The organism is Parafrankia sp. BMG5.11 (assembly GCF_004337455.1).
Window position 1 is genome coordinate 54,180 of the sequence record NZ_SJXI01000073.1, and the last position, 57,671, is coordinate 111,850.

Genomic DNA, 57,671 nt, shown 5'->3' on the forward strand with positions numbered 1-57,671 from the left:
TGGTGAATCCGAACGGGATCACCCGGTGGTCGCGCTGCGCGAGGGCGGACAGCCGCGCGGCCAGCTTCTCGTTGCGGCCGGCGACGGCGAGCACCCACACCCCGGCCGCGGCGAGCGCCTCGGCGGCCTCGACCAACGGGCCGAGGCCCCACGATCCGGACATCAGCAGCACGCACCGGCTCTCCAGCGGGATGCCGAGATTGCCCCGGGCCTCCTCCTGGGTCGGCGGGTCGTAGAACGGCGTCCGCACCGGGGTCGGCACCACGGCGACCCGGGCCTGCGGGGCGAACCGGCGCACGTAGCGGGCCGCGGTCTGGGACGTCACCAGGAACAGGTCGGTGTTGTCCTGCACCCAGATGCGGTGCACGCAGCAGTCCGAGGAGAACACGGCCGTGGTCATCCCCGGAAACTCCGACTTCAGCCGGCTGACCGCCGCCGCGGCGGAGGCGAAGATGGAGATCACCAGGTCGGCCGGCTCGGCCCGGATGTCCTCGCGCAGCCGCGGCACGAGAAAGTGGCTGGACGTCCGCTCGATGGCCCGCGCCACCCGCCCGCCCGTGCGTAGCTGCGAGAAGTGCAGCGCGTCGTACACCCCCGGGACGGCGATCAGCCCACGGAAGGCGTTCTGCCCGAGCGTGCCGTTGCGGCCGTCCGTCATGCGCAGGCAGTCCGCGGTGCGGGTGTGGAACCCGCGGCGCTCCAGCGACGTCGCGCAGGCCTCGGCCATCACGTCGTGGCCCATTCCGAGGGAGCCGGAGAGCAGCAGCACGTTCCCGCGCCGAGACCCGGGCTCGCTCTCCGCCGTGACGTCGTCCATGATCCCCTCGATCCCGTCCATCTTCGACACGCTCATTCCGATGAGGTTGCGGAGACGCCGAGATCCCCGATCGACGGCGCAGTCACCGCGGGTGGCTGCCGGTTCGCCTGATACCACTCGATGTACTGCCGGACGCCCTCCAGGAACGGCGTCGTCGGGCGCCAGCCGAGAAGGCCGGCGGCCCGCTGCGCGGAGATCTCCCGGCCGCGGAAGTCCCCCGGCCGGGCTGGCATGTGCTCAATCTCCGTCCCGGGGAAGTGCCGCTGGACGGCCTGGGCCATCTCCAGCACGCTCACCGGCTCGTTGCCCTCCAGAGCGAGGGTGGTGTTCGCCGCGGAGTCGGCGAGCGCGAGCACGTGCGCGTCGGCCAGATCACGGACGTAGACGTAGTTGCGGAACTGCAGGCCGTCGCCGGCGACGGTCAGCGGCCGGCCGTGCACGGCGTTGTGGACGAACCTGGCCAGCACCAGCTCGTCACGCATGCCGGGGCCGTAGGGGATGCCGTACCGCAGGATCGTGAACGGGAGCCCGTAGGTCTGCTGGTAGCTGTGCAGGAGCAGCTCGGCCGCGAGTTTGGTCGAGGTGTACACGTGCCCGGCTCGCGCGAGCACGATCTCGGCGTCCTCGGTGAGCGGCGCGGGCCGCGGATGGTCACCGTGCCCGGCCGGAGCGGGGACGCTGCCCGCCGCGAGCCCGGACGGCTGCTCGGTCGGTTGCGCGGGCGGCTGAGCGGGCGGTTGCTCGGTCGGTTGCGCGGGCGCGTCGGCCACGGCGCCGTAGACCCAGACGGTGCTCGCGAACACGACGCGGCGCACGCCGGTGCGCCGGGCCGCCTCGCACACCTTGCCGGTTCCCTCCACGTTGAGGCGCACCGTGCGCACCGGGTCGGCGAAGGCGAAGTCGACGTTCGACATTCCGGCGATGTGAAAGACGACGTCCACGCCCGTGAACGCGTCGACGAGCGCCTCGAGCTCGAGAACGTCGATCTCGCGGTAGGCGGCACGCGGGTCGGGCCGCCTGCAGGTGCTCAGGTCAAGCGACAGCACCTCGTGGCCGGCGTCGAGCAGGCGGTCGACGACGTGACCGCCGATGAATCCGGATCCTCCCGTGACGGCTATCTTCATCGCCGGGCACCGTCCAGTTCCATTCCGTGGACGACGGCACGGAATGCCGAGATGACATGTTCGGCCTCGGCGTCGGTCATGTCGGAATGCAGTGGCAGGCAGACGTGCCGCGCGCAGATGTCCTCGGCCACCGGCAGCTGGACCTGCGCATACCGCTCGAACACCGGCTGCTGGTGCAGCGGGGCTTCGTACACCTCACCCGCCATGGAGACACCGTGTCCCTCCCGGATCTCCTTCTTCACCTGCGTCCGGTCGACGCCCCGGGAAAGAAGAACCGGGTACTTGTAGTAGTTGGTGACGCCGCCCTCGACCGCCTGCGGCCGTTCCACGCCCAGTTCGTCGATCGCCTGGTCGTAACGGGCCGCGACCCGGCGGCGGCGGGCCAGGAAGTCGTCGAGGTGACGCAGGTGGACGCGGCCGGTTGCGGCGTGCACCTCACTCATCCGCCAGGCGTACCCCTCGCGGATGTGAATGTTGCCGAGGAATCCCGCCTTGCCCTGGTCACGATAGAGGAGGGCTTCGTCGCGCAGCCGGTCGTCGGATGTGACGACCATTCCACCCTCACCGCACGTGATCAGCTTGGTCGGGTAGAAGGAGAACGACCCCGCCACCCCGAAGGAACCGGCGTGCCGGCCGGCGAGACTTGATCCGTGCGCGTGGGCCGCGTCCTCGACGAGCACGATGCCCCGCTCGTCGAGGAGGCCACACAGCTCGTCGATGTCCGGCGGAATCATGCCGCCGATATGCACGACGACGACGGCTTTCGTCCGCGGCGTGACGGCTGCGGCGACAGTCTCCGGGCTGAGCGCGAAGGTGTCTGCGTTCACATCGGCGAAGACCGGTGTGCCGCCGGCACGGAGAACCGCGAACGCGGTGGCAGCAAAGGTGTTCGTGGGCACGACGACATCGAATCCGCCCACGCCGATGCTTCTTAGGATGATCTCGAGGGCGGCCGTTCCGCTGTTCACGGCGACGGCGTGGCGCGCGCCGTGCATGGCCGCGAACGCCGCCTCGAATTCCTGGGTGTGCGCACCGAGAGTCAGGGCACCGGTCGAGAGGACCTCGGCCGCGAACGACGCGACCTCTGCGCGGTCTTCTGGCGAGAACACGATGCGCGCCGCGGGGACCTGCACCAGTTCAACCCCCCTAGGTCAACGAGCCTATTAGCTGTAGTCAGTCGCGCACGCAGCGCGAGCAGCTTCGAACGCTACCGGCTCGCCCCCGGACCGGCTCGCAACATCGCGAAACCTGACCATCCGAACTGGTCGAAACCAAAGGTCCGGTCCGCCCAGATCGCGTTGATTTGCACCGGACCCTGCCGTTGGCAGGCTACAGACCCCCGACAGGGGGTCGGCCGCTACTGCCGCGTCGATGCCGCGACAACCCCGTCGACACATCACCGCACGCCTTTTTCCTTCACCTGATCCCCACCGCAACGTAACCGTGCACAGTGTTTGCGCGACACACCGCAACCGAGGCCAGACGATTGCTACTCATCAGGATCAGTCGGGTTCGTGTTGTCATCACCAGGATGAACGCGGATCACCAAATGGGTAGGCCCGATCGGTGTCGGGCATCCGACGGCACGACAACTCCCCCAGGCGCTCACCCACCGCCCGGACATCTGCCTAACAGGCATCCGGCTGGCAGACGCCGAGTTGCCACCCACCCGCCCGACATACGCCCACAGACGGCCGGTAGCACGACGAGGCCGAGCGCTCACGGCCGGTGCGGGACGCGGCGGGGATGAGATCGGCTGCGCGCTCCGGGCCACACCCGGGGCAGCGCACGCGGATGCGGAACAATGCCCGGCGACAGGTTCCATCGGCATGCCACCGACATTCGGCACGGGGGGAAGAAGAAGTCCCGGCGATCGCGCGGCTCCTTGCGTACGGGGGGAACGCAAGGAGTGCGGAGATCGCCGGGACTTCCATTCACTTTACGACCCCCAGATGGCAGACGCGACAGGACTAAAGTCCCAACCCTGGCCCGAACCGTGGCCCGGCGGCGGGCTCACGCCTCCTCGAAGACGACCTCGCCGCGATCCGCGTCGAAGAACAGCCAGTTGGAGGGCCGCCCGATCGCCGGGCCCACGTTCACCACGACGGTGACCGGATCGGGCCCCGCGACGCGTACCGGCACCGGCACCCCGGAGACCACCGGGACGGACCGGACCGCTCCGGACCGCCCGGCGCCGGGGAACCGCGGCTCCCCGGCCCGCCCGCTCTCGGCCCTGGACTCGGGTTCGCGCTCGGGCTCGGGCGCGGGCTCGGCGCTCCAGCGGATCTCGAAGACGGCCCGGTGGTGGGTGTGCCCCACCAGCACCAGCGGGACGGCCGGCACGTCGCGGGCGCGGGGGACGAACGAGCCCGAGCCCGGATCGACATCCCAGCCGATCTGGTGGCCGTGCATCCCGACCGCGCAGTCCACATGGGTCATCGACACCCCGGACAGCAGCGGTGCCAGCAGCTCCGGCACCTGCTCCGGAGCGAGCAGGTCCCGGATCCGTTCCTCCTGGTTGCCCAGGATGCGCCGCAGGTCGGCGAGCTCGGCCCACAGCTTGGGGTCGGGATCGACGACCTCGTCGAGCGGCCAGAACCGCCCTGGATCGTGCCGGCGCATGGGCACCTTGGCCTCCAGGTAGTCACCCAGGCAGACCACCTCGTCGACACCGACCTCGTCGGCGGCGGCGAGGACCCGCCGCAGGGCCTTGCGTTTTCCGTGCAGGTCGGCCATGACCGCGTACCGCATGCCATCCAGCTTGCTCCGCAGGCGGGAGGCTGGACGGCGCGATCAACAGAAAGATCACATCGAGTGGACAGAGGAACAGCTCCGACTACCCGGAGGGGTCACCACAGGACCAGGCCAGGGCTGCCGAGGGACCAAAAAGAGCCAGTGGCGCGACCGGGTTGTCACGTTGGCCACACACGGGAAACACCAGGGTGCTTCACTGCCACCGTGCCGCGACCGGACGTACACGATGCGCATCGACATCTCGGGGTGCTGCCGGCCCACCCCTATTACGGTGGACCGCCGGTGGTCCCCGACGTCCGCGCCCGGGCGACGATCGCGCAGCTGCGCGCGGACCTGGACGCCGAGCGGACGTCCGCGGCCGTGGTGATCCCGAACTACGGCGTGCCGAAGCCATCGGTCGCCTTCGGGTTCAACGAGCTCTGTGTCGAGGCGGCCCAGGTGGACGAGCGGATCCTGGCCGGCCTGTGGGTCTCGGCGCGGCCCGAGGACACCGAGGCCACCGAGCGCGCGCTGGCACTGGCGGGCGAGCGGGGCGTGGTCGCCCTCAAGCTCAGCTTCCTGCTGGGCGGGGACGTCACCGACCCGGCCTGCCGGAGCCGGCTGGACCGGATCTTCGCCGTCGCCCGCGCGTACGACCTCGTCGTGCACGTCCACACCTCGCCCGGGGGTGCCGCCGACGTCGACCGGATGGGCACACTGGTCGACGACTACGCGGCCGAGGTCGCCGTCCATCTGGTCCATCTGGGCGGTGGCCCGAGTGGGCACATCAAGCTGATCGGCGGTCGCTTCTTCGACTGGGTCGCCGCCGGGCGCCGGGTCTACACCGACGCGAGCTGGGCGGTCGGCTTCGCGCCGCGGTGGTTCGCGGCGGAGGTGGCCCGCCGTGGCCTCGGCCACGACCGGCTGCTGTTCGCCAGCGACGAGCCGTGGAGCGACCACGAGGGCGAGCTCGCCCGGCTCACCGGTGCCATCGGCGACCCGGAGCTCGCCCGGAGGGTCCTCGCGGAGAACTTCCGCGACCTGTATCTGCGCGAACGGACACCGCGACCACACCCAGCGACTACTTGGTAACCGTCGGGCGGCCAAAATGTAAGTAGTCGATCACAACCGCCAGATTGAGACACACGGAGACCGAGACAGGAGCACGCATGGAGCTGACGGAGCTGGAGCGCCAGAGCCTTACCGAGGTTCCGCACCCCTCGCTGCCGCCCGGGAGCAACCTGTACGGCTCGACGAAGCTCTTTCCCGACTACCAGGCCGAGGACGGCGAGTCCTACCTGACGCTCGTCCACGGCATCGCGCACGAGTCGTCGGTGAGCTTCGTCGCGATCCTCCAGGCCACCCGGGCACTGCGCAAGGGCTTCGAGTCCGTCATCTACTTCTACGGGCCCGGCGCGATGAACTGCATGGCCACCCGCGGGTTCCCGCACACCGGCGACTCCGCGTTCGCCGGCGAGCACAACATCAACGCCCAGATCGAGACCTTCATCGAGGAGGGCGGCAAGGTCTACGTCTGCCGGTTCGGGCTCTCCCTGCACGGCCTGCGCGAGGAGGACCTCATCGAGGGCGTCATCCCCGCGCACCCGCTCGACATCCAGGACTGTGTCATCCATTACACCCGCAAGGGCGCGATCGTGAACTCGACGTACATGCTCTGACGCCCCGCATCCGGCTCCAGACGCTCCCGGCTCCGCACCGCCGGCTCCGCTCACCGCGGGCTCCAGCCACCGCAGGCTCCGATCACCGCGGGCGGCTGCCATCTGCCCCGCCCGGAGCCGGGACGTCCGGTGCCGGACGCACCGGCGTCCGGCCACACCGCACCCCAGCGACACCGCCCCCAGCCACAAGCATCGCGACACCTCCGCACCTCGCCAGTACCCGGCACCTCGGCGTACCGGGCCCCGCGGACATGGGCCCCGCAGGCATGGGCTCCCGCGCGTCCGCGCGCCGGCCGGCACCTCAGATGCCTCCGAACCTCAGATGCCTCCGAACTTCAGGTGCCTTCGAATGTCTCCACCCCGATATCTCCACCCCGATCTCCCGCCCAGGCCCACAGGCGCTGCCCCACCCGCGACCGGGCCGGGCGCGGATTCCCGACGGGAGACACAGATGAGAAACGGTCCGGCGGCCGAACACCGGCCTGACGACGGAGCCGAGGCCCCCGTGTGGGCCGAGGCCGCGGCCTGGCTCGGCGAAGCATCTGACCGGCCCGAACGGGCGGGCGGCCCCCTGGCCCCCGTGGGCGCCCGCCCGTCGGGCGGACTCGACCTCGCGGTCCGCAGCGCCGTCGCCGTCCGTGGGGTGCGCGTCGCCACCCCGGTGCGCCGCCGCGGCGGCGCCGGTCCGAGCGACGACGGCCACGTCGTCGTCGCGGGCCGGGGACTGGCCCTGCCGATCATCCCCAGCAGCCCGTACTCCGTCGACGCCGGCCGGCTGCTGCTCGACGGTGTCGACCTCGGCATCGAGGCCAGGCCGGTGCGCCGGCCGCGCTTCTACGACCTGAGCACCGCCGACGGCGTCCCCTACTCCCAGCTCGCCCGGCTGCACGGCGCGGACGTCCTGGCCACGACGGTGCTGCAGACGTGTGTGCGGTACCGGGAGCCGGAGCGCTGCCGGTTCTGCGCGATCGAGGAGTCGCTGCGGGCCGGGGCGACCACCCGGCTCAAGACCCCCGGGCAGCTCGCCGAGGTGGCGCTGGCCGCCGTGCGGCTCGACGGGGTGCGCCAGATGGTGATGACCACAGGCAGCACCGCCGGCCCGGACCGCGGTGCCTCGCTGCTCGCCGAGTGCGTGCGGGCGGTGACGGACGCCGTCCCGGGGCTGCCCGTCCAGGTGCAGTGCGAGCCGCCGGCCGACCCCGCGTTCATCGGTGAGCTGCGCGCGGCCGGGGCGAGCACGATCGGCATCCACATCGAGTCGCTGGACGAGGCCGTCCGGCAGCGCTGGACGCCCGGCAAGGCCACCGTCTCGGTGGAGCGGTACGAGCGGGCCTGGGCCGAGGCCGTCCGGGTGTTCGGCCGCAACCGGGTGTCGACATACCTGCTGATCGGGCTCGGCGAGGATCCGGACGAGCTGGTCGCCGGCGCCCGCCGGCTCATCGCGATGGGCGTGTACCCGTTCGTGGTCCCGTTCCGCCCGATGGCGGGCACGCTCGCCGAGCGTGACGGGGCGCGGGCACCCGAGCCCGCCCTCGTCGCGGATGTGACGGCCCGCGTCGCCGCCGAGCTGCGCGCGGCCGGCATGCGCGGCGCGGACCAGGGCGCGGGCTGCGCGGCCTGCGGGGCGTGCTCGGCCCTGCCCCAGGCCGGGGGGTGACCCTGATGTCCAGTCTGCTGTCGGGGGGGCACACGCCGATCCGGCACCGCACCGTGGACACACTGGCGATCTGGGGTGATCGCCGGGCGCTGGCGGGCCAGCCGCCGTACCGCGTCGAGCAGGCCGAGGATCTGGCCACCTTCACCGCCTACGCCCGTCTGCGGCGGGAGGTCTTCGTCGACGAGCAGGGCCTGTTCTCCGCGACCGTCGCCGGCGATCTGGACGAGGTCGACAGCGACCCGCGCAGCATCGTCCTGGTCGCCCGGGTCGTCGGCGGGCCGGATGACGGCACGGTGATCGGCGGGGTGCGGCTGGCGCCGATCTGGCGCGGCGAGGACATCGGCGCCTGGCAGGGCGGCCGGCTCGTCGTCGCGGCGGCCGCCCGCGGGCGCTACGCGGGGGTCGGTGCCGCGCTGGTCCGGGCGGCGTGCGCGCGCGCCGAGAACGAGGGGGTGCTGCGCTTCGACGCCGCGGTGCAGCCCGACCGGGCCCGCTTCTTCGGCCGGCTCGGCTGGATGATCGCCGGGACGACCACGGTCGCCGGCCGCCCGCACGTGCTCATGCGCTGGCCCATCAACCGGCTGGCGGCGGTGGCGGCCTCGATCAAGGCCCCGCTGGCGACCCTGCTGGCCGGGATGCGCCCCGGCGGCCCCGGGTTCGTCGGTGACGACGGGGCACCGGTGCCCGGCACGGACGTCGTCGCGGCCTGCGACGCGATCGTGCCGTCGATGGTCGAACGCGACCCCTACTGGGCCGGCTGGTGCGGCGTGCTGGTCAACCTCAACGATCTGGCGGCGATGGGCGCCCGGCCGGTGGGCATGCTCGACGCGGTGGCCGGCCCGACGGCGTCCCGGGTCGCCCGGGTGATCGGCGGGCTGCGGGCGGCGGCGGAGCGCTACGGCGTGCCCATCCTGGGCGGCCACACCCAGCTCGGGGTGGCGGCCGCGCTGTCGGTGACGGCGCTGGGCCGCTCCGAACGGCCGATCCCCGCCGGCGGCGGCCTGCCGGGGCACGCGGTGACCCTGACCGCCGACCTGGGCGGTGACTGGCGCCCGGGGTACTCCGGCCGGCAGTGGGACTCGACGTCCAACCGCCGGACGGCGGAGCTGCGCGCGCTGCTGGACCTGCCACGCCGGCACCGCCCGTGCGCGGCGAAGGACGTCAGCATGGTCGGGATCGTCGGCACGCTCGGCATGCTCGCCGAGGCGAGCGGGTGCGCCGCCGAGCTGGACGTGGCCGCGGTCCCCCGGCCGGCGGGCGCCACCGTCGGCGACTGGCTCACCTGCTTCCCCGGTTACGCAATGCTCACCGCCGACGTCGACGACCGCCCCGTTCCCGCGCCGAGCCCGGCGACGTCGCAGCGCTGCGGCCGGCTGCTCAACGGGACGGGAGTGACCCTGCGCTGGCCGGACGGTGTGCTGACCCCGGCGCTGTCCGGCCATGTGACGGGGCTGGGCCACGCGTGAGCGCGGACCGCGGGGATGGCGCGCACGGGGGGCCGGAGCCGGCCTCCCGCGCGGTGACGATCGCCGCGGTGACCGCGCCGTTCACCCGTGACCTGGACGAATGCCTCGCGGCGATCAGTCGGCTGGTCGACGGGGCCCGGCGGCGCGGGGTGGATCTCCTCGTGCTGCCCGAGGGGGCGCTCGGCGGCTACCTGCGGGCGCTGCCCCCGCGCGGGGACGATCTGGCCCCGCGCGGGGGGCCACCCGCCCTCGATCCGGACGGTCCGGAGATCACCCGGCTGGCGGCGATCGCCGGGGATATGGTGGTCTGCGCGGGATACGCGGAGCGTGACGGGCGGTACCGGTACAACAGTGCGGTGTGTGTGCACGGTGATGGCGTCCTCGGCCGGCATCGCAAGGTCCACCAGCCGCTCGGCGAGTCCCTCGCCTACGAGGCCGGCCGTTCCTTCACCGCGTTCGACAGCCCACTCGGCCGGATGGGGATGATGATCTGTTACGACAAGGCGTTCCCCGAGTCCGGGCGTAGCCTGGCGCTCGCCGGCGCGGACATCATCGCCTGCCTGTCGGCCTGGCCGGCCTCGCGTACCCACGCGGCCGACGACATCGCCGCGGACAGGTGGCGGCACCGCTTCGACCTCTACGACCAGGTGCGCGCGTTGGAGAACCAGGTCGTGTGGGTCTCGTCCAACCAGGCCGGCGCGTTCGGCTCGCTGCGCTTCGTCGGCAACGCGAAGATCGTCCATCCGGACGGCTCCGTGCTCGCCTCGACCGGCACGGACGCGGGGACGGCCGTCGCGACGGTCGACGTCACCGCGGCGCTGCGGGCGGCCCGCAGCGGCCTGAACCACCTGCGGGACCGCCGCGGCGCGAGCTACGAGAAGCAGTGCCTGCTCGCCGGTGAGCCCTACGACCCGCGGCGGGCCGCCCGCCCGGCGGCCCCCCGGCCCACGGCCGAGCACGGATCTCGCCCGTCCCGGCCCGCGGGACCGGCGCACTGATGCCCGACGCGATCATCATCGGCGCGGGGGCGGCCGGCCTGACCGCGGGCCTGCTGCTCGCGCGCCGCGGCTGGCGGGTCGACGTGCTCGAACGGGACGTCGACGACCGGCCCGGCGACCTGGCCGGCATCGACGACTGGCGCCGGCCGGGCGCGACGCAGACCTGGCACTCGCACGCCTTCCTGGCCCGCTGCCGGTCGCTGCTGGCCGAGCACGCCCCGGACGTCCTCGCCGCGCTGCGCGCCGCGGGCGCGCTCGAGGTCCGGCTCGCCGAGCACGCGCCGCCGACGCTGACCGGCCCCGCTCCGGCCGACGACGAGCTCGTCGTCCTCGGGTGCCGGCGGGCGGTGCTGGACTGGGTGCTGCGCGAGGTCGTCGCCACGCAGCCCGGTGTGACCGTTCGCTCGGGGACACGCGTCGTCGGCCTGCGCATCGAAACCGATCCCGCCCCGGCGGGGCCCGCGTTCTCGCGCGGGCCGGTGCGGGTCCGTGGCGTGCGGTTGGCTGACGGCTCCAGCCGTGACGCCGACCTCGTCGTCGACGCCGCGGGGCGGCTCTCGCCCGTGCGACGGTGGCTGGCCGACGCGGGCGCCGACCTGCCGGCGCCGGCCGAGGCCGACTGCGGCATCGCCTACTACTCGCGCTACTACCGGCGTAGCGGCCCAGCGCCGGACATCGCGCTCAACCGCGGTCACACCACCGGCGCCTCCTTCGACCGCTACTCCTGCCTGATGTTCCCAGCCGACGGCGACAGTTTCTCGATGACCTTCGGCGTGCTCCCCGAGGACACCGGCATCCGGGTGCTTCGGCACGGCGCGGCGTTCGACGCGGCGGTGCGGTCCATCGAGATGTTCGTCCCGTGGCTGGACCCCGGGAACGTGCGGCCGGTCTCGCCGGTCACCGCGATGTCGCACCTGGCCAACCGGCTGCGGCCGCTGGTCGCGGACGGGCGTCCGGGCGTGCTCGGGCTGCTGGCGATCGGCGACGCGGCGGTCATCACCAATCCCGCTCACACCCGCGGGGTCTCGCTCGCCGTGCTCGGCGCCGTCCGGCTGACGGAGGTCGCGAGCGGGCTGCGTGACCCCGCCGAGCGGGCGCTCGCCCTGGACGAGTCGATGCGGGCGGAGCTCGCGCCGTGGTTCGAGGACTCGTGCGCCCAGGACGCGGCCCGGCTGCTGCGCTGGCGTCCCGAGCAGCCGGTCGTGCCGCAGGCGCGGGGTGCCGAGCCCGCCGAGGGCGCGCCGCCGACCGGCTACACGCCCTGGCCGGCGGCCCCGGCCGGCGGTGCGGGCGCCGCGCGGCCGGCCGGCGTCACGAACGGCGAGGCCTACCTCGCCGCGCGCCGCGACCCGGAGATCTGGCACCGGTTCACCCGGCTGCAGAACCTGCTCGCCGCCCCGTCCGACGTGCTGGGCGACTCGGGGTTCGCCGCGCGGGTCCGCGAGATCCTGGCGACGGGCTGGCGGCCCGCGGGCGTACCCGGGCCGAGCCACGACGACCTGGTCGGGCTGGCCACCGACGCGCTCGCCCGGGTCGGTGCCCCGGAGCCCCGGTGAGCGGGAGCGCGGCAGGCGGGAGCGCGGTGAGCACAGGCGCGGTGAGCGGGAGCACGGCGGGCGACCCGCTCTCGGTGGCGCTGCTGACCTACTCCACCCGGCCCCGCGGCGGGGTGGTGGCCACCCTCGCCCTGGCCGAGGCACTGGCGCGCGCCGGGCACCGCGTCAGCCTGTGGACGCTGGCCCGCGGCGGGGACGCCGGCTTCTTCCGCCCGGTCGACCCGGCGGTCGAGGTGGTGGCGGTGCCGTTCCCGGAGGTCGCCGACGAGACGGTCGGGGAGCGCATTCTGCGCTCGATCGCCGTCCTACGGGATGCCTTCGAGGCGTTTCCCGGCGGGTACGACATCGTGCACGCCCAGGACTGCATCACCGCGAACGCCGTGGCCGACTGCGTCCGCACTGTCCACCACCTGGACACCTTCACCACCCCCGAGCTCGTCGCCTGCCATGAGCGGGCGCTGCGCCGACCGTACGCGCACGTGTGCGTCTCGGCGGCCGTCGCGGCCGAGCTGGCCGCCGGCTGGGGGATCACCGCGACGGTGATCCCGAACGGCGTCGACGCGGCCCGCTTCACCGCGGCTGCCGGCCCGGAGGCTCCCGCCCGCGCGGCCCGCGGGCACTGGCGTGCCCGGCTCGGCCGGTACGTGCTCGCCGTCGGCGGGATCGAGCCGCGCAAGGGGACCGCCGACCTGGTCGAGGCGTTCGCGCTGCTGCGGGAGCGGGTGACGCCGGTCTCCCTCGTCGTCGCCGGTGGGGAGACCCTGTTCGACTACCGCGGGTACCGCGAGCAGGTGCTGGCCCGGGCCGCGCAACTCGGCGTCGAGCCCGTCATCCTCGGGCCGGTGGCCCACGAGGAGCTGCCCGCCCTGGTCGCGGCGGCGAACGTCTTCGCGTTCCCGTCCGCGAAGGAGGGGTTCGGGCTGGCCGCGCTGGAGGCGCTGGCCGCGGGTGTCCCGGTCGTCACCCGTGACCTGCCGGTGCTACGCGAGGTGCTGGCCGCGGCCGGGGACGCGGTGCGCTTCGCCTCGACGCCGACCGAGTTCGCGGCCGCGCTGGAGGCGTTCCTCGACTCCGCGGAACGGCGGCCGGCCGCGGGCGCCGAGCAGCCGCGGGCGGGAGCGGGCGCCGGACATCCGCGGGTGGCGGGCGGGCGGGCGGTCGCGCGAGGGTACAGCTGGGCGACCGCGGCCGACCGGCATGTCGCCCTTTACCGCGAACTGATCAGAACACAGGCCACCGGACGGCCGACGCGCCGAATCAGTGTCACCACAGATAAATCATCCATCTCATTGTAAGAATTTAATGACGGAAAGCGACATCTCCGGCCCGGATCCGGTCCGGACGGTCCCCCAGGGTGCCGAATCGACTCTGCTCCGTCCGCCGCGGCGAGTCGGAAATCCGACGAATGCGTCACGGTGCCGATGGACCCCGGCCGCACCGCGTCCACGGTGTTTCATCGAGGATGCGGCGGTCGCCGAGAACCACAACGACGAGCCGAACGGCAGACATAGATGTATGACGAAGCACCGGCCTGGTACGAGGCCGCCATCGATACTCGTCCCGAGCGGCTGGAGACCGAGGTCGACGGGACGATCATCAGCTACCGGTGCTGGGGGCGGGTCGACGGTCCCGCAATCGTGCTGGTGCACGGCGGCGCGGCCCACGCGGGCTGGTGGGACCACATCGCGCCGCTGATCCCGGCCGAGTACCGGGTGGTGGCTCTGGACCTGTCGGGCCACGGTGACAGCGGACGCCGCGAGGAGTACTCGCTGAGCACGTGGGCATCCGAGGTCGTGGCGGTGATCGGCCACGCCGGGATCACGTCCCCGCCGATCATCATCGGGCACAGCATGGGCGGCTGGGTGACCATCACGACGGCCGCCGAGTACCCGGACCGCGTCGCCGGCATCGTCGTCGTCGACTCGCCGGTGAAGGAGTCGACCCCGGAGGAGCGCGCCGCCCGCGAGCGGACGGCCTTCGGCCCCCTGCGGGTGTACGCGACGGCGGCCGACGCGCTGGCGCGGTTCCGCACCGTCCCCGAGCAGCCGAACAGCCTTCCCTACATCATCGACCACATCGCCCGGAACTCCATCGGCGCGATGCTCGGCGGCTGGACGTGGAAGTTCGACCCGAACGTGTTCGGCAACCGGACGCCGTCCCCCGAGGTCCTGCGCAAGGTCCACTGTCGGGTCGCGCTGTTCCGCGCCGAGAACGGGCTGGTCACCCCGGACATCGGCGAGCTGATGTACAACCTGCTCGGCCGGGTCGCGCCGGTCATCGAGATCCCGCTCGCGGGACACCACGTGATGCTCGACCAGCCGCTGATGCTGGTCACCGGGATCCGCACCATCCTGGCCGACTGGGAGCACTCGTCCCCGCAGGAGCGCGCCGACTAGCGGGCCGGCCGGGGGCGCGGTTGCCACTCTCTGCCACATCCACGGTTAATCCGAGGTCGGGCGGGCATCCGGGTCTACACCGATCCGAATGGACACCGCCGGAGGGCGGGGTCAGGTCCGGTCGAGGAGGAGACGGCATGACCAGCACTTTCACCCGCCAGCCCACGACGTCGGCCCCAGCACCCCCCGCCGATCTCCCGGTCGCCCCGGGAGACGTCCCGACATCCCCGGACGGCGTCCCCGCCGACCAGGCCGGCATCCCGGGCCTTCCGCCCGATGCCACGGTGCAGACCACATCGCCGCGGATCACGCCGTCGACCCCCGCCACGGTGACGGAGCCGCGGCCGGCCTCAACCGGCCGCCTCGTCTCCGACGTCGCGACGGACGTCTCCACCCTGTTCCGCCAGGAGATCGCGCTCGCCAAGGCCGAGCTGCGCGAGGAGGCCACGAAGGCCGGCAAGGGCGCGGGGATGTTCGCCGGAGCCGGCGGGGCCGGCTACTTCGCGCTGCTCTTCGTCCTGCTCGCGGTGATGTTCGGGCTGGGCGAGGTCATGGCGCTGGGCTGGGCCGCGCTGATCGTCGGAGTGGTGCTCGCCGCGGTCGCCGCCGTCCTCGCCCTGCGCGGCCGCAGCACGGTCCGCAACGTGCACCCGGCGCCGACGCAGACAGTCGAGACGCTGCGCGAGGACGTCCAGTGGGCGCAGAGCCGCCGGCACTGATCCGCCGGTACCGATCCCGCCGGTACCGATCCGCCGGCGCTGAGCCCACCCCAACCGCTATCACCGACCAGCGACGGAAGACGTCCCAGGCCGACGTCCAGGCCGAGCCGACGTCCAGGCCGAAAGGAAGGCGCGCGTGACCAGCACAACACCTGATGAGATCCGGGCCGATATCGAGGCGACCCGCGCCCAGCTCGGCCATGACCTCGACGAGCTCTCCGACCGCGTCAGTCCGCACAAGGTCGCCGAGCGCACCGCCGCCGGGGTGAAGGACAAGGTCGCGGGGGCCGGCAGCGCGCTGAAGCCGAAGCTCGACGAGGCGGCCCTCCGGGCGCGCGGGAGCGCCGGACACGCGGCCGCCGTGGCGCAGGAGACGGCCCACCGTCAGCTCGACGCCCACCCGCAGGTGGCGGGCGCCCTCCATCGGACCACGGCGACCGCCGGCAGCGCGGTCACCATCGGTCGGGAGAAGGCGACGCAGACGGCCACCGCGGGGCGGGCGAAGGCGGGGGCGCTCGTCACGGCCGGGCGTGACCGGGCGCGGGAGAACCCGCGCGCGGCCGGCTCGGCCGCGGGCGGAGCGGCGGTCCTGGGCGTCGTGGCCGCCCTGGTCGCCCGCCGCCGCCGGCGGCGGCGCCGCGCCGGCGACATCTGATCACGACGGTTCCGGCGGCGCAGGCACCGCCGGGCCGGTGGCCACCGCCGATCCGGTTGTGGCTGAGGCTGCCGCGGCCGAACCGGTGGTGACAGCCGGGGTGGACGGCTCCGCGTCGGAGGTCGGGACGCGCGACACGGCGACGATGCCGTGCTGCCGCCGCAGCTCACGCAGCCGCGACTCCTGGTCTGCGCTGATCTCCTCCTCTGCGAGGCGCGCCTGCGCCGTGTCGGCCGTCCAGCGCACGGCGGTCTCGACGCCGTCACGGCGCAGCAGGTAGTCCTCCCAGCGCCCGGCGAGACGCGCCGCGACCACCGGGGCCAGATCGCGGCGCTCGCGGGCGGTGTGCCCGACCTGCAGCGCGTCGACCTCGGCGGAGGTCTCGTCCCGCCAGCGCTCGAGGCGCTCGCGCTGCCGGTAGGAGGTGCGGTCCAGACCACGCTTGAACAGCAGCGGGGCGAGGTCGATGCCGAGCAGGAGCAACGTCAGCAACAGGCGCCACACCAGGACGGAGCGGTCCTCGGTGGTCAGCCGCCAGAACGCCTTCTCCCGCATCAACAGGTCGTCGGCCGCGCCCGTCGTGGTCTGCACCGTGGCCGCGAAGTCGGAGCGCCTGGCCTTCTGCGCAGCCCGAAACTCGTCAAGATCACGTTGGGCGGCGTCGCGCAGCCGGGTGGCGTCGGTGACGGCGGCGGTAGCCGCGGCCAGCTCGGCCAGCTTGATCTGGTAGACCGGGCCGGCCCCGCCCAGGCAGGCCGGGCCACCGCCGGGCTGGCCACCGGTGAGCTGGCAGTTCACCTCCGCCGTCTTCACCTCGACGAGATCGTCGGCGGCGTCGAGGCCTTTCTGTTTCGCCGCGAGATCGGCCGTTCGGGCGGCGAGCTCGCTCTCCTGGTTCGCGTCCCACCCGGCCAGTAGGTGCCCGGCGTCCTCCTGCTGTATCTCGGCGACCCGGCTCGCGATCGAGGACTCGAAGATCCGGAGCAGTACCGTCTCCCCGACGATTACCGCCGCGCACACCGCGATGAACACGCGGACCGCCACGGAGAATCCAGCCCGGCCGGTTTCCACACCGCCGTCCGCGCCATAGCGGTACGGGGTCTGGGTCAGCAGGACGGACCGGTCGATGAAGAAGATGAACAGCGCGTAGAAGATGCCGAACGGCAGCGCCTGGAGGGTCCCGATGCCGAACCCGAGGGCCACCACCGTCGCCCCCGCACAGGTGGCAAGTGCCGCTGTCAGAAGCATCAGCGCGCCGGCCGTGACGAAACGGGCGCGCTCCGTCGGCGGGAGGAATTTCACCTGCGCACCGGCGAAGAATGCCAGCATGTCCCCGAAAGCCCGTACCGGGCCAGGACGACGTGGTCGTTCGCGGGAATGTTCGGAAGTCTGCGGTGAATCTGACACAGGCCCCCCGTCCAACCGGTACTTCACAGATTCGCGCAGCATTTTGCCGGGCGGATCTGGCGCCGCCGGTGACACCCCCGGGCAGCGCGGCAACGTTATCTCCCGGCCACCGTCCCCACAATTCATGGCTGAGAGCGGCGGCCCGGTGGGGCGGTCAACCGGATTTGTCGTGCCCGGGATAGTCTCGTTTTCGGCGGAGGTGCCGGCGCCGGCCGGGCCGAGTTTGGACGGAGTGAACGATGGCGCAGATCAGTGTCGAGGTGGAACGAATCGTCGGCGGCCCGCCGGAGCGGGTGCTGGCGCTGCTGGCCGACTACGCGGGGACACGGGCCGAGCTGTGGCCGGAAATGATCACCGACTACAAGGTGGTCGAGGGCGGGGAGGGCCCCGGCACCCGGATCACCTACCGGCTGCACGCCACCCGCAAGCGCGTCCGCGACGTGGACGCGGTGGTCACCGCCCCCGCCGCGGGCAGCCTGCTGGAGGCCGACCAGCGCTCCTCCCTGCGCACCCGCTGGCAGGTGCGCGCGGCCGGCGCCGGCGGCAGCACGGTCACCGCGCTGACCACCTGGGACGGCGCGAGCGGGGTCGGCGGGTTCTTCGAGAAGACCTTCGCCCCGATCGGCATCCGCAAGCTGAGCAACGCCGTCCTGGACGGACTGGAGACCCGGCTGCGCCCGCCGGCCTGACCAGGCGATCTCCCCACTGCCGGGGCCGGGGCCGGGCTACCCGGCCTCGGCCGCCGTGCCGTCCTCGGCGGTGCCGCGGACGGGCGCCGCGCCCCGGATCGCGGTATGCAGGCGGACCACGGTGCCGACCGGCGAGGAGCGGAGCTGGACGAGGTCACAGAGCTGATGGGCCAGCCACAGCCCCCGGCCGCCCTCGGAGTCCAGCTCCGGGATCCGCTGGCCGACCAGCGGGTCGAGCACCCGGCCGCGGTCGGCGACCTCGCAGATCAGGGTCGGCCCCTCCACCCAGATGCGCAGCCGGCCGATCCCGCCGCCGTGGCGCACGCTGTTGGTGACGATCTCGTGGATGGCCAGCCTCAGGTCGTCGACCCGGCTGTCGGGCACGCCGACCTCTCGGGCCCGGCCGACCACCACACGCCGCGCGGCAGACACGTCCCGCCCGGTGAAGCGCAGGCTGACGACCGCCTGGCCGGCCACTGCGGGCGCCGGCAGCCCCATCTCGAACGCCTCCGGCACCCCCGGCCCCAGCGGCGCGGACGCCGGTGCCCGGGTGCGGCCGAGCAGCGGGTCGGGCGCGGCGCGGTACGGGGCGCCGCCCCGGGCCGCGCCGTCGCCCAGCACCCGCGGATGGGTCCGCCACGCGGCGTCCACCACCGGCGCCGGTAGCGTGGCCGCGTCGTAGGCGCAGCGTAGCCGCAGCCCGGACGATGCCCCGAAGGCCAGATTGGCCAGTGATTCGCAGTGGTGGCACTCGGCTATCTCCGCCGGGCTCCGCCCGGCCCAGACCAGCTCGCCGAGGCCACGTGCGCGGGTTCCCCGGGCCCGGGCCTCGTCCAGAAAGGCCGACCAGGCCGGAATGACCCGGCCCGGATTTCGCCCGAATTCGGTGATGTCCAGAAAGGAGATCTTCGACACTATCGAGCCCAGCACGGACCGCAGCAGCCCGGCGTTGGCGGGCGTGACCGCGACCAGGACGGCCTCGTCACGCTGGACACCGGCCCGGACGAATTCCACCGCGCCGGCCAGGAAACCGGCCGGGCCGCGGTGGACGAGCGCCTCGTGAACGAATGCCACGGCTGGACCGACTTCCGGCCCGTGGGCGTCCCTCACGGTGTCCCCCCCGAATTCGATCAGTCATGACCCGGACCGCCGCCGGGGCGCCGTCATCGCGGCTCCAGGTCCCCCCGGCCCGAGCTGCGACGTCGTGAGCCCCGCACAGAACGTGACAGGCCAATCCGAAACACCATGACATGGTATGTCGACGGAAGAACACCGTATTGCGCTAAAGAGCCTGGGCATCGGCGGACGGACCGCCCGGCGGGTGTCCCCGGCGGGCACGACATCCGGGCGGGCGACCAGCGCCACGGCGGGGCCGCGCGGGCGTCCGGACCGGCACCGGGGCTCACCCCGACCGGCACCGGAGATCCGACGAGAGGGATTATCGGGAGTACCAACCCCCGGGTCCGAACCGTGGGGACGATGAGCACACAGGCAAAGGCGGTTGCGGATCGTGACGACGGTGTCCGTCTCGGAGACGGTGTCTGTCCAGGCGCGGATCGCCGCGGAGCTGGGCGTGCGCGAGGGGCAGGTGGCCTCGGCGATCGACCTGCTCGACGGCGGTGCGACAGTGCCGTTCATCGCCCGGTACCGCAAGGAGGTGACCGGCGCCCTCGACGACGCGCAGCTGCGAACCCTGGAGGAGCGGCTGCGGTACCTGCGGGAGCTGGCGGAGCGGCGGGCGGCGATCCTGGAGTCCATCCGGAGCCAGGGCAAGCTGGACGACGCCCTCGAGGCGCAGATCATGGCCGCCGACACCAAGGCCCGCCTCGAGGACATCTACCTCCCCTACAAGCCGAAGCGCCGGACGAAGGCGCAGATCGCGCGTGAGGCCGGGCTGGAGCCGCTCGCGGACGCGCTGCTGGCCGACCGCTCGCTCGACCCCCGGGCGGAGGCGGAGCGCTACGTCGACGCCGAGAAGGGCGTCGCGGATGCCACGGCCGCGCTCGAGGGCGCCCGTGCCATCCTGGTGGAGCGCTTCGCGGAGGACGCCGACCTGATCGGTGCCCTGCGCGAGCAGATGTGGTCCCGTGGTCATCTCGTCAGCCGGGTCCGCGAGGGCAAGGAGTCCGACGGCGCGAAGTTCGCCGACTACTTCGACTTCGCCGAACCGTTCACGAAGCTGCCGTCCCACCGGATCCTCGCGATGTTCCGCGGTGAGAAGGAGGAGATCCTCGACCTCACCCTGGAGCCGGACGCGCCCGCCGACCCGGCCGAGCCCCCGGCCCCCGGCCCCACCGACTACGAGCGGCGCATCGCCGAGCGTTTCGACATCGCCGACGCCGGCCGGCCGGCCGACCGCTGGCTGCTCGACGCGGTGCGCTGGGCGTGGCGGACGCGGGTCCTGGTCCATCTCGGCGTCGACCTCCGCATGCGGCTGTGGACGTCCGCCGAGGACACCGCGGTGCGCGTGTTCGCGGCGAACCTGCGTGACCTGCTGCTCGCCGCCCCTGCCGGGCAGCGGCGCACCATGGGCCTCGACCCGGGGTTCCGCACCGGCGTCAAGGTGGCGGTCGTCGACGCGACCGGGAAGGTCGTCGCCACCGACACGATCTACCCGCACGTCCCGGCCCGCCGCTGGGACGACTCGCTGGCCTCGCTGGCCCGGCTGTCCACCGAACACGGCGTCGAGCTGATCGCCATCGGCAACGGGACGGCCTCCCGGGAGACCGACAAGCTGGCCGACGACCTGATCCGCCGGCATCCCGAGCTGAAGCTGACCAAGGTGATGGTGTCGGAGGCCGGTGCCTCCGTGTACTCCGCCTCCGCCTACGCGTCCCAGGAACTACCCTCGATGGACGTCTCGCTGCGCGGCGCGGTGTCCATCGCGCGCCGCCTGCAGGACCCGCTCGCCGAGCTCGTCAAGATCGACCCCAAGTCGATCGGGGTCGGCCAGTACCAGCACGACCTGGCCGAGGCCAGGATGTCGTCCTCCCTGGACGCCGTCGTCGAGGACTGTGTGAACGCGGTCGGGGTGGACGTCAACACCGCCTCGGCGCCGTTGCTCTCCCGGGTCTCCGGCATCAGCGGCGGGCTGGCCGACAACATCGTCCGCCACCGTGACAGCAACGGCCCGTTCCGGTCGCGGACGGGGCTGCTGGACGTGGCCCGGCTGGGCCCGAAGGCGTTCGAGCAGTGCGCCGGCTTCCTGCGCATCACCGGCGGCGACGACCCGCTGGACAGCTCCAGCGTGCACCCGGAGTCCTACCCGGTAGTCCGGCGGATCCTGACGGTGACCGGTGGCGACCTGCGCGCGCTGATCGGCGACACGAAGACACTGCGCTCGCTCAAGCCCACCGAGTTCGTCGACGACACGGTCGGCCTGCCGACGGTGACCGACATCCTCGCCGAGCTGGAGAAGCCCGGCCGCGACCCGCGGCCGGCGTTCCGGACGGCCGAGTTCACCGAGGGCGTCGAGACCCTCGCCGACCTGGTGCCGGGCATGATCCTCGAGGGCGTGGTGACCAACGTCGCCGCGTTCGGTGCCTTCGTCGACATCGGCGTGCACCAGGACGGCCTCGTCCACGTCTCGGCGATGTCGAAGAACTTCGTCAGCGACCCCCGTGAGGTCGCCAAGCCCGGGGACATCGTGCGGGTGAAGGTCCTCGACGTCGACATCCCGCGCAAGCGGATCTCACTCACACTGCGCCTCGACGACGAGCCGGGCGCGGCGGACGCCGGCGGCGGGCAGAGCGGCCAGGGCGGTGAGCGGCGCGCGGGCCGCGGCGGCCGCGGCGGGCAGAACCGCGGTGGCGCCGGTGGCGCCGGCCGGAGCCAGGAGCGCGACGGCGGGCAGCCCGCCGACCAGCAGGGCGGCCGGCAGGCGGCAGCGGCCGGCGGCGGGCAGCCGGCCGGCGGCCAGCCCGGAGGCGGGCGTGGCGGTCCGGGGCAGCGGGGCGGCCCCGGCCAGCGCGGTGGTCCGGGCCAGCGCGGTGGTCCGGGCCAGCGCGGCGGCGGTGGCGGTGCGGGTCAGCGCGGCGGTGCCGGTGCCGCGGGTGGCGGTCAGCGCGGTGGCGGCGGTGGCCAGCGCGGCGCCGGTCACCGCGGCGGGCGGACCGACGGGGCCATCGCCGACGCACTGCGCCGCGCCGGTCTGGTGACCGGCGACGAGGTCACCCTCGGCGGAAAGCAGGACGACAGCCGGGACAGCCGCCGCCGCGGGCGCCGATAGCCGCGCGCCGGCCCCGCCGGCTCGATCAACACGAGCCGGCGGGGCCGGCCTGGATGAACCGGTCGGAGACCACGAAGGTGGCGAAGTCGGCGTACTGGTCGACGGGGCTGGCCCAGCTCAGGTCATCGCCGCCGAAGAAGGTGGAGAAGAAGACGCCCTCGATACGCAGTGCCGGCGTGCTGCGGTAGAAAAGGCCGTCCTGGTGGAAGACCTCACTACCGTCGACCCAGACGGTCACCGATCCGTCCGCCAGCTGCGGGCTGTTCAGGCGGACGCGCTGCTGAATGGCCACCCACCGCCCCGGGACGAATTTCCAGCTCCCCAGGCCGAGTGTCGTACCGTAATCTTTCGAGCGTGGAAGGTAGGCGTACACCTGCCCTTTTCCGCCGGCCCGCCACATGTATCGGGTGGAGAATCCGTTCGTGCCGTCCGGAGTGTTTCCGCCGGCCACGTGGGTGCCACCGAAGAATCCTGGGAGCTTGCCGCCCCTGGCGAACTGGAAACCATCCTGGAACCGGACTCGGTAGCTCAGATAGAGGTCGTCGGCGGGACCGTCACGAAACTGGAGATAGACCTGGGCACCGCCGGAAGGGGCCCCGTCATGCTCGACGGAGAGCTGGCTGGCCGAACCCTTCGGATAACGGACCCGGCTGTGCTTCCAGGCACAGCCCGCCTCCGGCAGCTCCACGGTGACGTCGTCCAGGCCGAAGGCGCCCCGCCGGCGCATGATCAGCTCATCGCCGAAGAAGCTCTGCAGGTGCGGGGGCATCGGCGGCGCCGCCGGGGTGTTCAGTCCGTTCACCGCGGGCACCTCCGGCTCCGGCCGGCGCTCGTCCGGACCGGTGGTGCAGCCCACGGCGCCGCCCGCTCCCAGCAGCGCCGCCAGAAAAACGCCTCTTCGCGACAGTACGCTCACCGCTGTTCTCCCCGACCCGCATTCCGCCCACCTGGCTTATCGCCGGTAATTACGCGTGTCGGCTCGCGGCACCGATCCCCCGGCGGCGAGGACCACGAATTCCAGGTGGTCCGCGCCGGCATAAAGTCTAGACCGCGCGCGACCGGTACCCGGGTATGGCGACGGCCGGCGCGGCGATCCGTGCCGGCCGGCCGTCGGGCGTCCGGGGCCGTTTCAGCTCATCCGGCCAGCCGGACCAGTTCCGACCCCAGGTACGACGCCAGGGTGGTGGAGTACGTACCGGTGATGTGGCTCTTGTCGTAATAGACGACCGTGTCGCCGATGATTGGCGGACACTGTTCCTTCGCGCACAGCCACGGCACGGGATCGACCAGCATCGCCCCGCCGTCGCGGGCGCCCTGGTTCTCGATGGCCCGCTGCGGTTCGGTCAGTTTCGCGTCGGAGACCCGCACAACACACCGGCGGATGTTCGACGGATTCCTGGCAAGGCAGTCCGGAACGTCGAATCCCGGGTAGGGCGTGTCCGAGATGAACACGACCTTGGCCCCGGTCGAGCGCAGCGTGCGCACGGCGCTCGCCATCCCGCCGGCGCCCACCCGGATAGCCTCCGTCCGCGCCTCGGAACCGACGACGATCAGGTCCGGGTCGAGCGCGCCGATCCTGGCGAGGGCCTCCGCCCGCCAGGTGTTGCACTCGGTGTAGACCCGTTTCAGTGTCTCCAGCACGAAGTCCGGGTAGTCGGCCGGCGGGCAGCCGCCCTTCGTGTAGGGGATCAGCCGCCAGCCGCGTTCGCGGCTGACCTTGTTCATCGCGTTGAACCACTGGTTCGCGTGCGAGTCGCCGAACAGGACGACCGTCCGACGGCCGTTCGGGTCCCCGTAGGCGCAGTCGGTGGGAGTGCTGGCGGTGATCGCCGCGTAGCACCTGTTCGCCTTGTAGTCGAGTGGGACCTGTTCCAGCGACGGCCGCAGCCCCGCCGGCAGCCCCGGCAGGTCCAGCGACTGCTCGATCACCCGGGACAGAGCGGTGGACGCTCCCACGGTTCCCGCCGTTCCCGCTGTTCCCCCGGCTCCGGGCGCTCCCGCCGCGACATCGGCCGGGCCGGGGATCGGCGCCACACCGCCCGTGGTGGGGATGGCCGCGACCTGGCCCACGCCGAGCGCGACCGCAACCGCGGCGCCGGCCAGGCAACCACCGAGGCCAAGGCCGACCGCCGGCCGACGGACCAGCACCGACCGGGCCCGGATCGGGTTCTCGACCGCGTAGTAGGTGAGCGCGGCCAGGACCAGCGACCCCAGCACGGCGGCGACCTTCCCGCCCGTGCCGAGCGGTGCCCCGGAGGCCTCAGGCCAGAGCACCAGCACCGGCCAGTGCCACAGGTACCACGAGTAGCTGAGGCGGCCCGCCACCTGTAGCGGCCACCGGCGCAGCAGCAGCTCGGCGCCCCGGCGCGGCGCGGCACACCCGCCGGCGATCACGAGCGCCGAGCCCGCGACCGGCAGCAGCGCCGCCAGCCCCGGGTACTGCGTGCCCTCGTCGAACCGCGCCGCGGCGAGCAGGATCCCCAGCAGGCCCAGCCAGCTCAGCTGGGACGACAGCGCGCGGGGCATCCGGGCGAACGCGGGCGCGCCGAGCGCGACCAGCGCCCCCGCCGCCAGCTCCCACGCCCGGGTGTGGCTCCCGAAGTAGGCCCACGGCGCCGACCGCGGGGTGAGCAGCACGCTGAGCGCCAGCGAGCCGCCGAACACCGCGACGAACACGGCGAACACTCGCCCGGTGCGGACCGGCCCGGTGCGGCCCCGGCGCCAGCCGCCGGCGATCACCGTGGTCACGGCCACCAGCACCAGCGGCCACAGGGCGTAGAACTGCTCCTCGACGGCGAGGGACCAGAAATGCTGGAACGGCGACGGCGGCCCGTCCGCCCGCAGGTAGTCCGTCCCGGCCTGGGCGAGCCGGATGTTGATCGCCGACACGGCGGAGAACGCCGCGTCCACGCTGATCGAGTGGAGGCGCAGTGGTGACGCCCACCGCCAGGCGGCCACCATCGTCGCGACGATGACCACCGTCGCCGCCGGGACGATCCGCCGCGCCCGTCGGGCGTAGAAGCCTCGCAGCGAGATCCGCCCGTGGCCGGCCCGCTCCGTGAGCAGCTGCCTGGTGATGAGGAAGCCCGAGATCACGAAGAAGACGTCCACGCCGACGAACCCGCCGGCGACGGCGAGCCCGGAGTGGCCGAGCACGACCAGGACCACCGCGACCGCGCGCAGCCCCTCGATATCCGGTCGGAACTTCCTGACCCTGGTGTCCCCGCCGGCCGAGGCCGGCGGGGACACCAGGGTCGACGTGTCGCCGACCGTCGGGGTGGCCTCAACCGTGGTCAAGTCAGACTCCGCCGCCCAGCACCGGACGGCCGACCGCCCTCGACCGACGCCGGCGGGCGAGTCCGGTGAAGCCGCTGAGCAGGACCAGCACGAGCGGCACCGACGCCCAGATCCCGACGAGCACCCGCGGGCGCCACTGGTCGCCGTTGTCGCGCAGCGTGTTCCCGCCCAGGCTGATGCCCTGCGTCGCGAGCTGGTTGTCGACGATCGTGTTGCTCCGTACCCGGATGTTCTCCCCGCCGCCGCGGACGTGCAGGCCCACCCGGTTGCCGGTGATCGTGTTCTGCTCGACGACGTTGTCCGGCGAGGAGGCGAGCACGATGCCGTCACCGCGGTTGCCGCTGGCGGTGTTGCCGACGATGCGGTTCCCGGTGCTCGAGGCGTCCATCATGATGCCGTTGAGCCTGTTGTCCCGGGTGATGTTGCCCGCCACGACGCCGCCGGTCACGAAGTCGGAGAAGATGATGCCGTGCCGGCCGTTGCGCTCGCTGACGTTGTTGCGCACCGAGATCCCGGTCGAGTAGCTGTGCGGGTCGACACCGTAGAGCGTGTTGTCGTGGAACCAGTTCTGCTCTATGGCCACGTCACGGGCATGGTCCGTGTACGTCCCGATGAAGCTGTGGTCGACCTCGGAGTGGGTCATGCTTCCGGTGGAGCGGTCCGACCAGGAGACGCCGTAGGAGCTGTTCCAGTCCCGTCCGAGATAGCTCAGGTGGCTGCGGGTGATGGTGAGGGTCGCCGCGTTCGTGGCGACCACGAACGGCCGCCGCTCGTCGACGCTCAGCTGTTGCAGGTCGTCACTCGTCGTGCTCGGGCGGACGGCGACGCCGTCCAGCGCCAGCCGGCCGCCGTCGACGCCCAGCAGCACGCCGCGCCGGACCTCGAGCACCAGCTCGGAGACCGGAGCCGTGATCGTGAGCGACGCCCCGGGCGAGACGACCAGCGCCGTCGACAGGGTGACCCGGCCGCGGCCGTCGTATCCGGCCCAGGACGGGTCGTCGACCTTCTCGACGACGTCCAGCAGGCCGGTGACCGGGCGCTGCAACGGGACGACGCGCTCCGGCCGGCCGCCGGCGAGCAGCGTGATCGCGTCGGGCCCCACCGCGATGCCGCGGATCTCCGGTGACGGGCTGGTCCGCGCGTCGACGGTGTTGGGCGGCAGCCCCAGGATCACGTTGCTGAGCGGGTCGTAGGACGGCGTGTAGGCGTGCCGGTGGAAGAACTCGGTGGTCGAGGTCAGCTCCCGGTAGTCACGGCCGACGGTCACGCTCAGCGTGACCGCGCTCAGCGCCGTCATCACGGCCAGCAGGAGGTGGACACCGCGGCGGCGGGACCGTTCGCGCCGGGCGCGGGCGGCCGCCGTCACCGCCGCCCGCTCGGCCGGCACGCTCCCCGGCTGCCGAACGGGCACCGCGGTCGGCAGGGTCACCGTGTTGGCGGTGCTCGCCGTCACGCCCGCCGGGCCGGGCTGGTGCGGTGCGTGGGGCGTGTGCAACCCGAGAGGTGGCTCATGAGGTGGCTGAGGAGGATGGGGAGGGTAGGGCTGGCGGGTCGGGCGGGTCGTCATCGGTTGCCCTCCCCCACGACGGACGCGGGCACGCGGCCCCCGCCGGCCACGGCCTCGTCGTCCCGGGCGGTGCCGGTGGTGCCGTCGCCGTCCCGGTCCCGGTCGCGCTGGCGCTGGCCGCTGGTGGCCGCGGTCTTGGCGATGACCTCGAAGCTGCGCGGGTTCCCCATGTAGAGCGTCGCGACGAGCGCGACGATCGTGAACGTCGCCGTGACAGGCGCCAGGACGACGGCGGCGAGGCTCTGCAGGACGCGGTTCGTCCAGAATCTCGCGCTGCTCACCCCGGGCTGGCGCAGGCCGGCGTTGACCCAGCCGCTCAGCCCGAAGTTCACCAGCCAGACCGCCAGCGAGCACCAGAAGAGCGAATGCGCCCAGCCCGCCACCTCGATCGTGTCCGTGAGGATCAGGACGACCGCCGAACCCGACGCGAGAAACGTGAACAGGCTGAGGAAGTACCGCACCGCGATTCTGATCGCGGCGCCGAGCGGGAGCACGTCGCGGTTCACGATGGCGTGGATGTTGCCCCACATCCACCGGCGGCGCTGCTTGAAGTAGGCCTGCCACGTCCACGGGGAGGTGAGCTGGATGTACTCGTGGAAGAAGCCCCAGCGCAGACCGGCCGCCGCCGCGTTGCAGCCGAAGGTGAGATCCTCGGAGGCGAAGATCCGCCAGTCCCAGGTGACCGTCCGCTCGGTGTGGCCGGTGATGGTGAGGCCCTCCCCGTGGACGAACAGCGGCCGCCCGAGGATTCCCTGGAAGGAGGAGCAGTAGGTCATGCAGTTGTGGAACCGCAGGTCATCGATGTGGCTCAGGATGAAGTGCGCGAACGGCCCGCTGCCGTAGTCGATGCGCGGGGCCGTCACGCCCTGGCAGATGTCGTAGTCGGCCGCGTAGGCGGTCTCGAGGTACTCCCACGTCGGAGACGTGTCGTCATCGAGAAACGTGATCTTTGTATCGGCCGTGTCGTAGCCGAGATGCTGGCGGACGATCCGGCTGAACTCCAGGGCACGCGCCTTGTACTGGGCCACGCAGGTGAAGTCGGTGGGCACCGTGATGACCCGGTCCGCCTCGGGGTAGATGTCGCCGTTTCCGGGCTCGTTGGTCACCCAGATCTCGTAGTTCATCGTCATCGGGAACGAGCGGATCTCCCGGATGATCTCGTTGACCCGGTCCTGTTCCCGGCCGACGGTGGTGATCTGGATAATGTATCTCGAGAAGAGATCCCGGTTCTGCCGGAAGGTCGTGTGGAACCACCACTCACCCGCGGCAAGAATGAAGATCTCGATCATGGGCCGGAGGAAGGCCACGAGCAACAGCCAGGGCAGCAGGGTGCTCATCGGGGCGCACCTTCCGTCGCCTCGACGCCACGGGAGTCCCGCGGCTGCCGTGGAAACCGGTCGGGCGACCAGAGCGCACGGGCGGAGGCCAGCCCCGGCCCCGGTTCGGTGGCGCCGCCACCGAACCCGTCACCGAACCCGTTGCCGGACCTGTCCCCGAGCGAGTCAGCGGCTCGCCCGCCAACCAGCTCGGCGACCCGCTCGCCGCTCACGGCGCCGTCGGCGGCCGCGCGGTCGACGAAGCGGCTGTTCATCTCGATGACCGACCGCAGAATCGGCATGTCCACGCCGACACCGGCGGCGAACCCGAGGAAGGCCATGGTGTCCTTCGGCAGGCAGACACCCCCGTACGGCGCGCCGCCCCTGGTCCCGTAGGCGGGGTTGAAGGACGCCTCGGCCGACCGCGAGACCGTCTCGGACACCGCCCCGAGGTCGATCTGAAGACGCTCTGCGACTACGTGCATCTCGTTCCAGAACGAGATCTTCGTGGCGTTGAAGATGTTGTGCGCACACTTGACGAACTCGGCGGTCGTCGGGTCATCGAAGATCCTCATAGTCCCCCCGAAAGGCGCGAAAAGCTCCGCGAGGCGCTCCCGGACCCGCCGGTTACGAGCCCCGATGACGGTCATCCACGGCCAGCGGAAGTCCTCGGCGGCCGACGAGGCGCGCAGGAACTCCGGATTGCTGGCCAGCAGGAACCCGCTGCCCTGACGCAGCCCGGACTCCTGCTCCAGCAGCGGGCCCACCAGCCCCTCGGTCGTGCCCGGATCGACGGTGCTGCGAACAACCACGGTGTGCACGGCGGACGTCTCGCGCAGGGCTCGGCCGAGGCCGCGGGTACCGGCCACGAACGCCGTGAGGTCGTAGCGGCTGCCGGCGTTCGGTGTCGGCAGGGTGAGAAAGACGAGGGAGTCGCCCTCCGATCTCAGGTCGATCTCGGGCCGCGCGTCCAGGCCGATCTCGTTCAGGAATGCGACTCGCTCCGGTGAGACGTCGATGAACGTGACCCGGTGCCCGGCGTCGAGCAGCCCCCTCCCGGTGGCTGTTCCCACGACTCCGGATCCGACGACAAAGATTCGCATCTTCTTCAGCTCCTTGGGGCGCGCTCAGGGCATGGTCGGCCCGGGCGGCGTCGAGCGGGCGCGGACGATGACGTCCGAGAATCCGCGCGTAGGGCGACGGAGAGCCGTCCCGGTCCGCGCGGCGTTGTCGGGGAGTCCGCGTCCCGGTCGGGATGCGCGGACTCGTGAGCCTCGGGCTTTGCGCCCGGTGATTCTCTAAACGATTAGGCGGCGTCGCCGTGGCCGGTCCCGACCGGCCCGCGCTCCGGTGTCCGCCGACCCGCGGCCGGGTGGAGTACGGACGAGGACGCATGTCGTGATGCCCGCGAACGGCGGCGGACCGCCGTTCCCCCCGGGCACGCTCGCGGACACGGACACAATGCCGTCCGCACGCTGCGTTGCCATAACTACTGTTTCCCCCAGTGGTTCGCGGCCGGACCCCGGAACCGACCCCCCAGACACGTTTACCGATCGATGATTACCCCAGAACAGAGCATCCCCAAATACCCCGTCCAAGTGCGGAAGAGTAGCCGATCGGCGCGTGGTTCGCCGCAGAAGGCCGACACCGGGCGTGTTACGCGGGACGACCTTGAAGCGAATTCAGCCACAGAATTACGCGACAGCAGTGCGGCCGGAACGGCCGTTCATCCCTTTCCTGGCGATCCAGGAACTATCTCCGTTCGGGAACCCGTCCGCACTGTGCCGATATCGTGCTCTTCGCCCGACATGCACCCCTTCTCCGGAACGGCGCCGCCCGGCGGCACGGGACGGCGCCGCCGGGGTGTCAGAGGTACAGGCCGGTGTGGCCGTCGCGCTCCGGGGTGGTCGCGGGCATCCGTCCGTCACGAAGGGCGAACAGCTCGGCCAGGGTCGCGGACATCCCGACCCCGGCGTCCGCCGCCGTCCCGAGCCAGGCGAGCGCCTCCTCGCGTGGGAGCGGCCCGACCTCGACCTGGGCGAGGCAGCGGCCCGGCCGCACGATCGCGGGGTGCAGCCGCGCCAGCGGCTCGTTGGTGGTGACCGCGACCAGGACGTCCCGGCCCTGCCCGACCAGACCGTCGGTGAGGTTGAGCAGCCTGGACAGCGCCTGGCCGGAGACGCTGCGGGCGTCGCCGCGCAGCAGCTCGTCGCAGTCCTCGATCACCAGCAGACGCCAGCGGCGCCGGGACGAGTCCTCCGTGCCGCCGCCCGCCGCCCCGCCGCCCGCCGACACTCCGCCCGCCGACACTCCGCCGGCGCCGGGGCTGCCGGGGCCGGCAGCCGCGTCCGCGGTGCCCGCCGGAACCGCCGCGGCCGCGTCCGTGGTGTCCCCGTCGGCCGCCTGGTCGGCTTCCGCGGTGGAGTCCGACGCCGCGTCACCGAGCGCCAGGCTGGTCCCCTCGGCCGGGCCCTCGTCGTCCGTGTCGTCCGACCCGATCGCCACCTCCATGAGGTAGCCGGGGTCACCGAAGAGCGCCTCCGGGTCGAGCACGCAGTCGACCTGGCACCAGCTCCGCCACTCGTGCGCGAGCGCGCGCAGGATCGTCGTCTTGCCGGTTCCCGCCGGCCCGTGCAGGAGGATCAGCCGGCCGACCAGGCTCTCCGGGCGCATGGCCATCAGATGGTCCAGCGGCGCCAGCGTGGTCTCCGCGTAGTTGCGCCGGATCGACCGCCAGGCGGTCGTCGCGGCCCGCCGGATGATCCTCGTCGGCCCGCGCTGGGTGGAGAGGTACCAGAAGCCCATGGTCACGGTGCCCTCGCCGACGGACTCCGCCGTCGCCTGGCGCACCACGCCGTCGAGCACCGTCCGGGCGAGCTCCTCGCTGACCGCCGTCACCAGGACCTCGGCGCTGCCGCCGCGCCAGCGCACCGCGCGGACCGTCCAGCCGTCACCGGTCGCCAGCCGCGAGTCACGGGCGTCCTCGACCACGGTCCGCACGACCTCGGCGTCGACCGGCAGCAGGCTCGCGCCGGGCTTGAGCCGGTCGATGCGCGCGCTGCGGGCCCAGGGCTGGTCTCCCTTGGTGAAGGGGCCGAGCGCGAGCGCGTCGACGACGTCGTAGGGGGTGTCCGAATCGTCGAGGGCGACGACGAAGGGCAACCCCGCCGGGAGCCGGCCGGAGCGCTCACCCCTCACACGATCGCCGTTGGACGAGGAACCCTGCCGCGGAATGGACACGAGACAGATACTCGGTGACGAGTGCTCCTGACACCACCTGGTTCCTCCATTCCGTCGCGGAAGGTGGTGGGAGGCGCCCGGCACACCGCGTCATGGCGGGTCTCGGAATCGAGCCCGCATGGCCTCCCGCCGCGTACCCGATGGTCCTCTCCGCGGCGGGAGGTCCCCGGCCTGACCGTCAGTACCCGTGTGGGTACCACGCAGGAGCCACCGGGTGGCTACGGCCGGGCACCGGGCCCGGGGACGTCCGGCGCCTCGGCACCAGGCTCGGGTGGCTCCGGAGGCCCGAACCTGGCCACCTCGAGCACGGCCCGCAGGAGGTCGAGGAGACGGTCCCATCCGACGAGGAGGGCGGCGGTGTTCTCGCCGGTGACGGGGTCCGACGCGAGCAGGTGCAGGGTCTTCACCACGGCGTAGAGGTACTGCGGGCGCGGGCGCCAGACGGTGAGCTGCGGATAGGTCTCGTCCAGCGCCTGGTGCAGGACGCGGCGCAGCGGCGTGTCGGGGCGCCGCCGAGCCGGGTCGGTGTGATGGAGGATGGTCACCACGGCGTCGATCTCGTCCACGTCCGGCAGCCACATCCCGGCACGCAGCGCGGTCTCGGCCTCGGCGAGGGCCTCGTCCACCGCTGCCACCGGGTCGCCACCGCCGTCGGGCACGGGCGGCGGCGCCCAGTCGTCGTCGTCATCGGTCACCTCACTACCGTCTCTCAACGAAGCCACGATGGGACACGGGGTGATCGGATACACAGTGCCGCCGCGTGGTGGGAGACGCGGCGGAAGACATCGGGAGGCACGATGCGGGGGACCCCGTCCGGCCGGAAGGCCTCTACCTTCCGGTGACAACCCACTTCCGGTGACAACCCACGGTCGACGGAATCGCGAGGCGCCCCAGTGCCCAACCTGCAGCCAGAGAACTCCAGGCCGTTGATCAGCCTGCCACCGTCACTGCGGCCGCCCCCGGAGCCTCCGCCGTCAGCGGAGTCCCTGCCGGAGGCGGCGCCTCATGCTGGTCTCCCCCGTCCCTTCCTGCTCGGCGTGGACGGCGGTGGTACCAAGACCACGGCCGCCGTCCTCGACCTGCGGCGGTCGACGCTGACCACGGCCACCGCGGGCCCGAGCAATCTCGACGTCGTCGGCCTCGACGGCGCCGCCGCCGCGATCATGGAGGCCGTCCGTGGCGCGCTCGGCCAGGCGGGTGCCGCGGCCGACGAGGTGGCCGCCGCGGTGCTCGCGGTGGCCAGCGCCGACACCGACGACAACCAGGAGGCCCTCCGGAGCCGGCTGACCGACCTTCGGCCGGTCGGGAGCACGCTGGTGCTCAACGACGTCGTCGCGGCCTGGGCCTCCGGCACGCTGGGCCGCCCCGGTGTCGCCGTCATCAGTGGTACGGGCAGCAACACCCTGGGGGTCGCCGCCGACGGGCGCACCTGGCGATGCGGCGGCTGGGGGCACCTGCTGGGCGACGAGGGCTCGGGGTACTGGATCGGCCTGCACGGGATGCGCGCGGCCGTCGAGTTCCGGGACGGGCGCGCCCCCTGGTCGGCGCTCGTGCCCCGCCTGCTCGCCTTCTACCATCTCGACCTGGTCGAGAGCGTCGACGATCTCGTCTACGGCAGCCTCGACAAGGCGGGGATCGCCGCGTTCGCCGTCGAGGTCGCCGCCGCCGCGGCCGCCGGTGACGCCGTCGCCCACCGGATCCTGACGGACGCCGGCCGGCTGCTGGCCGACCAGGTCCGCACAGTGATCGACCGGCTCGGGCTGACGGGCGAGTGCCCCGTCTCGCTCGTGGGCGGCACGTTCAACTCCGGGCCGCCGTTCCTGGACGCGTTCACCGCCCGCGTCACCACCGCCAGCCCGGGCGCGCGTCTCGTCCGGCCGCGGATGTCCCCGGCCGCCGGGGCCGTCCTGCTGGCGGCGCGGCTGGCGGGCACCGAGCAGCTGGTGGACTGGTCCGGTATCGGCGATGCCCCGGGCACCCCCACGGAGGAACTGGTCCGCCCGCGCTGACGGAACCGGAACCCCGGGCATGCCTTGAGCATGCCCAAGGCATGCCCGGGGTTCCCAGAGCTTGGGTCAGTGCGCACGGTCAGGACCGCGGTCAGGCGCACGGTCGGGGTCCGGTCAGGGGGAGGGCGTCATGGTCGGCCCCGGCGCCGGGGCCGACGGGGCACCGGACAACGACGGGACCCGCGCGAACGGAGGCGCGGAGGCCGGCGAGGTGCCCGCTGCCGACGGGGCGGTGGAGCCGAACGGGTCCACGGTGCTGGTCGGGTCCACCGTCGCGGTCGGACTGGCGGTGACGTCCGGCGAAGGCGAGGGTGACACCGTCGGCGAGGGCGGGGCCACCGGCGCCGGGGCGGTGGTCGCCCTCGCCCGCGGTGTCGGCGTGGCGCTCGCCTGCTCACTGCTCAGTTCGGTCTTCGCCTGCTCGACCGCCGCGGTGTAGGAACGTGACGCCGGCAGCGACTCGGGCCGTACCAGGATGTACAGCGCGAAGACGGCGACGAGCGCGAACATGAGCAGCAGCGTCGAGCGCTGCACCGGTATCCGGTCGAGAAACCTCATGAGGACGTCGGCGGGGCCGTGTCGAGGTCGGCCGGCACGTGGATCCCGGCGCGCAGCAGCGCAACCGTGATCTTGGCGCGCAGCGCCCGACCGACTTCGAACTGCTTACCCGGGAGGGTCCGGGCAACGACCCGGATCTTGAACTGGTCGAGGTCGATGCTCTCCACCCCCATCACGGTCGGCGCGTCCAGCAGCAGGTCGTGCAGCGCGTCGTCGGCGTACGCCTCGGTACCCACCCGAGTCAACACGTCACTTACCGTAGTAACATCAACACTTGTGGGTATCGGGACGTCCACCACAGCCCGCGCCCAGTCCCGGGACAGGTTCACCACCTGGACGATCTGCCCGTTCGGCGTGATCACCACCTCGCCGTTGGACGTCCGCACGCTGGTGATGCGCAGCGTGACCTCCTCCACCGTGCCAGTGATCGCACTCGGCGCCCCCTGGACTACCAGGCGGACGAGGTCCCCGAAGCCGTACTGCCGCTCGGTGACCAGGAAGAACCCGGCGAGCACATCCTGGACGACGCGCTGCGCACCGAAGCCGAGCGCCACACCGACCACGGTCGCCGGGGCGACGATGCCGGTGACCGGCACCCCGAGGCGCTGGAACACCAACACGACCGCCACGCAGTAGACCAGGGCCAGTGACACCCAGGTCAGCACCTGGACGACCGCGTGGCGATGCTTCGTCGCCTCGGAGCGCACCACCCCGTCGCTCTGGCTCGACTGCTGGTCGATGCGCCGCTCGACGCGGGCACCCACCCAGGTCGCGAACCGGGTCAGCAGGACGGCCGCAATCACGATCATGACGATCTCGAGCCCGCGGCCACGGGCCCACTCGGAGATGTCCGTCAGCGGAGCGGCCGCCGTGATCATGCCGCCGCCACAGTCATGACGCCGACGCGATCATGACGCCGACGCGATCATGACGTCGACGTGGCTCGGCCCGCGTCGGCTTCCCGCAGGCCACACACGCGGCCGGCGGCACCGCGCCAGCAGGTCGGGTATGCCCTCACCCATCCGAACCTACCCGCGGCCCTCCACCCCGACCGCCCCGCCCCACGCCCAGCCCACAAGCCGCAAAGAAATCACCACCTAAGCCCACACTCCAACCAAACAACCCTCAGGGGTTAACCGAACACCTGAAGCAACCAAACCCCGACCCAGAACCCGCCTCACCCCAGCCAGCACCCGTCACGGTTGGTCGGCAGGGCCGGCCCCGGACAGAGCCTGGGACAGGCCGACTCCAGATGTGCGGTCGGCCCCGGGCGGCTGCCGCTGACCAGCTCAATCCGGCATCCCGGTCAGATTCGGAACCCAAGGTCAGGTTCAGCACTCAGCCGACCGCCGCGCCCAGGTCACTCGGACGCGTCGTCACCTGGAGGTTGGTGGTTCGAACGCGGCGAGCATTCGTTCCATTGCCAGGTCGACGCCCTCCCGGTCGCCGGTGGCGAGCAGGTCCAGGAGCAGGCCGCGAGTAGTTGCGAGTGCGAGGCGGGCCTGCGTGCGTGCCGCGGCCGGCGGCAGGCCGTCACGCACCAGGAACTCGGTCATCGGGCCGAGCCAGTCCTCGACGACTCCGTCCAGCAGCGGTTGGGCGTAGGCGCGACCCTGCAGCGCCTGGCCGTAGATCTCGAAGAAGAGGCGCTCGAACGGAGCCAGTTCGGGCTGGCTCAGCCGTCGCCACATCTGGCGGCCGAGCTCGACCGCGGAGGCTGCCGGTTCGCGCTGCATCTCGGCGAACGCGGCTCGTTGCTGTTCCTCCATCGCGCGCACCACCTCGACGAGGAGGCCGTCCCGTGAACCGAAATGGTAAATGATCATGCGATGGCTGGTGCCGAGAGCGGTCGCCAGTTGGCGCAGACTCAGGTCGCCGATCCCGTGCTCCGCCAGGTGCGCGATGACGTCTTCCAGCAGGGCTTCCCGCGCACGCCGCCCCGCGCTGGTGCGCGGACTGTCCGGCAGCTGACCTTGCGACGCCATGTACCAGATGGTACATGTACCACTTGGTACAAGTCGCGGCGCCACCCGGCGCCGGTCGAGAAACCGATCACCCCACAGGAGGCACCCGATGTACTACGAGACCTCGGTGACCATCGACGCCACGTCCGACGAGGTCTGGGCGGTGATGCGGGACGTCGAACGCTGGCCCACCTGGACTCCGACGATGACCACCGTGGACATGGCGGCACGGCCCGCGGCGGTCGGGAGCTCGGGGGCTGACGGCGAACTGCGCGACGGCAGCGTCGTGCGGATTCGGCAGCCCCGGCTGCCCGCGGCCGAGTGGACCGTGACCGACCTGACCCCGGGCTCGGGCTTCTCCTGGATCTCCAGGGCCACCGGCATGACCACGGTCGCCGACCACCGCATCACGCCCGCCGCGGAGGACGGCAAGGTCACGGTGCGGCTGAGCCTGCGGCAGTCCGGGCCGCTGGCGCCGGTGGTGGCGCTTTTCATGGCGCGCCTGGTCCGCCGCTACGTCGACACCGAGGCCCAGTGCCTGCGACAGCACTGCGAGCAGCGGTCCCGCGCCGGCCGGAGCGGCAGCTGAAACGCCGAACCTCACCTGCACGGCCACCGGAATTCAGCCGTCATCCGCGCGAGGCCGCCGGCCCTGGGTGCCTCGCAGCGCGATTCGTGGACTGGCGGGGCGGACCGAGTTACGGACCCAGCCTGCCTCGATCTGATCAGATCAGATCAGATCGAGGCCCCGTAAGCGAAATTCAACCCAGAATTTCGGCATGAGCCCGCGAAACACGGGCACGAATCGATCACATTCCGGATCATCGCCGCCGGAAAACGATCCCGCCGATTCCGCGGACGGCTCTCCTCAGGACCACCCACCGCGAGGGTAGGCCCGGGAGCCCAGGCCGGGCCGCCGGTCCGAGGCCAGAACGCGACGAAGTAGTCAGCCGAGCATTTCTTCTCAGCTATCTCGGGCTCCACGGTCGAGATCTCGGGTCAACCCCCGCTTCCACCGCATCCCGATGACACGCGAAATCGATCCGAAGGCGAGCGGTCGTCAGCGGACCTCAACCCCGCAGGGCGCACGCAGAGTCGCCACGTCAACCCATTGACGCAGGCCAGGACCTTGATCGCGGCATCGGCCCGCCCATTGGACCGCACCGGGACGCGGCCGGGTACCCGTTCGGCCATGTTCGACACCGGGCCGTCGGCGTGAGCGCGGAGACGCCAGGGCGGCCGCCTTTCACCCCGACCGGCCGCCTTGGGCACCTACCCGAATTTGCCTACCCGAATGGGCCAATGAAGCCGAATACCGAGCCCGGCGGCCCACCGACCGACCGCCTCCACACACCTGGACCACACCAGGATCTGACCACGTCAGGCATCCAACCGACTACGCTCCGCCATCTGCCGCCAAGACGAACAAACAGAGTATTTCGGACATTTAGCTGCGGAGCTGAATCGAAAATGCCTGCGGCGCAGCCAACGTCGAAGATCGTCCATGCTGGCCGAGTCGAGGATCCCGATCATCGGCCAGCCGTAGCCGACCACAGATCCGGACTCGCGTAACAAGGTCATCCGCACAGTACGCGATTAACACGGAGGAGCACTCGAACTCTCCCTCGCCCCAGACCCTCCCGGGTTGTGGTGAACCTGGCGTTGGTAGTTTTCTGCGCAAGTCGAGACTGACCGGCAAACGCTGATCCACACCCTGCGCCGGACCGCCGTACTCCCGATAAGGGCGGTTCGACGGGCGCCGTCGGTGAGTGTCATGGCGACTCGTCACAGTCAAGGGAGAAGGATTAATGCGTATCACCAGAATGCGGGCCGTCACGGCCGGCGTTCTCGGCGCGGCCATGACGGCGGCGGCCGTACCGGCCTGGGCCGTTCCCATGCCGACTGCGACCGCGAGCCCGTCCGCCGACATCGCCGAGGGCATCCTCGGCTCGCCGGATCCCACCGCTCCCGCGGGAAGCGGGATAACCGTCAACCTCGATCCGAGCGCCTCGCCGAGTGCCGCACCCGGGGCCACCCCGGGCGTTGGTCCGAGCCCGTCCCCGGGCACCGGCCCGGGCGTCATCATCAGCAGCCCTTCGGCGACACCGACCGGTACCGGCGACGCGACGCTGGACCAGTTCCTGTCCCTGCTCCCGTTCCGGCTCCCCTTCGACCGGGAAATCAACGGCATCGATGACTTCGAGACCAATCCGCTGCGGCTCAGCTACACCTGCACCGGCGCAGGTCCCGCCTGGCGGGTGAGCAACCAGTCGGACGTCGCGTTCGGCTTCGGCTGGTTTGACACCAGCCAGGGCTCCGGCATCTCCACTCTCGGCCCGCGGCAGTCTCTGGAGCTGCCGTCCCACGCCATGGCCGTGATCGCTTCGCCGTGGAACGAGACGACCGGGAACCTCCTGGTGACCGTTCCGGCCGTCGGCGTCTCCACATGCGCCGGGACTCCCGCGCCCGCGGTGATTCCGGGCGGCGGAGTGGGCGCGACGCCGACAGTCGGTGCCGGTGTTGGCGCTGGTGCTGGCGGCGGGACCGGCGGCGGCGGCGTACCCGGTGGTGGGACCGACACGGGCGGCGGCACCGGCGGTGGGACCGGCACCGGCACCGGCGGCAGCGGCGTACCCGGTGGTGGGACCGACACGGGCGGCGGCACCGGCGGTGGGACCGGCACCGGCACCGGCGGCGGCGGTGCACCCGCCGGCGGCGGCGGGACCGGCGGCGGAGGCGGTGGGACCGGCACGGGCGGCGGCACCGGCGGTGGTACCGGCACCGGCACCGGCACCGGCGGCGGCGGCGCACCCGGTGGTGGGACCGGCACGGGCGGCGGCACCGGCGGTGGTACCGGCACCGGCACCGGCGGCGGCGGCGGCGGTGCACCCGCCGGCGGCGGCGGGACCGGCGGCGGAGGCGGTGGGACCGGCACGGGCGGCGGCACCGGCGGCGGTGGCACCGGCGGTGGCGGTAGCGGTAGCGGCGCACCCGCAGGCGGCGGAGGTAGCGGTGGTGGCACACCCGCCGGCGGCGGAAGCGGAGGCGGAGGCGGCACACCCGCCGGCGGCGGCGGCGGCGGCAGTGGCGGCGGCGGCACACCCGCCGGCGGCGGAAGCGGCGGTGGAGGCGGTGGCGGTGGCGGTGGCGGCACACCCTCCGGTGGCGGTGGCGGTGGCGGGCTGCCTATTGCCGCGCCTGCCGCACCGACCGCGGTATCCGCCGTGCCGTACTACGCCGGTTGATCACCGGCGTAAGCCGGGACGCAGTCAGCGGCCGACTGTCGGGATAGCGGCACCGACGCCGCCACCCGGCATGCCTCCCACAGATCATCGAGGGAATGTCGCGGGGGATCCGAAGCAGAGCCCGCAAAGAGCACGGAGCGGCCGAGGTGGGAGGCTTCCAAGATCGGGAAGCCTTCCACCTCGGCTGGCCCGCGGCCGCTGGCGCTCCCTCGTCGCGAGGTCCGGTCGGGCCTATGTCCGTCGGTAGAGTTGCTGGTAGCGGGCGGCAGCGTTCGGGTTCCGGTAGACGCAGCCGGGCCCGAGAGGTCGGTACAGGTTGGAACCGACGTTCCCTGGACCACAGTCGCCGAAGTAGAACTCGTACACCAGCCCCTTCCCCGCATGTTCCAGGAACCAGTCGTACATCCACTGGACGAAGTTGGCGCTGTCGCCTCCTCCGTTCGATCCAGCGCCACTCACGACCCCCACTCGCCGATACCGAACGCCTTGTTGTACGCCGTGGCGAAGTTGTACCAACAGGTCAGTCCGCCAACCGCTGTGGCCTGGGCGTCGAATTCCGCCTTCGTGCGTGACACCGACCAGGCATCGTAGGAGTCCAGACCGACGGTGTCGACCCAGGCGTCGCCCGGATACATGTCGATCGCGTTGTGGCTCGGCGGGTTCTGCGAGTAGTTGGCGTTGAGGCTCCACGACTTTTCGGGATCGGGTTCGGCCGTGGGCCTGATGGCGTCCACCACGTGGCGCCAGCAGTTGATGAAGTCTGTCGGGTTTGTGGCGGACCACGGGAACCAGTTGCCGTTCGCCTCCCGGGAAAGCCGGATGATCGAGTTCTGGCGGCCGAACGCGTTCAGCGTGTTACGAAGTTCCGCCAGTACGAAACATATGCGCCGGTGACGCAGGTCGCATTACTCGCACCGATGTTCTCCGGGAACGGTGAAGCCCCGATTATCAGCCGGCCCGGCCAGGTGGCGAACCTCTGCAGGAGATCGGAACTGACGGCCGCACCGCGAGCGCGGCTCGGCGCGGGTGGCCCGGTCCAGCGGCCCGCGCGAGTGACCAGTCCGGCGGCCCCGCGGTCGTGGGTCGGGTCGGCATCCGCGCCGGTTTCGCACCAGCCGCCGCAGAGCCGCCCCAAGATCATGATTGCCGGTCCGGGGTTGTGACCGACCCGGGGCGGCGCCACGCGCACGAAGCGGGCATTGCGCACACGAAGCGGGCATTGCGCAAATGAAGGGACTACGCCTCGGGGAACGGCCGTTCGGCCCGCTCGGGCTCGCTCGAGGCATCGACGTGGCCGGCGGCGGGGAACAGCCGACCCGGGCGCCCGCGGGCAGGATGGTCCCTGACCTGTCAGCCATCCCGGCTGGTTCGGCAGCCGTCGACGCCGAGGACAACCGCGACCTCACCAGCAATTACCGAGCCACTGACCAAGCCATCACCAGGGACTTTCGAGACATTACTCGGCGAATTCCTGGAACCTCTCCGCCACTACAGCCAGGTTTTCTCCTGGAAAAGATCCGGCAGGAGATCAGATCGCGAGACGGAGTGCGCAATATTTTGTGGCACGCACGTGGTCTGATGATGTGTCGCAGACGGTCGGCCGATGCCGCAGAATGAAATTCTCGGACGCCGATGCCGGTCTCGACACACCCGATTACCGCACCAGGGGTTCACGCTCGGGCAACGTCGTGGACCACCGAACTCCCGGTGCCAGACAAATGGAGTGAAACCTGTGATGGTAAGTGACCGTCAACCAGTCGCGCGCCTCGCGGTGGTGGCCGCCGCTTCCTCGGGGCCGGTCAACCTGAGCAACCCGACGTCAGCGGACGCCTCGGCCACCGCGGCGCGACCACCGTGGCAGGCCCGCCCGGCCGCGACCGCCGTCACCGGGCCACCGGGCGCCCCGGGCCTCCTGGTGTGTGGGAACGCCAGTGGCCTGCTGGCCGGCCTCTGGCAGAGCGGCCGGGACCGGGTCGACGGCTTCCTGTGGCAGGCCGACACGGTTCGCAGCCTCCCCGGGAGCAGCCGTCCGATCGCCATGAGCTCTCTGGGCGTCGTGGTCGGCGAGATGATTGGCAGGCAGGGCCCGCAGGCATTCCGCTGGAGCTACGGCATCCACTCCGCGCTTCCCTACCTGGGCGGCACGGACATCCCGGGAGGGCATTTCAGTATCGCCGTGAGCGTCAACGGCCTGGGCCTGGTCGCGGGCAGCAGCAGCACCGACAGCGGCGATCGGCATGCCTGTCTGTGGCGGGAACACATCAGCGAGGACCTCGGCACCCTTGGCGGCCCGGAGAGCTCCGCCGCCGCCGTCAACGACCTCGGCCTGGTGGTCGGTACGAGTCAGACGCGCAGCGGGGCCGACCACGCGTTCGTGTGGTCCGACCGCCGTATGCATGACCTCGGCACCCTCGGTGGCACCTGGAGCAGTGCGTCCGGCGTGAACAACGCCGGGCTGGTCATCGGGAGCAGCGGCACGGCGGACGACCGGACCCACGCGTTCTGCTGGCAGAACGGAACAATGACAGATCTCGGGACACTCGTTGGAGATGAGCACAGCGAAGCCGTCGCGGTGAACAATGCCGGCCAGGTGCTCGTGCGCAGCTACGGCGGGGGAGTTCGGGCATTCCTCTGGTCCGGCGGCGACCTCACCGAGATCCACGGTTTCGGCGAGGGTTGGGTCGACCCGGCCGGGCTCAACGACTCCGGCGTGGTCTGCGGAACGGTCGAGCTCCCGGCCGGGGACGGGCATGCGTTCCGCTGGCGGCACGGAGTGGTCACCGATCTCGGCACCCTCGGCGGGAGGCAGAGCTCGGCCAGTCACGTGACGGCCGGTGGAGTCGTTCTCGGTGAGGCGGTGAGCGTCTCGAGCCCCGTCCCCCACGCCGCCTTCTGGACACCGTAGTGGTGCCTGAGAGCGGCGGTGCGCCGCATGCCACGGCGAGCGGCCAGCGTGGCGACGCCGGCACCGACTACAGACCAGCAGAACGGCCCCGGCGCTCCGACGCCGTCCGCAACCAGGAGCGCCTGCTGACCGCGGCGCGGGCGGTCTTCGCCGAACTCGGCACGAACGCACCGTTGAACACGATCGCGCGACGCGCCGGGGTCGGCCCGGCGACGCTCTACCGGAACTTCGCCAACCGCGAGGACCTGATCGAAGCCGTGTACCGCGAGGATGTCGCCGGGCTCCGCCGCCAGGCGGACGAGCTGGGCGACCGGCTCCCGCCCGGCGCAGCGCTCGCCGCCTGGCTCAGGCAGCTCGCGAGGCACCTCCTGGCCCGGCAGGGGGTCTTCGTCCTCGAGATCGAGGGCCCGCCAATCGCTCCGCTACCGCGGGCGGCGCCGCCCGCCTCCCCCGCCACCCCGCTCGGTGACGCCGGAGCCGGAGTGCTCGCCCGTGCTCAGCGCGCCGGCAGCGCGCGCGCCGATATCACCGTGGACGACCTGGTGGCGGTCACGGCCGCGCTCGTGTCGGCGCTGGGCCCTGGCGGCGGCGAGCGAAATTCCGGCACGCCCGAGGCCCAGCCGGCCGCCGGCGAAAAGGGAGAAATCAGCGTCCAGCATTCACAAGATCATGATACAGGCGCATATCTTGACCGGCTGCTGTCACTCGTCGCGAACGGCTGGCAGATTAGCGACCGCGGCGGTCATCCCTAGCCGTGCTTCGAAGGCGGTGCGTGGCGCGGAGAGCATCCCCGCGGTAGGCGGGCCTCCACGGCGCGGGCACGCATCGACCGTCTCGTAACTGGAGTCTTCCCTCAAATGATGATCAAGTGCAGGCCACTGTGATCCGCTCCGGGGCCGGAGAAGTCCGGCCCGCTCCAGGTCGACTGCGCGAGCGGCGCGATATCGCCAGGTACGGCGACGATGACGGTCCCGTACTTGCCGAGGATGTCCATAATAGTTGACCTGATCCGAATAAATTCGACACCCGTGTGCCCGACGTGCACCGGGCAGAGGTCGCCGCTGTCCAGACGCGCTATTCCGTCGGGTATCTGCTCGCCGGCGGCGACCTGGGACCGGTTCTCCATCCGCCATTGCCGTTCGCTGAGCCAGCCCACGACGACCAGGTCGGGGAGACCGTCGCGCTCCAGCCGCAGCCGCGCTCGCGCCACCATCGCATGGTGGACAGCCGCCGCGGCCGCGCCCGGTGCCGCCACGGGTGAGGCTCTGTCACCGGTGCTGACGAGCCTCTCCCCGTCCGGCGTCAGACGGACGAGGCGGCCCTGGTTGGCGAGCACCGGCTCGGCGTATGCGACCCCGGCGTTCGCCCAACGGGTCACGATCGACCGTGCCGCGTTCTTCGAGATGAGCCGAGCGGGGTTGAGCACGTCAGGCAGGTCGGTCTCGAAGACCGCATGCATATCGAAGATCCACTCGAGCGCGTGCAGATCGCGCGTGTTAAGTCGAACCGTCCCCTGGTCGGCTCTCCTCCTAGGTATCCGAGTAGCCACCGTTCCTGCTGCCTCCACGCACTCGCAGTACACCGGACGGAAGTAGATTCCCAGAGGACTTTTGACCCTGAGAGCCATCACGATCCCGATGAGACAAGAGTACATGGCAAGGAGACAGCGGTGAGGAGACGAGCGACTGGCGGTCGTGCGACTTCGCCGGCTGGCCAGCAGATAACCGGCGACCGACCGGCTCCTGCCAATCAGGCCGGCATTCAAAGCGCTAAGATGCAACGTCGCGATGACGGCCGAAACACGCCCACGCGGAACTGATTATTTAAATCAGGCACAGATTTTCAGGAACCGGATGGGAACTCGTCCACATTGTCCGGAATTTTTGAGGTACCAGCATACGCCTGGGCCACTTTCCGCGCGGCGAGCTGCCGAACTTCAGGGAGGATCGCGCCTGACATAGTTAGCCCATTGCCCATGTTTACCCGTAAGCAAACGCACCTCATTGGCGTTAACCCGGCACCCCTCGAGGCCGTTCGCGGCTGGTCGACGTCGCGCTTGCCCACAGCGTCGGGCCGGTACCGCGCGGTCCAGGCCGCCATCTCATCGCGGTCCCAGATCCTCATCGGACGCGACGCTGCAAACGGGGCGGGGAACGATGGCCGGCGCGAGAGCTGATCAGCGCGTGCCCGAGAGACGCCGAGTCACTCGGCAATGTCCCGCAGGTTCACAATCCCGGCCACACTCAACACCGTAGAACCAGCATCGCTGCTACCGGTAACACCGCTAGCCTCTCGGAGCGTCACACGCAATCCGGGAGGTCCGTGCCAATGTGGCTTTGCGCGCATAGAACGCACGACCGCACCGCCGGCACGGCTGCGACAGGCGGACAAGGCGGCCGGGCGCTGCGCCGCCCGATCCCGTTTCGCCACGGACCGCTCCGCGGCCACGACGCCGTCCTCGGCGGCCACCGCTCCCGCTCAGCTCAGGTACCGGCCGGGGACGCCGCCAATCGCACCACAGTGATCGATAGAAAGATATCCGGCCGGACGTGCTTCGATCTGTTCCACACCTGCCTCGGCCGGCCCGACGCCGGAAGAGCGGCCCGGCGCGCTTCCACGCGACGAAGATGGCGATCAGCAGGGGTCCGGCCGGTCTGGCTGATCCCGGCCGATCCACGCGAGCAGGGCGCCCAGCGACGGCAGGCAGACAACAGCGAGGACTGTGGCCAACAGCCATCCGGCGAAAACATCAGTGGGCCAGTGCACCCCGAGGTAGATCCGGCTGAGCCCCACAGTGAACGCCCAGATGCCCGGGACCGCGACAGCCGCGACCCTGGTGGAGCGCCTGCGGGCCCGGCGGTACAGCACCGCGGCGAGACCCGCGGCCACCAGCGCCGAGGTGGTCGTGTGGCCGGACGGAAACGCGAAGCCGGACGGATAGGTTATCCAGTGTGCCACCGGCGGTCGCGCCCGACCGACGATGACCGCCAGCGAGGTCCTCAACAGCTGTCCCAGCAGCAGCGCCACGACCCCTGCGACGGCGCCCAGCCACCACCGCCGCCACCGCGACACCGCCAGGGCGCCAGCGACCGCGGCAAGACAGTAGGCGCAGGCACCGACGCCGGTGTCGGTGACGGCGACCGCGACATCGGACAGCCCGGGGTCACGGTGAGCCAACACCCATCGGTGCCACCCGGCATCGAACCCGAACGGCGTTCCACTCCGGAGGACGACGGCGCCCAGCAGCACCGTGAGCAGGACCCCCGCCGCTCCGGCGACGGTGTACCGGATGGTCTCGGTGCGGGCCCGCTCCGAACCGGGCAGGCCCACCACCCGGTCAGAGGTCGAACGCACCGGTTGCCCGCCGGGTCGACGCATGTCCGCCAACAGGAGTCTCCGTCGGCACATCGGTGATCATCACATGGGTCGCCGGCAGGGCCCGTCGGGACACGATGGCCCCCGCCTTGATGTCAGGCGCCGCGACACAGCCGATGATGATCGTTTTCAACGGTCCTGTTCCCCGGTCGAGCCTTATCCGTCGGTCGTTCGCGACTGGTTTTTCGCGGCCGTTGCCTGCGCGCTTCCTCCTTCCGCGGCCGAGCTTTCGCGTTCGGTTCCGCGGTCGTTTCGGGCCCCGCGACACGCCTCGACCGAAGAGCGCGTCCCGCCCGCCGGGTGTGCCCCGTCCGAAGACCGCGCCTCGCCCGAAGACTAGGACGGCCAACATGTGAGGACGATGTGGGACGGCCCTCCCCTATCACCATCAGCTCCCCGCTGTATGACTGCTCCGCCAGGTCGTGAAACTGGCCGGAACCCCGCTGTGCTGACCGGAAGCAATAGCCAGTAGGTGTCTTTCCCGGCTGGCCGCCGTAGACAGGCAGGAAGCGGCATCCGGATGGCATCCGCGTACCGCGGTACCTGGGCTGTCGGCCCTGGTACCGCGGTACCAGGGCCGGGCCCGAAGATCGGACCGCGGTATGACGAATCGTCTCGGGCCCACGCCTAGCGTCTCCCAGCAGGACGCCGGGAACCCGGCGGACAGGTCTGAGAGGGAAGCGATGATCGAGGCGCGACAGCTGACCAAGCGATACGGGCCGAAGACAGCCGTCGACGGTCTGGACTTCACCGTCCGGCCGGGCTCGGTGACGGGATTTCTGGGGCCGAACGGCGCCGGTAAGTCCACCACGATGCGAATGATCATTGGATTGGACGCGCCGACCGCCGGCTCGGTGACGGTGAACGGCCGGGAGTACGCGAAGCACGCGGCTCCGCTGCGGGAGGTCGGCGCGCTCCTGGAGGCGCGGTCCATCCACCCCGGACGAACGGCCTTCGACCACCTGATGGCCCTCGCGTACACCCACGGCATCCCCCGCGCCCGGGTGGACGAGATGATCGAGCTGACGGGCCTGGGTTCGGTGGCCCGCAGGCGCGCCGGTGCCTTCTCGCTCGGCATGGGCCAGCGGCTGGGCATCGCCGCGGCGCTGCTCGGGGACCCGCAGACCGTCATGCTGGACGAGCCGGTCAACGGGCTCGACCCGGAGGGTGTGCTGTGGATCCGGAATCTGCTCACCGACCTCGCGGCCGCCGGGCGGACCATCTTCGTCTCGTCGCACCTGATGAGCGAGGTGGCGCTGGTCGCCGACCATCTCATCATCGTCGGGCGCGGGCGGGTCCTGGCTGACACCACCGTGCAGGAGCTGGTCCGGCAGGCCGGCGGCGACACCGTGGCGGTCGCCAGCGCCGACCCGGCGCGGCTGCGCGGCCTTCTGGCCGGTCCCGGGGTCGAGATCACGGCGACCACGGGGTCGGAGCAGTTGAGCGTGACCGGCATGTCGGCCCGCGAGATCGGGACCAGAGCCGCTGAACACGGCATCGCGCTGTTCGAGCTCACCGCCCGGACGGTCTCCCTGGAGGACGCCTTCATGGCCCTGACCAAGGACGCCGTCGAATACCATTCCGAGACGACCGTGGCGAGGGCGGCATGACCACCATCACTGAGACCCGGCCCGTACCCGCAACGCCGTCCCGGACGGCCGGCTCCGGTCAGAAGGTGACCGGCCGGCGGGTGCTGCGTTCCGAGTGGGCCAAACTGTGGTCGCTGCAGTCGACCTGGATCACGCTGACCCTCGGGCTGCTCTTCCTGTTCGCGGTCGGCATCATCGCCGCGGTGCAGTACAGGTCGATGACCGGGCCGGGCAAGCACCTGGACCCCGGCCTCGCGGATGCCACCACCCAGAGCCTCGCCCTGTTCGGCGTGCCGTTCGCGCTGGTCGCGCTGGGCGTCCTGGGGGTGTTGACGACCTCGGGCGAGTACACGTCCGGCATGATCCGGTCCACGCTGGCGGCCGTCCCGCGCCGCCTGCCGGTGTTGTGGGCCAAGGCCGCCGTCCACGGTCTGATCGCCTTCGTCCTCAGCGTGATCGGTGTGTTCGTCGCGTTCCTCGTCGCCAGCGGGATCCTTTCCCGCACCCCCATCGCCATGAGCGTCACCGACGGTGGTGTCGTGCGCAGCCTGCTCGGCGCGGGCCTCTACCTCGGCCTGGTCGCCGTGATCGGGGTGGCGCTGGGCGCACTGCTGCGCTCGACCGCGGGCGGGATCTCGGCCCTGGTCGGCACGTTCCTGCTGGTGCCCAGCCTGATGTCGCTGCTGCCGAGGTCCTGGCGGACCGACGTCACCCCGTACCTGCCCAGCAGTGCCGGCGAGTCGGTCTTCGCCCTGCACCACACCGCCGGCACGTTGTCGGCCGGTGCGGGGCTGCTCGTCCTGCTCGGCTGGACGGCTCTCGTCCTCGGCGGGGCCGCGCACCGGCTCGTCCGGTCGGACGTCTGATCCTCCGGTGCTCGCGGTGAGCGACGACGACGCGGCCGGCGGGCTCGTGGGACATCCCGCGACCGCCCGGTTGTTCCACGCCGGACAGCGGGTCCGGCAGTGGGACACCGCACGCCCCTGGGCGCTGGACACCGCCGTCGTGGTCACGATCTTCCTCGTGTTCTGCCTGCCCGCCCTCCCGCACGACGGGGACCCTCCGGACACGCCGATCCCCTTCGTCTGGCCGCCGCTGGCCGAGATGCTGCTGTTCCAGGCCGCGCTGCTCGTCCCGCTGTGGTGGCGGCGCCGCGCCCCGCTGGCAGCGTTCCACGCGGTCATGGCGGCGTTCGTCGTCGAGCTGGCCGTCGGTGTCCTGCTGCGCGCCGACGTCGCGCTGCTGGTCGCCGTTTACAGCCTGGTGCTCCACGCGCCGCTGCGGCGCCTGCCGTGGGCGGTACCCGCGTCGATCGCCACGTTCGTGCTGCTCGTGATCCGCCTGGCCACGGTGCTGCCGGTGGGGGATCTGATTTTCCTGCTCCTCAGCATCGGCGTCGCGGCCGCCGCGCTGGGGTTCGCGGTGCGCATCCGCCGCGCGCAGCTGGCCGCGCTGCGCGACCGGGCCCGTCAGCTCGAGATCGAGCGGGACCAGCGCAGCAGACTCGTGGCGGCCAGCGAGCGCGCCCGGATGGCCCGCGAGATGCACGACATCGTCGGCCACAGCCTCGCAGTGATCATCGCGCTGGCTGACGGCGGCGCGTACGCCGTGGACGTCGCGCCCGAACGCGGCAAAGAAGCGCTCAACCTGATCGGCGACACCAGCCGCCGGTCGCTCGGCGAGCTGCGCCGCGTCCTCGGCGTACTGCGGGAGCGTGCCGAGGCGCCCGATCTCAGCCCGCAGCCGCGCATCGCCGATCTCGACTCGCTGTGCCGGCGCGTCCGCGCGGCCGGGCCGCAGGTTGAGTACCAGAGCGCCGGTGAGCTCGATGCCCTGGATCTCGGGGTGCAGCTGGCGGCGTACCGCATCGTCCAGGAGGCGCTCACCAACATCCTCAAGCACGCCGGCCCGCGCACCCGGGTGCGCATGGCGCTGCGCATCGACGGCACCCGGCTTCGGATCATGATCCGGGACACCGGCCCACCCGACGCCGCCGACCGGCCCGCTCCCCCCGGCGAGCCGGGTCACGGCCTGATCGGAATGCGGGAACGCGCTGGGCTCTACGGCGGCACCGTCGCGGCGGGCCCCGCCCCGGGCGGAGGATGGAGCGTGGCAGCCGACCTCGACCTCACCCCGCACGAAACCCCACCGCACGAGCCCGAAGGCGACCCCACATGATCAGCGTGCTCATCGTGGACGACCAGCCCCTGCAACGCCTCGGCTTCCGCATGCTGCTCGAGAGCAACCCCGACACGGAGGTGGCCGGCGAGGCCAGGAACGGTTCGGACGCGGTACGGCAGACGGCGGACCTGCATCCCGACGTCGTCCTGATGGACGTCCGCATGCCAGGCATGGACGGCATCGAGGCGACCAGGCGGATCGTGGCCGGCGGCGGCCGCTCGCGCATCCTCATGCTCACGACCTTCGATCTCGACGAGTACGTGCACGCCGCGCTTCGCGCCGGCGCCAGCGGCTTCCTGCTGAAGGACGCCTATCCCGAGGAGCTCCTCGCCGGCATCCGGGCGGTCGCCGTCGGCGACGCGGTCATCGCGCCCGCCCTCACCAGGCGCCTGCTCGACGCCTTCGCACAGCATCTCGGCGATGCCCTTCCCGACGGGGAGCGGGCCGCCGACCCGCGCCTGGACACGCTGACCGAACGGGAACGCGAGATCCTCGTCGCCATCGGCCACGGCTGGACCAACGGCGAGATCGCCGAGCGGCTGGTCCTGTCCGAATCGACCGTCAAGACCCACGTGGGCCGCGTACTCGCGAAGATCGGCGCCCGGGACCGGGTGCAGGCCGTCATCTGTGCCTATGACCTTGGCCTGACCCGCCCGCAGGCCCGCGCCGAAACCGCCCGGGACCGCAGAACCGACAATCGGCAATAAACGGGCGAGACAGGCCACACGCCGCACAATTAAATTAACATCAGGTGGACGGGTATCGCCCACTCGGACCGCAAATGGACTCGGACTGTCAACAGCCGGGGATGAAAGACGGCGATCTGGCGATCGTACGATAGGAACCGGCTCGGCGCTCTCCGACCTGGTTTCGGCGGGGGCGAGAATCAGGATCGTCGAACTGCACGACCGCACGTGTCCGGAGGCCGTCCATGCTCCCATCAATCCTTGACATAACCCCGGGAGAAATCGCGTCCATCGACGCCGACGAATACATCGGCGCCCTGATGCGATGGCATTTCTCGGAGGAGACCGGTAGCCCGTACTGGTTGCGCCGGTCCCGGAGCCTGGATTTCGACCCGATCGCCGACGTCCGGACTTTCACCGATCTCGTGCTCTTCCCGAACGTCGTCAACGAGTTCCGCGATGTCCCGGTCGAGGACCTGGTCCCAAGGGGGCTGACCGGCGCGGACCGGGTGATCGCGGGAATCTTCGAGAGCGGCGGGACGACCGGCGCCCCGAAAAGATTCGTGATGTTCGAACGCTGGGCCGAGTTCGCACTTAGCTGGGACGAGTTCCATTACAGCGACCTGGGGACGACGAACATCCTGGCGGTCGCGCCCAGCGGGCCGCACATGTTCGGCGACTTCGCCAGCAGGAGGGCACGCCGCCACAACGGCGTGAGGTTCACCGTCGACCTCGACCCCCGGTGGATCAAGAACCTCATAGCCCGCGGCGCTCTGGAGGAGGCCGACCGCTACGCCGAGCATCTGGTCGACCAGGCGGCGCACATCCTTACCAGCCAGTCCGTCGGAATCCTGGTCACGACTCCACCGCTGCTCGAGCGGATAGCGCGGCGCGCGGAGCTCGTCGAGGTCATCAACAAGAACATCCGGTTCATCTGCTGGAGCGGCGCGCACATGGACGCCGACTCGCGCGACATCTTCCGGCGGGAGGTATTCCCCGGAATCCCCCTCAAGGGCCTTTACGGGAGCACGACGGTGCTCGGTATGTCCCGCGAGCGCCCGCAGGAGGATTCCGACGAGCTCGCGGTGTTCGATCCGCCCAGCCCGTACATCACCTTCCAGGTGGTGGATCCCGGGACCGGCGCGGAGGTCGGGTTCGGCGAGCGCGGCCAGGTCGTGATGAACCACCTCACCAAGTACGCGCTGGTGCCGAACAACCTCGAGCGGGACACGGCGGTCCGGGTCGAGCCGCTGACCGGAGCGCTCGGCTGCGCCGTCGCCGACGTCGCCCCGGTCACCACCTTCGACAGCCAGGCCGTCATCGAAGGGGTCTACTGATGGACGAGCAGATCCACATCGACGCGCTCGGTCCGACCGGGCCGTACCGCTCCCGCGAGCGCAAGCCGCTCACCGCGCTCTCCGGGGAGCACATCGGCGAGATCAGCCAGGTGCCGACGCTCTACGTGCGCCGGGCGCTGGCCGCGATGCGCGCGGCGCCGACCGTGCCGGCCGCCGAGCGGTTCGCCGCGCTCGACAAGGCCGCCGACCTGTTCACCGGCGCCGCCGTCGGCGGCCTGCACCCCGACGACTACGCCCACCTCGTCTCGCAGGCGTCGGGTGTGCCGCTCGGCGTGGTCCGCCAGTCGGTCGAGTGGGTCGCGGAGGTGCTGCGTTCCCAGCGGCGCACGGTCGAGCTGGCGATGCCCCGAGGCGCGGTCGCCGACTGGCGCGACCCGGCCACGACCACCGGTTCCGCGGTCTGGACCCGGCGCGGGGACCTCTTCGCCGTCCACGCCGCCGGCAACACCCCGGCCGTGCACGGGCTGTGGCCCGAGGCGTTGGCGCTGGGATACAAGGTCGCGCTCCGGCCGTCGTCCCGCGAGCCGTTCACCGCCTTCCGGCTGGTGAGCGCCCTGCGCGACGCCGGTTTCCCGCCTGCGGCGCTGACCCTGCTGCCCACCGACTACGCGGCCGCGGACGTCATCGTCGCCGAGGCCGACCACGCGATCGTGTACGGCGGCCAGGACGTCGTCGACAAGTACCGGGCCAACCCGCGCGTGCTGACACAGGGGCCAGGGCGGTCGAAGATTCTCGTCACCGCCGAGGTCGACTGGCGGGAGAAGATCGACGTCATCGCCGGCTCGGTCAGCCACCTGGGGGGAACCGCCTGCACCTGCGCCACCGCCGTGCTCGTCGAAGGTGACCCCGAACCGCTGGCGCGGGCGCTCGCCGAGCGGCTGGGCCGGATTCCGAGCCTGCCGCCCGACCACCCCGACGCGATCCTGACGGTGCAGCCGACCGCCACGGCGACGCAGCTCGACCGCTACCTGCACACCGTCGCCGGTGACGCGCACGCGCTGCTCGGCGGGGACACCATCGTCGACGACCTTCCCTCGGGCGGCTCGGTGCTGCGGCCGGCGGTGCACCTGGTCGCGTCGAGCACGGCCCCCCAGCTGAACGTCGAACTGCCGTTCCCGTGCGTCTGGGTCGGCCCCTGGCAGGAGCGGGACGGCGTCGCCCCGCTGCGCGACTCCCTCGTCCTCACCGCGATGACGACCCGGACGGACCTCGTCGACACCCTGCTGGACGAACCGTCGATCACCAACCTCTACCTCGGGGACAACCCCACGACCTGGCTGCGCCCCGGCATCCCGCATGACGGCTACCTCGGCGAGGTCCTGATGCGTAGCAAGGCGATGATCCGCTCCGGTCCGTGAAGCCCCCCGCTGGCAACCACAGCCGACAGGGAGGGTCGAGGGCCTCCAGGGAACTCAGGCGACGGGGCCGGCGCCCGCCCGTCCAGGATCTCGACGGCACGCGCCGCGCGGCCGCGGAGCGGCCCCCGGGTGGCGGAGCGGCCCCCGGGTGGCGGAGCGGCCCCCGGGTGGCGGGGCGGAAGCTCGCCCCGCGCGATAGGGCCGCCGCGATGTGAGTTCGATGTGAGCCCGCGTTGCCGGGCGAGGCCGTCCGTACCCAGTGGAATACGACGTCGCCATTGACGGCTGGAGTAGCGAAAGGGCCAGTCACAGCGAAGGGACGGGGCCGTGGCGGTTGACGTCGGCGGAATCGGAGTATGGCGGGCTTCGTTCTACTGGCCTGGCGACGCCGGGCAGCACGCGGAGATCGCCGCGGAGCTGGAGGATCTCGGGTACGACGCGATCTGGATCGGTGCCTCCGCCGGTGACCTCGCGCTGCCGGAGACACTGCTGGACGCGACGTCACGGATCGCGGTGGCCACGGGGATCGTCAACGTCTGGACCGAGCCGTTGGACCAGGTGGTCGCCAGCTACGCCCGCGTATCCGGGGCCCACCCCGACCGACTGCTTCTCGGCATCGGTGCCGGGCACGCCGCGAACGTCGAGCCGACCGGGCAACGCTACGAGCGGCCGTACCGGAAGGTGGTCGACTACCTGGACGGCCTCGACGCGGCGAAGACGCCGGTCCCCCGGGAGAACCGTGCGCTCGCGGCGCTCGGCCCGCGGGTTCTCGCGCTCGCCGCCGAGCGCACGGCGGGCGCGCATCCCTACCTCGTCCCACCGGAACACACGCGGCGGGCCCGAGAGATCCTCGGGAGCGGTCCGCTGCTCGCCGTCGAGCAGAAGGTCGTCCTGGAGACCGATCCGGAGCGGGCTCGCACGATCGCCCGCGCCACGGTGAACCGCTACATGACCCTGCCGAACTACACCAACAATCTCCTCCGGCTCGGCTTCACTCCCGACGACTTCGGAGGCGGCGGCAGCGACCGCCTCGTCGACGCGCTCGTCGCCTGGGGTGACCTCGACGCGGTCCTCAGCCGCGTGCGGGAGCACCAGGACGCGGGCGCGGACCACGTGTGCATCCACGTCCTCACCGAGGACCCGACGACTGTTCCCCGGCCGCAATGGCGCGCCCTCGCCACCGCACTCGACCTGGTTTCCTAGCGGCGCTGCCCAGCGCGGCGCTGAAGGTCCGCCCAGGTACGCGATTCATCCCGGCCAGTGTCACGATTCCCGGCCGGTCGCCGCAAAGGATTTTCCGGGGCGGTCACCCAGACCACAACGCGGGAGGCCGTCTACCAGGCCTTTTCCGTCATCAACGCCGCCAGCGGCGAGCAGGGCCGGCACGAGTCGCCTTTCCGGTGTTCCGCGGAGTGAGCGACTGCCTTGTCGGTGGTCACTGGCTGGCGAATAATCGATCAGTAACCTGAGCGATCCGCCGGTCAGGTTCCGGGCAGTTCGGGGGGTGGAGAAGGCGGCCGTGCGCGATCGGGCGGGCGGGCGGCTCCTCCCGGGGACGGCGGCCGTGGGAGAGGCACCCGGCGGCGCCGCGATCGACGGCGCCGCCGCGCCCGCGGCGGACCACCGGCGCAAGCCCGCGGCGTCCATGACCGGAAACGGGGACGACCTCCGCCGGAGATACGGGGTGCCGGCACTCGCCGTGGTGGGCGCGGTCATCGGGGCGGTGGTGCTCTGGCTTTCCGACGGCGGTCGGGACGAGGACACGACAAGCACCCTCTTCTCCGGCCTCGTCGGCGGGCTCTACCTGCTGACCGGTTCCGTCACGCACCTGCGCCGACCGGGTCGGCTGGGGTTGCGCATGGTGATGGTCGGCATCTCCTGGTTCGCCGAGGACCTGCAGGTCTCGAGCTACCCGGTGCCGCACACCGTCGGAATGTTCTTCCGGTGCGTCGCCTCGGGATGTCTCGTGCACCTCCTGCTGGCCTTCCCCGAGGGGCGGCTGCGGACGCGCACCGAGCGGGCGGTGACCGGCGGGGTGTATGTGTTCGTGCTCGTCCTCGTGCCGCTGGGCGTCCCCTTCTACCGGTCGTTGACACCGAACCTGCTGCTCGTCGCCAACCTGGCCCGGATGCAGGACCTGCTGGTCGACAGCACGCAGGTGGTGTTCGCCGTCATCGTCGGCGCGCTGCTCGTCCGGCGTTGGTTCGTCGCCACCCCGCCGGCCCGCCGGGTGCTCGCGCCGGTGTACGGCGTCGGGCTCGTCGGGAGCGTCGCGTCGCTGCTCCACCCGGCGTTGACCGGTTCGACCGCGCTGCTGATCAACGAGGTCGCCCACCTCGCCACCCTCGGGCTCCCGGTGGCGTTCCTGGCCGGTGCGCTGCGCGTCCGGCTCGGCCGCACGGCCGTCGGGGACCTCCTCCTGCAGCTGCCGCAGATGCCGCCGACCGAGCTGCGCCACCTGCTGGCCCGCGCGCTCGGCGACCCCACGCTGCGCATCGCGTACCCCCGCCCGGACCATGCCGGTTCGGACGCCGGTTCCACCGACGGATACCTGGACGCCGACGGGCAGCCCGTGACGCCCCGCCCGGATGACGCGGTGACCCCGGTCCGGCGCGGCGTGCGCGTGGTCGCCGTGCTCCTGCACGACCCGGCGCTGCGCGCCGACCGGCACGTCCTGCACGCCGTGACGGCGGCCGCGGCGCTGGAGCTGGACAATCAGCGGCTCGCCGCTGAGGTGCGGGCCCAGCTCACCGAGGTCCGGGCATCCCGGGTCCGCATCGTCGCAGCGGCCGACGAGCAGCGCCGCCGGATCGAACGCGATCTGCACGACGGCGCCCAGCAGCAGCTCGTCACGGCCGCGCTGATCCTGCGGCTGGCGCGGGACCGGCTCGGCCCGGCTCCCCCCGACCCCGAGCTCGGCGTGCTCCTGCGGCGGGCCGCCGACGGGCTGGAGGCGGCGGTCACGGAGCTGCGCGAGCTCGCCCGCGGCATCCATCCCGCGGTGCTCACCGAGGCCGGGCTGCTGCCCGCGCTGCGGACGCTCGCCGCCCGCTCGGCATACCCCGTGCAGGTCGTCGACGGGCCCGCGTTGCCGCCGCTGCCGGACCAGGTGGCCGCGACGGCCTACTTCGTCGCCGCCGAGGCGGTGACGAACGCGGCGAAGCACGCCCGCGCCAGCCAGATCCACGTCCACGCCCGGGCGTCCGGGAACCGGCTGCTCGTCACCGTCGCCGATGACGGCGTCGGCGGCGCCGACATGAACGCCGGAACGGGCCTGCTCGGGCTGCGCGACCGGACCGCCGCGCTCGACGGCAGCCTGGTCGTGCGCAGCCTCCCCGGCGCCGGGACGTCCGTCCACGCAGAGTTGCCTCTGGAGGGCTCTTGACCACCGCCACCACTCCATCCGCCCCGGCCGCGGGGGTACCGCGCATCGTCCTCGCCGACGACGCCTCGCTGTTCCGGGCGGCGCTCGCCGAGCTGCTGGAACGCGACGGGTGCGCAATAGTCGCGCAGTCCGGGAACGCGGACGAGCTGCTCGACGCCGTCGAACGGCACCGCCCGGACCTCGCGGTCGTCGACATCCGGATGCCGCCCGGCTACCACCTGGAAGGGCTGCGCGCGGCCGTGCGGCTGCGGCGGAGCCATCCCGGGACGGGCGTGCTGCTCCTGTCACAGCATCTGGAGGTCGCGCACCTCGACGAGCTGGTCGGGCATACCGCGCGCGGTGTCGGCTACCTGCTGAAGGACCGGGTCACCGGGCCCGGCTTCCTGGATGCCGTGCGCCAGGTGGCGGCGGACGGCTGCGCGTTCGACCCCGAGGTCGTCCCGCTGCTCGTCGGCGGCAGGAGCGGCCGGCGCGACGAGCTGGCCGCGCTCAGCCCGCGGGAGCGGGAGGTCCTCGCGCTGATGGCGCAGGGCCGGTCCAACAACGCGATCGCCGACGAGCTGCACCTCACGACCCGCACCGTCGAGACGCACGTCCGCGGTGTCTTCCAGCGGCTCGCGCTGCCCGACGAGGCCGAACACAACCGCCGTGTCCTCGCGGTGCTCGCCTACCTGCGCTCCGCTCGACGGGCCACGATCAGCGCCAGCGCGGCCGCCGACAGCGTCGACTTGGGGAGGAACCCGGCGGCGGACGACCGCTCGACCGCGTCGCCGTAGTGCTCGGCGTCGCGCACCGAGCAGAACACCACGGTCGCGTCGGGGGCCGTGCGGCGTAGCGCCCGGCAGACGCTGAACCCGTCCATGTCGGGCAGGGCGATGTCGAGCAGTACCACGTCGGGGCCCGCCTCGGGCACACCGGCCAGCGCCTCGGCCCCGGTCCCGGCGTCGCCCACCACCTGGTAACCGCCGCTCTCCAGGAGCGCGCGGGCGACGGCGCGGAACGGCTCGCTGTCGTCGACGATGAAGACGCGGCCCACCGCCACCCGGTCCATCTCCGGACGGTAGCACCCGGCGGCCGTTTCGGATCTCGGTGCCAGCACTGGGAAAACCGCTCTCGAAAGCCAGTGCCGGCACGGATGTGCCCAGATCCGGTTCGCCCGACACTCCTTCCCATGAAGGCCGTCCTGACCGGGCTCGCGCGCGTGTTCGCCGTGATCGTCGTATTCGTGGTCGTCCGTGGCCAGATCGACTCCGACTCCGACTCGGGCAGCGTCGACTACCCGTTCACGTGCGCATGACAGCGCGCCGCGCGTCGCTGTGGCGGCATCCGGTGCTGACACCCGGCTACGCGGCGGCGATCGCGTTCGGTGCCGTCGCCCTGTCGAGCGTCGTCGTGGCGTCGGCGTCGGCGCCGCAGTCGCCGGTCACCGGCAAGCCGGAGCGGGTCACCGTCACCTTGGTCGAGGCGTCGGGCGCCCGGCTCCCGGACGACCTGACCGTCCAGATCCGGCACGG

General features: G+C 71.9%; 49 protein-coding genes (2 of these 49 cut by a window edge). 29 read left to right on the forward strand and 20 right to left on the reverse strand.

Annotated features, from left to right (window positions below; translation table 11 throughout):
• The 4 genes from E0504_RS37920 to E0504_RS37935 all read right to left on the reverse strand — a co-directional run.
• Positions 1 to 853, reverse strand: partial view of a glycosyl hydrolase gene (locus tag E0504_RS37920; protein ID WP_071059765.1) — the 5' portion only. It extends 320 nt beyond the left edge of the window; the window shows 853 of its 1,173 coding nt (coding positions 1-853); it begins with the start codon at positions 851 to 853; the stop codon falls past the left edge of the window.
• Complete coding sequence (locus tag E0504_RS37925) at positions 850 to 1,941, reverse strand: NAD(P)-dependent oxidoreductase (protein ID WP_112106490.1); 1,092 nt, start codon at positions 1,939 to 1,941, stop codon at positions 850 to 852. Before E0504_RS37925 ends, E0504_RS37920 begins: the two co-directional genes overlap by 4 nt.
• Entirely contained in the window at positions 1,938 to 3,074 is a 1,137-nt protein-coding gene (locus E0504_RS37930) for a DegT/DnrJ/EryC1/StrS aminotransferase family protein (RefSeq protein WP_071059767.1), read from the reverse strand. Before E0504_RS37930 ends, E0504_RS37925 begins: the two co-directional genes overlap by 4 nt.
• An 880-nt stretch (positions 3,075 to 3,954) precedes the next feature.
• The gene (locus E0504_RS37935) at positions 3,955 to 4,692 is read right to left on the reverse strand and encodes a metallophosphoesterase (RefSeq protein ID WP_112106491.1); all 738 of its coding nucleotides are present in this window, start codon (positions 4,690 to 4,692) and stop codon (positions 3,955 to 3,957) included.
• Positions 4,693 to 4,899: 207 nt separating this feature from the next.
• Between E0504_RS37935 and E0504_RS37940 the strand changes: the two genes are divergently transcribed.
• The 10 genes from E0504_RS37940 to E0504_RS37985 all read left to right on the forward strand — a co-directional run bounded on the left by E0504_RS37940 (position 4,900) and on the right by E0504_RS37985 (position 15,800).
• On the forward strand, positions 4,900 to 5,766 hold the full coding sequence (locus E0504_RS37940) for an amidohydrolase family protein (RefSeq protein WP_112106492.1): 867 nt from the start codon (positions 4,900 to 4,902) through the stop codon (positions 5,764 to 5,766).
• Between the two features lie 77 nt (positions 5,767 to 5,843).
• A complete protein-coding gene (locus tag E0504_RS37945) occupies positions 5,844 to 6,353 on the forward strand; it encodes an MSMEG_0572/Sll0783 family nitrogen starvation response protein (protein ID WP_071059770.1) in 510 nt (169 codons plus the stop codon).
• A gap of 451 nt (positions 6,354 to 6,804) precedes the next feature.
• On the forward strand, positions 6,805 to 8,010 hold the full coding sequence (locus E0504_RS37950) for an MSMEG_0568 family radical SAM protein (RefSeq protein ID WP_112106493.1): 1,206 nt from the start codon (positions 6,805 to 6,807) through the stop codon (positions 8,008 to 8,010).
• Between the two features lie 5 nt (positions 8,011 to 8,015).
• The gene (locus E0504_RS37955) at positions 8,016 to 9,476 is read left to right on the forward strand and encodes an MSMEG_0567/sll0787 family protein (RefSeq protein ID WP_071059817.1); all 1,461 of its coding nucleotides are present in this window, start codon (positions 8,016 to 8,018) and stop codon (positions 9,474 to 9,476) included.
• A complete protein-coding gene (locus E0504_RS37960; protein ID WP_112106494.1) occupies positions 9,473 to 10,474 on the forward strand; it encodes a carbon-nitrogen hydrolase family protein in 1,002 nt (333 codons plus the stop codon). Before E0504_RS37955 ends, E0504_RS37960 begins: the two co-directional genes overlap by 4 nt.
• Entirely contained in the window at positions 10,474 to 12,030 is a 1,557-nt protein-coding gene (locus E0504_RS37965) for an NAD(P)/FAD-dependent oxidoreductase (protein WP_112106495.1), read from the forward strand. Before E0504_RS37960 ends, E0504_RS37965 begins: the two co-directional genes overlap by 1 nt.
• Positions 12,031 to 12,071: 41 nt before the next feature.
• Complete coding sequence (locus E0504_RS37970) at positions 12,072 to 13,325, forward strand: MSMEG_0565 family glycosyltransferase (protein WP_112106526.1); 1,254 nt, start codon at positions 12,072 to 12,074, stop codon at positions 13,323 to 13,325.
• Between the two features lie 216 nt (positions 13,326 to 13,541).
• Positions 13,542 to 14,426 (forward strand): alpha/beta fold hydrolase, encoded by an 885-nt coding sequence (locus E0504_RS37975; RefSeq protein WP_112106496.1) that lies wholly within the window; start codon positions 13,542 to 13,544, stop codon positions 14,424 to 14,426.
• 137 nt (positions 14,427 to 14,563) lie between these two features.
• Positions 14,564 to 15,145 carry a phage holin family protein gene (locus E0504_RS37980; protein ID WP_071059775.1) on the forward strand — a complete coding sequence of 194 codons (582 nt, stop codon included), beginning with the start codon at positions 14,564 to 14,566 and terminating at the stop codon, positions 15,143 to 15,145.
• A 136-nt stretch (positions 15,146 to 15,281) separates the two neighbouring features.
• Complete coding sequence (locus E0504_RS37985) at positions 15,282 to 15,800, forward strand: DUF3618 domain-containing protein (protein ID WP_112106498.1); 519 nt, start codon at positions 15,282 to 15,284, stop codon at positions 15,798 to 15,800.
• Here E0504_RS37985 and E0504_RS37990 read toward each other — a convergent pair whose 3' ends face one another.
• On the reverse strand, positions 15,801 to 17,129 hold the full coding sequence (locus E0504_RS37990) for a DUF4407 domain-containing protein (protein WP_243657801.1): 1,329 nt from the start codon (positions 17,127 to 17,129) through the stop codon (positions 15,801 to 15,803).
• Between the two features lie 317 nt (positions 17,130 to 17,446).
• Between E0504_RS37990 and E0504_RS37995 the strand changes: the two genes are divergently transcribed.
• Positions 17,447 to 17,896, forward strand: a complete 450-nt coding sequence (locus E0504_RS37995) for an SRPBCC family protein (RefSeq protein WP_020464077.1) — start codon at positions 17,447 to 17,449, stop codon at positions 17,894 to 17,896.
• 36 nt (positions 17,897 to 17,932) lie between these two features.
• Here the strand turns inward: E0504_RS37995 and E0504_RS38000 are convergent, their stop codons facing one another.
• The gene (locus E0504_RS38000) at positions 17,933 to 18,970 is read right to left on the reverse strand and encodes a sensor histidine kinase (RefSeq protein ID WP_235014017.1); all 1,038 of its coding nucleotides are present in this window, start codon (positions 18,968 to 18,970) and stop codon (positions 17,933 to 17,935) included.
• Between the two features lie 436 nt (positions 18,971 to 19,406).
• Here E0504_RS38000 and E0504_RS38005 point away from each other — a divergent pair, with 436 nt between their 5' ends.
• Positions 19,407 to 22,124, forward strand: coding sequence for a Tex family protein (locus E0504_RS38005; protein ID WP_165938742.1), 2,718 nt, complete (start codon positions 19,407 to 19,409; stop codon positions 22,122 to 22,124).
• Positions 22,125 to 22,149: 25 nt separating this feature from the next.
• Here the strand turns inward: E0504_RS38005 and E0504_RS38010 are convergent, their stop codons facing one another.
• From E0504_RS38010 to E0504_RS38040, 7 genes are all read right to left on the reverse strand, one after another.
• Complete coding sequence (locus E0504_RS38010; protein WP_112106502.1) at positions 22,150 to 23,040, reverse strand: polysaccharide lyase; 891 nt, start codon at positions 23,038 to 23,040, stop codon at positions 22,150 to 22,152.
• 218 nt (positions 23,041 to 23,258) lie between these two features.
• Positions 23,259 to 25,421 carry an acyltransferase family protein gene (locus E0504_RS38015; protein ID WP_243657802.1) on the reverse strand — a complete coding sequence of 721 codons (2,163 nt, stop codon included), beginning with the start codon at positions 25,419 to 25,421 and terminating at the stop codon, positions 23,259 to 23,261.
• A gap of 1 nt (position 25,422) precedes the next feature.
• Positions 25,423 to 26,874: a NosD domain-containing protein gene (locus E0504_RS38020; RefSeq protein WP_235014019.1), complete on the reverse strand. Its 1,452-nt coding sequence runs from the start codon at positions 26,872 to 26,874 to the stop codon at positions 25,423 to 25,425.
• Positions 26,875 to 26,984: 110 nt separating this feature from the next.
• Entirely contained in the window at positions 26,985 to 28,325 is a 1,341-nt protein-coding gene (locus E0504_RS38025) for a glycosyltransferase family 2 protein (protein ID WP_112106504.1), read from the reverse strand.
• Positions 28,322 to 29,407, reverse strand: a complete 1,086-nt coding sequence (locus E0504_RS38030; RefSeq protein WP_112106505.1) for a UDP-glucose/GDP-mannose dehydrogenase family protein — start codon at positions 29,405 to 29,407, stop codon at positions 28,322 to 28,324. The genes E0504_RS38025 and E0504_RS38030 overlap by 4 nt, the downstream gene beginning before the upstream one ends.
• A gap of 763 nt (positions 29,408 to 30,170) precedes the next feature.
• Positions 30,171 to 31,502 carry a DUF5925 domain-containing protein gene (locus E0504_RS38035; protein ID WP_112106506.1) on the reverse strand — a complete coding sequence of 444 codons (1,332 nt, stop codon included), beginning with the start codon at positions 31,500 to 31,502 and terminating at the stop codon, positions 30,171 to 30,173.
• Positions 31,503 to 31,762: 260 nt separating this feature from the next.
• Positions 31,763 to 32,239: a hypothetical protein gene (locus E0504_RS38040; protein ID WP_071059782.1), complete on the reverse strand. Its 477-nt coding sequence runs from the start codon at positions 32,237 to 32,239 to the stop codon at positions 31,763 to 31,765.
• A 198-nt stretch (positions 32,240 to 32,437) separates the two neighbouring features.
• Here E0504_RS38040 and E0504_RS38045 point away from each other — a divergent pair, with 198 nt between their 5' ends.
• Positions 32,438 to 33,553, forward strand: coding sequence for an N-acetylglucosamine kinase (locus E0504_RS38045; RefSeq protein WP_112106508.1), 1,116 nt, complete (start codon positions 32,438 to 32,440; stop codon positions 33,551 to 33,553).
• A 130-nt stretch (positions 33,554 to 33,683) separates the two neighbouring features.
• The gene (locus tag E0504_RS38050) at positions 33,684 to 33,992 is read left to right on the forward strand and encodes a hypothetical protein (RefSeq protein ID WP_112106509.1); all 309 of its coding nucleotides are present in this window, start codon (positions 33,684 to 33,686) and stop codon (positions 33,990 to 33,992) included.
• A gap of 115 nt (positions 33,993 to 34,107) precedes the next feature.
• Here E0504_RS38050 and E0504_RS38055 read toward each other — a convergent pair whose 3' ends face one another.
• Complete coding sequence (locus E0504_RS38055; RefSeq protein WP_112106510.1) at positions 34,108 to 34,989, reverse strand: mechanosensitive ion channel family protein; 882 nt, start codon at positions 34,987 to 34,989, stop codon at positions 34,108 to 34,110.
• A gap of 498 nt (positions 34,990 to 35,487) precedes the next feature.
• The gene (locus E0504_RS38060; protein WP_071059786.1) at positions 35,488 to 36,096 is read right to left on the reverse strand and encodes a TetR/AcrR family transcriptional regulator; all 609 of its coding nucleotides are present in this window, start codon (positions 36,094 to 36,096) and stop codon (positions 35,488 to 35,490) included.
• Between the two features lie 88 nt (positions 36,097 to 36,184).
• Here E0504_RS38060 and E0504_RS38065 point away from each other — a divergent pair, with 88 nt between their 5' ends.
• A complete protein-coding gene (locus E0504_RS38065) occupies positions 36,185 to 36,664 on the forward strand; it encodes an SRPBCC family protein (RefSeq protein ID WP_112104998.1) in 480 nt (159 codons plus the stop codon).
• Between the two features lie 1,219 nt (positions 36,665 to 37,883).
• Positions 37,884 to 39,320, forward strand: a complete 1,437-nt coding sequence (locus E0504_RS38070) for a hypothetical protein (RefSeq protein WP_131626812.1) — start codon at positions 37,884 to 37,886, stop codon at positions 39,318 to 39,320.
• Positions 39,321 to 39,551: 231 nt separating this feature from the next.
• Here the strand turns inward: E0504_RS38070 and E0504_RS52645 are convergent, their stop codons facing one another.
• Positions 39,552 to 39,779: a hypothetical protein gene (locus E0504_RS52645; protein ID WP_235013674.1), complete on the reverse strand. Its 228-nt coding sequence runs from the start codon at positions 39,777 to 39,779 to the stop codon at positions 39,552 to 39,554.
• The gene (locus tag E0504_RS52650) at positions 39,776 to 40,219 is read right to left on the reverse strand and encodes a glycosyl hydrolase (protein ID WP_306769297.1); all 444 of its coding nucleotides are present in this window, start codon (positions 40,217 to 40,219) and stop codon (positions 39,776 to 39,778) included. Before E0504_RS52650 ends, E0504_RS52645 begins: the two co-directional genes overlap by 4 nt.
• An 836-nt stretch (positions 40,220 to 41,055) precedes the next feature.
• Here E0504_RS52650 and E0504_RS38080 point away from each other — a divergent pair.
• Both E0504_RS38080 and E0504_RS38085 read left to right on the forward strand, forming a co-directional pair.
• Positions 41,056 to 42,225: an HAF repeat-containing protein gene (locus E0504_RS38080; protein ID WP_112105008.1), complete on the forward strand. Its 1,170-nt coding sequence runs from the start codon at positions 41,056 to 41,058 to the stop codon at positions 42,223 to 42,225.
• Entirely contained in the window at positions 42,225 to 42,977 is a 753-nt protein-coding gene (locus E0504_RS38085) for a TetR/AcrR family transcriptional regulator (RefSeq protein ID WP_071059792.1), read from the forward strand. The genes E0504_RS38080 and E0504_RS38085 overlap by 1 nt, the downstream gene beginning before the upstream one ends.
• A gap of 101 nt (positions 42,978 to 43,078) precedes the next feature.
• On the opposite strand, the gene E0504_RS38090 is transcribed toward E0504_RS38085, so the two are convergent.
• The gene (locus tag E0504_RS38090) at positions 43,079 to 43,684 is read right to left on the reverse strand and encodes a hypothetical protein (protein WP_235013675.1); all 606 of its coding nucleotides are present in this window, start codon (positions 43,682 to 43,684) and stop codon (positions 43,079 to 43,081) included.
• Between the two features lie 1,175 nt (positions 43,685 to 44,859).
• Complete coding sequence (locus E0504_RS38095; protein ID WP_235013676.1) at positions 44,860 to 45,579, reverse strand: phosphatase PAP2 family protein; 720 nt, start codon at positions 45,577 to 45,579, stop codon at positions 44,860 to 44,862.
• 704 nt (positions 45,580 to 46,283) lie between these two features.
• Here E0504_RS38095 and E0504_RS38100 point away from each other — a divergent pair.
• From E0504_RS38100 to E0504_RS38140, 9 genes are all read left to right on the forward strand, one after another.
• The gene (locus E0504_RS38100) at positions 46,284 to 47,210 is read left to right on the forward strand and encodes an ABC transporter ATP-binding protein (RefSeq protein WP_112105000.1); all 927 of its coding nucleotides are present in this window, start codon (positions 46,284 to 46,286) and stop codon (positions 47,208 to 47,210) included.
• Positions 47,207 to 48,055: an ABC transporter permease gene (locus E0504_RS38105; RefSeq protein WP_112105001.1), complete on the forward strand. Its 849-nt coding sequence runs from the start codon at positions 47,207 to 47,209 to the stop codon at positions 48,053 to 48,055. The genes E0504_RS38100 and E0504_RS38105 overlap by 4 nt, the downstream gene beginning before the upstream one ends.
• A gap of 16 nt (positions 48,056 to 48,071) precedes the next feature.
• Positions 48,072 to 49,367 carry a sensor histidine kinase gene (locus tag E0504_RS38110; protein ID WP_112105010.1) on the forward strand — a complete coding sequence of 432 codons (1,296 nt, stop codon included), beginning with the start codon at positions 48,072 to 48,074 and terminating at the stop codon, positions 49,365 to 49,367.
• Positions 49,364 to 50,077 carry a response regulator transcription factor gene (locus E0504_RS38115; RefSeq protein ID WP_112105002.1) on the forward strand — a complete coding sequence of 238 codons (714 nt, stop codon included), beginning with the start codon at positions 49,364 to 49,366 and terminating at the stop codon, positions 50,075 to 50,077. The genes E0504_RS38110 and E0504_RS38115 overlap by 4 nt, the downstream gene beginning before the upstream one ends.
• A gap of 224 nt (positions 50,078 to 50,301) precedes the next feature.
• A complete protein-coding gene (locus E0504_RS38120) occupies positions 50,302 to 51,393 on the forward strand; it encodes an AMP-binding protein (RefSeq protein WP_112105003.1) in 1,092 nt (363 codons plus the stop codon).
• Positions 51,393 to 52,772 carry an aldehyde dehydrogenase family protein gene (locus E0504_RS38125; RefSeq protein WP_112105004.1) on the forward strand — a complete coding sequence of 460 codons (1,380 nt, stop codon included), beginning with the start codon at positions 51,393 to 51,395 and terminating at the stop codon, positions 52,770 to 52,772. The genes E0504_RS38120 and E0504_RS38125 overlap by 1 nt, the downstream gene beginning before the upstream one ends.
• A 327-nt stretch (positions 52,773 to 53,099) precedes the next feature.
• Entirely contained in the window at positions 53,100 to 53,975 is an 876-nt protein-coding gene (locus tag E0504_RS38130; RefSeq protein ID WP_071059799.1) for an LLM class F420-dependent oxidoreductase, read from the forward strand.
• Between the two features lie 316 nt (positions 53,976 to 54,291).
• On the forward strand, positions 54,292 to 56,157 hold the full coding sequence (locus E0504_RS38135) for a sensor histidine kinase (RefSeq protein ID WP_112105011.1): 1,866 nt from the start codon (positions 54,292 to 54,294) through the stop codon (positions 56,155 to 56,157).
• Positions 56,154 to 56,933 (forward strand): response regulator transcription factor, encoded by a 780-nt coding sequence (locus E0504_RS38140; RefSeq protein WP_071059800.1) that lies wholly within the window; start codon positions 56,154 to 56,156, stop codon positions 56,931 to 56,933. Before E0504_RS38135 ends, E0504_RS38140 begins: the two co-directional genes overlap by 4 nt.
• Here the strand turns inward: E0504_RS38140 and E0504_RS38145 are convergent.
• Positions 56,825 to 57,256 carry a response regulator transcription factor gene (locus E0504_RS38145; RefSeq protein ID WP_241831096.1) on the reverse strand — a complete coding sequence of 144 codons (432 nt, stop codon included), beginning with the start codon at positions 57,254 to 57,256 and terminating at the stop codon, positions 56,825 to 56,827. The genes E0504_RS38140 and E0504_RS38145 overlap by 109 nt on opposite strands.
• Positions 57,257 to 57,328: 72 nt before the next feature.
• Between E0504_RS38145 and E0504_RS53685 the strand changes: the two genes are divergently transcribed.
• Entirely contained in the window at positions 57,329 to 57,454 is a 126-nt protein-coding gene (locus tag E0504_RS53685) for a hypothetical protein (protein WP_255565652.1), read from the forward strand.
• Positions 57,451 to 57,671 carry the 5' end (the start) of a hypothetical protein gene (locus tag E0504_RS38150; protein ID WP_112105005.1) on the forward strand. The gene runs 457 nt beyond the window's last position, so the window shows 221 of its 678 coding nt (coding positions 1-221); it begins with the start codon at positions 57,451 to 57,453; the stop codon falls past the right edge of the window. Before E0504_RS53685 ends, E0504_RS38150 begins: the two co-directional genes overlap by 4 nt.

What these genes read in the sequence shown, in the direction of transcription:
- E0504_RS37925 (WP_112106490.1), bottom strand. Translation starts at nt 1,941, where the DNA reads ATGAAGATAGCCGTCACGGGAGGATCCGGATTCATCGGCGGTCACGTC.
- E0504_RS37935 (WP_112106491.1), bottom strand. Translation starts at nt 4,692, where the DNA reads ATGCGGTACGCGGTCATGGCCGACCTGCACGGAAAACGCAAGGCCCTG.
- E0504_RS37945 (WP_071059770.1), top strand. Translation starts at nt 5,844, where the DNA reads ATGGAGCTGACGGAGCTGGAGCGCCAGAGCCTTACCGAGGTTCCGCAC.
- E0504_RS37950 (WP_112106493.1), top strand. Translation starts at nt 6,805, where the DNA reads ATGAGAAACGGTCCGGCGGCCGAACACCGGCCTGACGACGGAGCCGAG.
- E0504_RS37955 (WP_071059817.1), top strand. Translation starts at nt 8,016, where the DNA reads ATGTCCAGTCTGCTGTCGGGGGGGCACACGCCGATCCGGCACCGCACC.
- E0504_RS37965 (WP_112106495.1), top strand. Translation starts at nt 10,474, where the DNA reads ATGCCCGACGCGATCATCATCGGCGCGGGGGCGGCCGGCCTGACCGCG.
- E0504_RS37975 (WP_112106496.1), top strand. Translation starts at nt 13,542, where the DNA reads ATGTATGACGAAGCACCGGCCTGGTACGAGGCCGCCATCGATACTCGT.
- E0504_RS37980 (WP_071059775.1), top strand. Translation starts at nt 14,564, where the DNA reads ATGACCAGCACTTTCACCCGCCAGCCCACGACGTCGGCCCCAGCACCC.
- E0504_RS37990 (WP_243657801.1), bottom strand. Translation starts at nt 17,129, where the DNA reads ATGCTGGCATTCTTCGCCGGTGCGCAGGTGAAATTCCTCCCGCCGACG.
- E0504_RS37995 (WP_020464077.1), top strand. Translation starts at nt 17,447, where the DNA reads ATGGCGCAGATCAGTGTCGAGGTGGAACGAATCGTCGGCGGCCCGCCG.
- E0504_RS38025 (WP_112106504.1), bottom strand. Translation starts at nt 28,325, where the DNA reads ATGAGCACCCTGCTGCCCTGGCTGTTGCTCGTGGCCTTCCTCCGGCCC.
- E0504_RS38030 (WP_112106505.1), bottom strand. Translation starts at nt 29,407, where the DNA reads ATGCGAATCTTTGTCGTCGGATCCGGAGTCGTGGGAACAGCCACCGGG.
- E0504_RS38050 (WP_112106509.1), top strand. Translation starts at nt 33,684, where the DNA reads ATGGTCGGCCCCGGCGCCGGGGCCGACGGGGCACCGGACAACGACGGG.
- E0504_RS38055 (WP_112106510.1), bottom strand. Translation starts at nt 34,989, where the DNA reads ATGATCACGGCGGCCGCTCCGCTGACGGACATCTCCGAGTGGGCCCGT.
- E0504_RS38060 (WP_071059786.1), bottom strand. Translation starts at nt 36,096, where the DNA reads ATGGCGTCGCAAGGTCAGCTGCCGGACAGTCCGCGCACCAGCGCGGGG.
- E0504_RS38065 (WP_112104998.1), top strand. Translation starts at nt 36,185, where the DNA reads ATGTACTACGAGACCTCGGTGACCATCGACGCCACGTCCGACGAGGTC.
- E0504_RS38070 (WP_131626812.1), top strand. Translation starts at nt 37,884, where the DNA reads ATGCGTATCACCAGAATGCGGGCCGTCACGGCCGGCGTTCTCGGCGCG.
- E0504_RS38080 (WP_112105008.1), top strand. Translation starts at nt 41,056, where the DNA reads ATGGTAAGTGACCGTCAACCAGTCGCGCGCCTCGCGGTGGTGGCCGCC.
- E0504_RS38090 (WP_235013675.1), bottom strand. Translation starts at nt 43,684, where the DNA reads ATGCATGCGGTCTTCGAGACCGACCTGCCTGACGTGCTCAACCCCGCT.
- E0504_RS38100 (WP_112105000.1), top strand. Translation starts at nt 46,284, where the DNA reads ATGATCGAGGCGCGACAGCTGACCAAGCGATACGGGCCGAAGACAGCC.
- E0504_RS38105 (WP_112105001.1), top strand. Translation starts at nt 47,207, where the DNA reads ATGACCACCATCACTGAGACCCGGCCCGTACCCGCAACGCCGTCCCGG.
- E0504_RS38115 (WP_112105002.1), top strand. Translation starts at nt 49,364, where the DNA reads ATGATCAGCGTGCTCATCGTGGACGACCAGCCCCTGCAACGCCTCGGC.
- E0504_RS38120 (WP_112105003.1), top strand. Translation starts at nt 50,302, where the DNA reads ATGCTCCCATCAATCCTTGACATAACCCCGGGAGAAATCGCGTCCATC.
- E0504_RS38125 (WP_112105004.1), top strand. Translation starts at nt 51,393, where the DNA reads ATGGACGAGCAGATCCACATCGACGCGCTCGGTCCGACCGGGCCGTAC.
- E0504_RS53685 (WP_255565652.1), top strand. Translation starts at nt 57,329, where the DNA reads ATGAAGGCCGTCCTGACCGGGCTCGCGCGCGTGTTCGCCGTGATCGTC.